The 55,741-nt window shown below is 71.2% G+C and carries 54 protein-coding genes and 1 riboswitch (2 of these 55 cut by a window edge); of the genes, 27 read left to right on the top strand and 27 right to left on the bottom strand.

The annotated features are described in order from the left end of the window. Positions 1-524, top strand: the 3' portion of a protein-coding gene (locus tag ABZ880_RS37415) for a FadR/GntR family transcriptional regulator (RefSeq protein WP_361272609.1). The gene continues 166 nt to the left of window position 1, outside the view; the window shows 524 of its 690 coding nt (coding positions 167-690); the start codon falls outside the window, past its left edge; its stop codon occupies positions 522-524. Here the strand turns inward: ABZ880_RS37415 and ABZ880_RS37410 are convergent. The 3 genes from ABZ880_RS37410 to fabG form a co-directional block, all read right to left on the bottom strand. After that, positions 505-852 (bottom strand): hypothetical protein, encoded by a 348-nt coding sequence (locus ABZ880_RS37410; protein ID WP_361272606.1) that lies wholly within the window; start codon positions 850-852, stop codon positions 505-507. The genes ABZ880_RS37415 and ABZ880_RS37410 overlap by 20 nt on opposite strands. A gap of 172 nt (positions 853-1,024) precedes the next feature. Beyond that, positions 1,025-1,792 carry an enoyl-ACP reductase FabI gene (fabI, locus tag ABZ880_RS37405; RefSeq protein ID WP_361272603.1) on the bottom strand — a complete coding sequence of 256 codons (768 nt, stop codon included), beginning with the start codon at positions 1,790-1,792 and terminating at the stop codon, positions 1,025-1,027. 5 nt (positions 1,793-1,797) lie between these two features. After that, on the bottom strand, positions 1,798-2,502 hold the full coding sequence (fabG, locus tag ABZ880_RS37400; RefSeq protein WP_361272601.1) for a 3-oxoacyl-[acyl-carrier-protein] reductase: 705 nt from the start codon (positions 2,500-2,502) through the stop codon (positions 1,798-1,800). A 250-nt stretch (positions 2,503-2,752) separates the two neighbouring features. Between fabG and ABZ880_RS37395 the strand changes: the two genes are divergently transcribed. From ABZ880_RS37395 to tyrS, 3 genes are read left to right on the top strand one after another with little or no spacing between them, the layout of a single operon-like run. Then, positions 2,753-4,276: a TldD/PmbA family protein gene (locus ABZ880_RS37395; protein ID WP_361272599.1), complete on the top strand. Its 1,524-nt coding sequence runs from the start codon at positions 2,753-2,755 to the stop codon at positions 4,274-4,276. Beyond that, positions 4,273-5,667 (top strand): metallopeptidase TldD-related protein, encoded by a 1,395-nt coding sequence (locus ABZ880_RS37390; RefSeq protein ID WP_361272596.1) that lies wholly within the window; start codon positions 4,273-4,275, stop codon positions 5,665-5,667. The genes ABZ880_RS37395 and ABZ880_RS37390 overlap by 4 nt, the downstream gene beginning before the upstream one ends. 56 nt (positions 5,668-5,723) lie before the next feature. Next, the gene (gene tyrS / locus ABZ880_RS37385; RefSeq protein ID WP_361272594.1) at positions 5,724-6,992 is read left to right on the top strand and encodes a tyrosine--tRNA ligase; all 1,269 of its coding nucleotides are present in this window, start codon (positions 5,724-5,726) and stop codon (positions 6,990-6,992) included. Between the two features lie 57 nt (positions 6,993-7,049). Here tyrS and ABZ880_RS37380 read toward each other — a convergent pair whose 3' ends face one another. Beyond that, positions 7,050-7,328, bottom strand: a complete 279-nt coding sequence (locus ABZ880_RS37380; RefSeq protein WP_361272592.1) for a GlsB/YeaQ/YmgE family stress response membrane protein — start codon at positions 7,326-7,328, stop codon at positions 7,050-7,052. A 246-nt stretch (positions 7,329-7,574) separates the two neighbouring features. On the opposite strand from ABZ880_RS37380, the gene ABZ880_RS37375 reads away from it, so the two are divergent. Both ABZ880_RS37375 and ABZ880_RS37370 read left to right on the top strand, forming a co-directional pair. Further along, a complete protein-coding gene (locus ABZ880_RS37375; RefSeq protein WP_361272590.1) occupies positions 7,575-7,973 on the top strand; it encodes a DUF3099 domain-containing protein in 399 nt (132 codons plus the stop codon). Between the two features lie 214 nt (positions 7,974-8,187). Continuing rightward, complete coding sequence (locus ABZ880_RS37370) at positions 8,188-8,406, top strand: hypothetical protein (RefSeq protein ID WP_361272587.1); 219 nt, start codon at positions 8,188-8,190, stop codon at positions 8,404-8,406. A 15-nt stretch (positions 8,407-8,421) separates the two neighbouring features. Here ABZ880_RS37370 and moaA read toward each other — a convergent pair whose 3' ends face one another. The 3 genes from moaA to ABZ880_RS37355 form a co-directional block, all read right to left on the bottom strand. Next, complete coding sequence (moaA, locus tag ABZ880_RS37365; protein ID WP_361272584.1) at positions 8,422-9,411, bottom strand: GTP 3',8-cyclase MoaA; 990 nt, start codon at positions 9,409-9,411, stop codon at positions 8,422-8,424. A gap of 178 nt (positions 9,412-9,589) precedes the next feature. Beyond that, positions 9,590-11,209, bottom strand: a complete 1,620-nt coding sequence (locus tag ABZ880_RS37360; RefSeq protein ID WP_361272582.1) for a cation acetate symporter — start codon at positions 11,207-11,209, stop codon at positions 9,590-9,592. Beyond that, the gene (locus tag ABZ880_RS37355; RefSeq protein WP_361272579.1) at positions 11,206-11,562 is read right to left on the bottom strand and encodes a DUF485 domain-containing protein; all 357 of its coding nucleotides are present in this window, start codon (positions 11,560-11,562) and stop codon (positions 11,206-11,208) included. The genes ABZ880_RS37360 and ABZ880_RS37355 overlap by 4 nt, the downstream gene beginning before the upstream one ends. A 254-nt stretch (positions 11,563-11,816) precedes the next feature. On the opposite strand from ABZ880_RS37355, the gene ABZ880_RS37350 reads away from it, so the two are divergent. From ABZ880_RS37350 to ABZ880_RS37335, 4 genes are all read left to right on the top strand, one after another. Continuing rightward, the gene (locus tag ABZ880_RS37350) at positions 11,817-13,343 is read left to right on the top strand and encodes a S8 family serine peptidase (RefSeq protein WP_361272576.1); all 1,527 of its coding nucleotides are present in this window, start codon (positions 11,817-11,819) and stop codon (positions 13,341-13,343) included. Positions 13,344-13,453: 110 nt separating this feature from the next. Further along, positions 13,454-14,977, top strand: a complete 1,524-nt coding sequence (locus tag ABZ880_RS37345; RefSeq protein ID WP_361272573.1) for a S8 family serine peptidase — start codon at positions 13,454-13,456, stop codon at positions 14,975-14,977. A gap of 103 nt (positions 14,978-15,080) precedes the next feature. Next, positions 15,081-16,454 (top strand): CoA transferase, encoded by a 1,374-nt coding sequence (locus ABZ880_RS37340; RefSeq protein WP_361272571.1) that lies wholly within the window; start codon positions 15,081-15,083, stop codon positions 16,452-16,454. Positions 16,455-16,553: 99 nt separating this feature from the next. Continuing rightward, complete coding sequence (locus ABZ880_RS37335; RefSeq protein ID WP_361272568.1) at positions 16,554-17,561, top strand: CopD family protein; 1,008 nt, start codon at positions 16,554-16,556, stop codon at positions 17,559-17,561. Positions 17,562-17,607: 46 nt separating this feature from the next. On the opposite strand, the gene ABZ880_RS37330 is transcribed toward ABZ880_RS37335, so the two are convergent. Genes ABZ880_RS37330 through ABZ880_RS37310 form a run of 5 tightly spaced genes read right to left on the bottom strand, consistent with a single transcriptional unit; the run spans position 17,608 to position 22,599 of the window. Further along, positions 17,608-18,321: a VIT family protein gene (locus ABZ880_RS37330; RefSeq protein WP_361272566.1), complete on the bottom strand. Its 714-nt coding sequence runs from the start codon at positions 18,319-18,321 to the stop codon at positions 17,608-17,610. Positions 18,322-18,376: 55 nt separating this feature from the next. After that, entirely contained in the window at positions 18,377-19,609 is a 1,233-nt protein-coding gene (locus ABZ880_RS37325; RefSeq protein ID WP_361272563.1) for an amidohydrolase family protein, read from the bottom strand. Beyond that, positions 19,606-20,889: an amidohydrolase family protein gene (locus ABZ880_RS37320; protein ID WP_361272560.1), complete on the bottom strand. Its 1,284-nt coding sequence runs from the start codon at positions 20,887-20,889 to the stop codon at positions 19,606-19,608. Before ABZ880_RS37320 ends, ABZ880_RS37325 begins: the two co-directional genes overlap by 4 nt. A gap of 10 nt (positions 20,890-20,899) precedes the next feature. After that, on the bottom strand, positions 20,900-21,784 hold the full coding sequence (locus ABZ880_RS37315) for an SDR family NAD(P)-dependent oxidoreductase (RefSeq protein WP_361272558.1): 885 nt from the start codon (positions 21,782-21,784) through the stop codon (positions 20,900-20,902). Beyond that, entirely contained in the window at positions 21,784-22,599 is an 816-nt protein-coding gene (locus tag ABZ880_RS37310; RefSeq protein WP_361272556.1) for an acetoacetate decarboxylase family protein, read from the bottom strand. The genes ABZ880_RS37315 and ABZ880_RS37310 overlap by 1 nt, the downstream gene beginning before the upstream one ends. Positions 22,600-22,772: 173 nt before the next feature. Here ABZ880_RS37310 and ABZ880_RS37305 point away from each other — a divergent pair, with 173 nt between their 5' ends. From ABZ880_RS37305 to ABZ880_RS37295, 3 genes are all read left to right on the top strand, one after another. Next, positions 22,773-23,756 carry a DEDDh family exonuclease gene (locus ABZ880_RS37305; protein ID WP_361272554.1) on the top strand — a complete coding sequence of 328 codons (984 nt, stop codon included), beginning with the start codon at positions 22,773-22,775 and terminating at the stop codon, positions 23,754-23,756. A gap of 122 nt (positions 23,757-23,878) precedes the next feature. Further along, the gene (locus tag ABZ880_RS37300; protein WP_361272551.1) at positions 23,879-24,112 is read left to right on the top strand and encodes a hypothetical protein; all 234 of its coding nucleotides are present in this window, start codon (positions 23,879-23,881) and stop codon (positions 24,110-24,112) included. Positions 24,113-24,161: 49 nt separating this feature from the next. Further along, the gene (locus ABZ880_RS37295; protein WP_361272549.1) at positions 24,162-24,956 is read left to right on the top strand and encodes an SURF1 family protein; all 795 of its coding nucleotides are present in this window, start codon (positions 24,162-24,164) and stop codon (positions 24,954-24,956) included. A 3-nt stretch (positions 24,957-24,959) separates the two neighbouring features. Here ABZ880_RS37295 and ABZ880_RS37290 read toward each other — a convergent pair whose 3' ends face one another. The 3 genes from ABZ880_RS37290 to ABZ880_RS37280 all read right to left on the bottom strand — a co-directional run bounded on the left by ABZ880_RS37290 (position 24,960) and on the right by ABZ880_RS37280 (position 28,519). Further along, a complete protein-coding gene (locus ABZ880_RS37290; protein WP_361272546.1) occupies positions 24,960-25,892 on the bottom strand; it encodes a hypothetical protein in 933 nt (310 codons plus the stop codon). A 217-nt stretch (positions 25,893-26,109) separates the two neighbouring features. Further along, entirely contained in the window at positions 26,110-28,209 is a 2,100-nt protein-coding gene (locus tag ABZ880_RS37285) for a carbon starvation CstA family protein (RefSeq protein ID WP_361272544.1), read from the bottom strand. 91 nt (positions 28,210-28,300) lie between these two features. Next, positions 28,301-28,519 (bottom strand): DUF3311 domain-containing protein, encoded by a 219-nt coding sequence (locus ABZ880_RS37280; RefSeq protein ID WP_361272540.1) that lies wholly within the window; start codon positions 28,517-28,519, stop codon positions 28,301-28,303. A gap of 164 nt (positions 28,520-28,683) precedes the next feature. Between ABZ880_RS37280 and ABZ880_RS37275 the strand changes: the two genes are divergently transcribed. From ABZ880_RS37275 to ABZ880_RS37255, 5 genes are read left to right on the top strand one after another with little or no spacing between them, the layout of a single operon-like run. Beyond that, complete coding sequence (locus ABZ880_RS37275; RefSeq protein WP_361272538.1) at positions 28,684-30,225, top strand: sodium:solute symporter; 1,542 nt, start codon at positions 28,684-28,686, stop codon at positions 30,223-30,225. Positions 30,226-30,260: 35 nt separating this feature from the next. After that, entirely contained in the window at positions 30,261-30,809 is a 549-nt protein-coding gene (locus tag ABZ880_RS37270) for a sigma-70 family RNA polymerase sigma factor (protein ID WP_361272688.1), read from the top strand. Continuing rightward, positions 30,806-31,114 carry a hypothetical protein gene (locus ABZ880_RS37265; RefSeq protein WP_361272535.1) on the top strand — a complete coding sequence of 103 codons (309 nt, stop codon included), beginning with the start codon at positions 30,806-30,808 and terminating at the stop codon, positions 31,112-31,114. Before ABZ880_RS37270 ends, ABZ880_RS37265 begins: the two co-directional genes overlap by 4 nt. A gap of 34 nt (positions 31,115-31,148) precedes the next feature. Then, the gene (locus ABZ880_RS37260) at positions 31,149-32,936 is read left to right on the top strand and encodes a glycoside hydrolase family 15 protein (RefSeq protein ID WP_361272532.1); all 1,788 of its coding nucleotides are present in this window, start codon (positions 31,149-31,151) and stop codon (positions 32,934-32,936) included. A 5-nt stretch (positions 32,937-32,941) separates the two neighbouring features. Beyond that, the gene (locus tag ABZ880_RS37255; protein WP_361272529.1) at positions 32,942-33,697 is read left to right on the top strand and encodes an SDR family oxidoreductase; all 756 of its coding nucleotides are present in this window, start codon (positions 32,942-32,944) and stop codon (positions 33,695-33,697) included. Positions 33,698-33,700: 3 nt separating this feature from the next. Here ABZ880_RS37255 and amaP read toward each other — a convergent pair whose 3' ends face one another. The 5 genes from amaP to ABZ880_RS37230 are packed head-to-tail and all read right to left on the bottom strand — an operon-like array spanning position 33,701 to position 36,038. Next, on the bottom strand, positions 33,701-34,279 hold the full coding sequence (amaP, locus tag ABZ880_RS37250) for an alkaline shock response membrane anchor protein AmaP (protein ID WP_361272527.1): 579 nt from the start codon (positions 34,277-34,279) through the stop codon (positions 33,701-33,703). A 5-nt stretch (positions 34,280-34,284) separates the two neighbouring features. Next, positions 34,285-34,941 (bottom strand): DUF6286 domain-containing protein, encoded by a 657-nt coding sequence (locus ABZ880_RS37245; protein ID WP_361272525.1) that lies wholly within the window; start codon positions 34,939-34,941, stop codon positions 34,285-34,287. Continuing rightward, the gene (locus ABZ880_RS37240) at positions 34,938-35,312 is read right to left on the bottom strand and encodes a hypothetical protein (protein ID WP_361272685.1); all 375 of its coding nucleotides are present in this window, start codon (positions 35,310-35,312) and stop codon (positions 34,938-34,940) included. Before ABZ880_RS37240 ends, ABZ880_RS37245 begins: the two co-directional genes overlap by 4 nt. 5 nt (positions 35,313-35,317) lie before the next feature. Continuing rightward, positions 35,318-35,503, bottom strand: a complete 186-nt coding sequence (locus ABZ880_RS37235) for a hypothetical protein (RefSeq protein WP_361272522.1) — start codon at positions 35,501-35,503, stop codon at positions 35,318-35,320. Between the two features lie 43 nt (positions 35,504-35,546). Beyond that, positions 35,547-36,038: an Asp23/Gls24 family envelope stress response protein gene (locus ABZ880_RS37230; RefSeq protein ID WP_361272519.1), complete on the bottom strand. Its 492-nt coding sequence runs from the start codon at positions 36,036-36,038 to the stop codon at positions 35,547-35,549. A gap of 89 nt (positions 36,039-36,127) precedes the next feature. Here ABZ880_RS37230 and ABZ880_RS37225 point away from each other — a divergent pair, with 89 nt between their 5' ends. Next, positions 36,128-36,838, top strand: a complete 711-nt coding sequence (locus ABZ880_RS37225; protein ID WP_361272516.1) for a nucleopolyhedrovirus P10 family protein — start codon at positions 36,128-36,130, stop codon at positions 36,836-36,838. 1 nt (position 36,839) lies between these two features. On the opposite strand, the gene ABZ880_RS37220 is transcribed toward ABZ880_RS37225, so the two are convergent. The 7 genes from ABZ880_RS37220 to ABZ880_RS37190 form a co-directional block, all read right to left on the bottom strand. Beyond that, positions 36,840-37,643, bottom strand: coding sequence for an enoyl-CoA hydratase/isomerase family protein (locus ABZ880_RS37220; RefSeq protein ID WP_361272514.1), 804 nt, complete (start codon positions 37,641-37,643; stop codon positions 36,840-36,842). Positions 37,644-37,771: 128 nt separating this feature from the next. Then, entirely contained in the window at positions 37,772-37,993 is a 222-nt protein-coding gene (locus tag ABZ880_RS37215) for a helix-turn-helix domain-containing protein (protein WP_004002281.1), read from the bottom strand. Positions 37,994-38,328: 335 nt separating this feature from the next. Then, positions 38,329-39,927, bottom strand: coding sequence for an ABC-F family ATP-binding cassette domain-containing protein (locus ABZ880_RS37210; RefSeq protein ID WP_361272511.1), 1,599 nt, complete (start codon positions 39,925-39,927; stop codon positions 38,329-38,331). A 92-nt stretch (positions 39,928-40,019) separates the two neighbouring features. Next, a complete protein-coding gene (locus ABZ880_RS37205; protein ID WP_361272508.1) occupies positions 40,020-40,751 on the bottom strand; it encodes a hypothetical protein in 732 nt (243 codons plus the stop codon). A 138-nt stretch (positions 40,752-40,889) separates the two neighbouring features. After that, the gene (locus tag ABZ880_RS37200) at positions 40,890-42,290 is read right to left on the bottom strand and encodes a hypothetical protein (protein WP_361272506.1); all 1,401 of its coding nucleotides are present in this window, start codon (positions 42,288-42,290) and stop codon (positions 40,890-40,892) included. A gap of 193 nt (positions 42,291-42,483) precedes the next feature. Further along, positions 42,484-43,602: an alpha/beta fold hydrolase gene (locus ABZ880_RS37195; protein WP_361272503.1), complete on the bottom strand. Its 1,119-nt coding sequence runs from the start codon at positions 43,600-43,602 to the stop codon at positions 42,484-42,486. A 112-nt stretch (positions 43,603-43,714) separates the two neighbouring features. Further along, positions 43,715-44,446 (bottom strand): class II aldolase/adducin family protein, encoded by a 732-nt coding sequence (locus ABZ880_RS37190; RefSeq protein WP_361272501.1) that lies wholly within the window; start codon positions 44,444-44,446, stop codon positions 43,715-43,717. A 198-nt stretch (positions 44,447-44,644) separates the two neighbouring features. Here ABZ880_RS37190 and ABZ880_RS37185 point away from each other — a divergent pair, with 198 nt between their 5' ends. From ABZ880_RS37185 to cobO, 8 genes are all read left to right on the top strand, one after another. Continuing rightward, a complete protein-coding gene (locus ABZ880_RS37185) occupies positions 44,645-45,394 on the top strand; it encodes a lysozyme (protein ID WP_361272498.1) in 750 nt (249 codons plus the stop codon). Between the two features lie 153 nt (positions 45,395-45,547). Then, positions 45,548-46,789, top strand: a complete 1,242-nt coding sequence (locus ABZ880_RS37180) for an inorganic phosphate transporter (protein ID WP_361272496.1) — start codon at positions 45,548-45,550, stop codon at positions 46,787-46,789. Between the two features lie 34 nt (positions 46,790-46,823). Beyond that, positions 46,824-47,051 (top strand): hypothetical protein, encoded by a 228-nt coding sequence (locus ABZ880_RS37175; protein ID WP_361272494.1) that lies wholly within the window; start codon positions 46,824-46,826, stop codon positions 47,049-47,051. 137 nt (positions 47,052-47,188) lie between these two features. After that, a riboswitch (cobalamin riboswitch) is annotated at positions 47,189-47,331 on the top strand. Positions 47,332-47,538: 207 nt separating this feature from the next. Beyond that, the gene (locus ABZ880_RS37170; protein WP_361272491.1) at positions 47,539-48,477 is read left to right on the top strand and encodes a cobalamin biosynthesis protein; all 939 of its coding nucleotides are present in this window, start codon (positions 47,539-47,541) and stop codon (positions 48,475-48,477) included. Continuing rightward, positions 48,474-49,985, top strand: coding sequence for a cobyric acid synthase (locus ABZ880_RS37165; RefSeq protein WP_361272488.1), 1,512 nt, complete (start codon positions 48,474-48,476; stop codon positions 49,983-49,985). The genes ABZ880_RS37170 and ABZ880_RS37165 overlap by 4 nt, the downstream gene beginning before the upstream one ends. Then, a complete protein-coding gene (gene cobN / locus ABZ880_RS37160; RefSeq protein WP_361272486.1) occupies positions 49,982-53,653 on the top strand; it encodes a cobaltochelatase subunit CobN in 3,672 nt (1,223 codons plus the stop codon). The genes ABZ880_RS37165 and cobN overlap by 4 nt, the downstream gene beginning before the upstream one ends. Next, positions 53,650-55,638: a putative cobaltochelatase gene (locus tag ABZ880_RS37155; protein WP_361272483.1), complete on the top strand. Its 1,989-nt coding sequence runs from the start codon at positions 53,650-53,652 to the stop codon at positions 55,636-55,638. The genes cobN and ABZ880_RS37155 overlap by 4 nt, the downstream gene beginning before the upstream one ends. Continuing rightward, positions 55,638-55,741, top strand: partial view of a cob(I)yrinic acid a,c-diamide adenosyltransferase gene (gene cobO / locus ABZ880_RS37150; protein WP_361272480.1) — the 5' portion only. Its footprint extends 496 nt past the window's final position; only the first 104 of its 600 coding nucleotides appear in the window; its start codon is at positions 55,638-55,640; its stop codon lies beyond the right edge, outside the window. The genes ABZ880_RS37155 and cobO overlap by 1 nt, the downstream gene beginning before the upstream one ends.

The following is a 55,741-nucleotide window of genomic DNA, read 5'->3' as shown; positions in this document are numbered from 1 at the left end:
GCGCGCTCGCGCACAACGGCCTGCTGGACATCCGTCAGGGCTCGGGCACGTACGTCGTGGCGACCAGTGAGCTGGCGGGCGTGATGCACCGCCGCTTCGCCGACGCGGATCCACGGCACATCGCGGAGCTGCGCTCCACGCTGGAGTCGGCCGCCGCCAGGCTGGCCGCCGCGCGGCGCACGGAGAAGGACCTCAAGCAGCTCGACGCGCTGCTGGTACGGCGCGAGGAGGCGTGGGAGTCGGGCGACACGGAGGCGTTCGTGACGGCGGACGCGACCTTCCACCTGGCGGTGGTGTCCGCGTCCCGCAACGACGTGATGACGGCGATGTACGCCGACCTGGGCGAGGTGCTGCGGGACTGGCTGCGCGAGGACGTCGGCGGGGAGCTGACGCCGGAGACGTACATGGAGCACACGAGCCTGGTCGACGCGATCCGCGCGGGCGACGCGGAGGCGGCCGGCGCGGCGGCGGCCAGCTATCCGTTCCTGTGCCGTCCCGGCCGGTTCACCGCTTCTGGTGATTGATCCACACCGAGCGGACTTCCTTCCAGCACCGTCCGGTGAGCCGTACGGTCAACGCCGGCCCGACGTCGACCGGGGTGCCGTCGGTGTCGATGTCCCACCAGCGGCTGCACTCGACGTGCAGGCTGACGTGATCGGTCTGTACATAGGGGTTGTGGCAGTACGCGGTCACATGGGACCCGGTGACCCTGGTGCGGCACTCGGCGCCGAAGGGCTGCGGGGAGGGCGGTTTACGGGCGTGCACGCGCGCGTGGGGCATCGCCTCGCACGGCAGGGACAGCACGAGAGCGACGGCGACGGTCGCTGAGGCCAGGCTGCGGAACAGGCGCACAAGGGGACCTCCTCGGCCGTGCTGGGGAGGGAATCGGGTGAACCCGTGATCCAGGGTGCGCAGTTGTGACCCGGCTCCGCCCGGCCGGATAGGCCGAACGGGGGACACGCCGAGGGCGCGCGCCCGGCAGGACGCGCGCCCTCGATCGTCGGTCAGACCCCAGGGGCGGTGATCACGCGCCGATGGCGTGCAGACCGCCGTCCACGTGGACGATCTCGCCCGTGGTCTTCGGGAACCAGTCGCTCAGCAGCGCGACGATGCCCTTGCCGGCCGGCTCCGGGTCCTTGAGGTCCCACTCCAGCGGGGAGCGGTTGTCCCACACGGAGGCCAGCTCGCTGAAGCCCGGGATGGACTTGGCGGCCATGGAGCCGATCGGGCCCGCGGAGACCAGGTTGCAGCGGATGTTCTGCTTGCCCAGGTCACGGGCGAGGTAGCGGCTGGTGGCCTCCAGGGCGGCCTTGGCCGGGCCCATCCAGTCGTACTGCGGCCACGCGAAGGACGCGTCGAAGGTGAGGCCGACGACCGAGCCGCCGTTCTGCATCAGCGGCAGGCAGGCCATGGTCAGCGACTTCAGGGAGTACGCCGAGACGTGCATGGCGGTGGCCACGGACTCGAACGGCGTGTTCAGGAAGTTGCCGCCGAGCGCGTCCTGCGGCGCGAAGCCGATGGAGTGCACGACGCCGTCGAGGCCGCCGAGCTCCTCGCCGACCAGGTCGGCCAGCCGGCCCAGGTGCTCGTCGTTGGTGACGTCGAGCTCGATGACCTTGGTGGGCTTCGGGAGCTTCCTGGCGATGCGCTCGGTCAGCGTGGGCCGCGGGAACGCGGTCAGGATGATCTCGGCGCCCTGCTCCTGGGCCAGCTTGGCGGCGTGGAAGGCGATGGAGGACTCCATCAGCACACCGGTGATCAGGACGCGCTTGCCCTCGAGGATTCCACTCATGGTGATCAGTGACCCATTCCCAGTCCGCCGTCAACGGGGATGACGGCTCCAGTGATGTACGAGGCGTCGTCGGAGGCGAGGAACCGCACCGTCGCGGCCACCTCCTCGGGCTGCGCGTAACGACCGAGCGGCACCGCGGACACGATGTTGGCGCGCTGCTCGTCGGTGAGCACCTTGGTCATGTCGGTGTCGACGAAGCCGGGCGCGACGACGTTGAAGGTGATGTTGCGCGAGCCCAGCTCACGGGCGAGGGAGCGCGCGAAGCCGACCAGGGCGGCCTTGGAGGCGGCGTAGTTGGCCTGGCCGGGACCGCCGTAGAGGCCGACGACCGAGGAGATGAGGACGACGCGGCCCTTCTTGGCGCGCAGCATGCCGCGGTTGGCGCGCTTGACCACGCGGAAGGTGCCGGTGAGGTTGGTGTCGAGGACGGACGTGAAGTCCTCCTCGGACATACGCATCAGGAGCTGGTCCTTGGTGATGCCGGCGTTGGCGATCAGGACCTCGACGGGGCCGTGCTCGGCCTCGATCTCCTTGTAGGCCTGCTCCACCTGCTCGGTGTCGGTGATGTCGCACTTGACGGCCAGGAAGCCGGCCGGCGGCTCCCCCGAGCGGTAAGTGATGGCGACCTTGTCGCCGGCGTCGGCGAATGCGCGGGCGATGGCGAGGCCGATGCCCCGGTTGCCTCCGGTGACGAGAACCGAGCGGCTCAACGGATCACCCTTTCGATAGCGGTCTGGTTCCCCCGCCCGAACACCTGGATGACAGGCGGCTTCCTCGAAAACCTATCGGTCCCGGCGCTCCGGCGGACAATCGGGCACCGACAGTGGCTTACGGGACTCGCTGTCGGATCCCTACAGAAAGTTGCCGACCGGGCTCGGAAACGTGTGGTCCGCCACCCGCTCGCCGCGACATGATCGGAGCAACCGCCGGTCACTGTCATGCCAACAGGAAGAGACGCAGGTGCCTCATACCATCGACGAAGCCTTCAGGGCACTTCCCCTACGCGCCCTCGCCGACGCCGCGCTGGCACGCGCGCGTGCGCTGGGCGCCGAGCACGCGGACTTCCGGTTGGAACGGGTCCGCAGTGCGTCCTGGCGGTTCCGGGACGCCAAGCCTGCCGGTTCGTCGGACACCACCGATCTCGGGTACGCGGTGCGGGTCGTGCACGGCGGCACATGGGGCTTCGCTTCCGGTGTCGACCTGACCCTCGACGCGGCCGCCAAGGTCGCCTCCCAGGCCGTCGCGATGGCGAAGCTGTCCGCCCAGGTGATCAAGGCCGCCGGGTCGGACGAGCGCGTGGAGCTCGCCGACGAGCCCGTGCACGCGGACCGGACGTGGATCTCGTCGTACGAGATCGATCCGTTCTCCGTGCCCGACGAGGAGAAGTCGGCACTGCTGGCGGACTGGAGCGCGCAGCTGCTCGCGGCGAACGGCGTCAACCATGTCGACGCCTCCCTGCTCACCGTCCACGAGAACAAGTTCTACGCCGACACGGCCGGGACCGTGACCACGCAGCAGCGCGTCCGGCTGCATCCGCAGCTCACGGCGGTGTCGGTCGACGATTCCAGCGGCGAGTTCGACTCGATGCGGACCATCGCGCCGCCCGTCGGACGCGGCTGGGAGTACCTCACCGGGACCGGCTGGGACTGGGAGAGCGAGCTCGAGCAGATCCCCGAGCTGCTCGCCGAGAAGATGCGGGCGCCGAGCGTCCAGGCGGGCCTGTACGACCTCGTCGTGGACCCCTCCAACCTGTGGCTGACCATTCACGAGTCCATCGGCCACGCCACCGAGCTGGACCGCGCGCTCGGCTACGAGGCCGCCTACGCCGGCACCTCCTTCGCCACCTTCGACCAGCTCGGCAAGCTCAGGTACGGCTCCGAGCTGATGAACGTCACCGGTGACCGCACGGCCGAGCACGGCCTCGCCACCATCGGCTACGACGACGAGGGCGTCGAGGGCCAGTCCTGGGACCTGGTGAAGGACGGCACCCTGGTCGGCTACCAGCTGGACCGGCGCATCGCGAAGCTGACCGGCTTCGAGCGCTCCAACGGGTGCGCCTTCGCGGACTCCCCCGGGCATGTGCCGGTGCAGCGCATGGCCAATGTGTCGCTGCAGCCGGACCCGGCCGGAATGGCGACCGAGGATCTGATCGGCGGGGTCGACCGCGGGATCTACGTCGTCGGCGACCGCTCCTGGTCCATCGACATGCAGCGCTACAACTTCCAGTTCACCGGCCAGCGGTTCTTCAAGATCGAGAACGGGCGGATCACGGGGCAGCTGCGGGACGTCGCGTACCAGGCGACGACGACCGACTTCTGGGGTTCGATGGCGGCCGTCGGTGGCCCGCAGACGTACGTCCTGGGCGGCGCCTTCAACTGCGGCAAGGCCCAGCCGGGCCAGGTCGCCGCCGTCTCGCACGGCTGCCCCTCCGCGCTCTTCAAGGGCGTCAACATCCTCAACACCACGCAGGAGGCCGGTCGATGAGCGCCCGCAGCAACAAGCCGCACGAGATCGTCGAGCGCGCGCTGGAGCTGTCCACCGCCGACGGCTGCGTCGTCATCGCCGACGAGCACTCGACCGCCAACCTGCGCTGGGCGGGCAACGCGCTCACCACGAACGGCGTGACGCGCGGGCGTACCCTCACCGTCGTCGCGACCGTCGACGGCAAGGAGGGCACGGCCTCCGGTGTCGTCTCGCGTTCGGCCGTGACGGTGGACGAGCTGGAGCCGCTGGTGCGGACGGCCGAGGCCGCGGCGCGCGGCGCGGGGCCCGCCGAGGACGCGCAGCCGCTGGTCACGGGCGTCGCGCAGTCGCCGGACTTCACGGACGCCCCGGCCGAGACCACCTCCGCGGTGTTCGCCGACTTCGCGCCCGCGCTCGGCGAGGCCTTCGCACGCGCGCGTGCGGGCGGCCGCGAGCTGTACGGCTTCGCCAACCACGAGCTGGTGTCGAGCTATATGGGTACGTCGACGGGACTGCGCCTGCGGCACGACCAGCCCAACGGGACGCTGGAACTCAACGCCAAGTCGCCGGACCGTACGCGCTCGGCGTGGGCCGGGCGGTCGACGCGGGACTTCAAGGACGTCGATCCGGCGGCGCTGGACGCGGAGCTCGCCGTACGCCTCGGCTGGGCGGAGCGGCGGATCGAGCTGCCGGCCGGACGGTACGAGACGCTGCTGCCGCCGACCGCCGTTTCCGACCTGCTGATCTACCAGCTGTGGTCGGCCTCGGGCCGGGATGCGGTCGAGGGGCGCACGGTGTTCTCGAAGCCGGGCGGCGGCACGCGCGTGGGCGACAAGCTCACCGAGCTGCCCCTGACGCTGCGCAGCGACCCGAACGAGCCGGGCCTGGAGTCGGCGCCCTTCGTGATCGCGCACTCCTCCGGCGGCGACCAGTCGGTGTTCGACAACGGCCTGCCGCTCACGGCCACCGAGTGGGTGCGCGGGGGCGAGCTCCAGCACCTGACCACCAGCCGGCACAGCGCGGGACTGACCGGGCTGCCGGTGGCTCCCGCGATCGACAACCTCATCCTGACCGGCGGCGACGACCGCTCCCTGGACGAGATGGTCGCGAACACCGAGCGCGGGCTGCTGCTGACCTGTCTCTGGTACATCCGCGAGGTCGACCCGGCCACGCTGCTGCTCACCGGTCTGACCAGGGACGGCGTCTACCTCGTCGAGAACGGCGAGGTGGCCGGCGAGGTGAACAACTTCCGGTTCAACGAGTCGCCGGTCGACCTGCTCGGGCGGGCCACCGAGGCCGGACGCACGGAAAAGACGCTGCCGCGGGAATGGAGCGACTGGTTCACTAGGGCTGCGATGCCCGCGCTGCGGGTGCCCGACTTCAATATGAGCTCTGTCAGTCAGGGCGTATAACCTCGTAGCCGGTAGTCGCTCGACTGCTCGAAGATCATCAAGGAGATACGAGAACCGTGACGGACATCGTCGACGAACTGAAGTGGCGCGGGCTGATCGCCCTCTCCACTGACGAGGACGCATTGCGCAAGGCGTTCGCGGACGGTCCCGTCACGTTCTATTGCGGCTTCGACCCGACCGCGCCCAGCCTGCACCTCGGCAACCTCGTGCAGATCCTGACGATGCGCCGGATCCAGGACGCGGGCAACCGCCCGCTGGGCCTGGTCGGGGGTGCCACCGGCCTGATCGGTGACCCGAAGCCCAACTCCGAGCGCACGCTCAACGCCCCCGAGATCGTCGCCCAGTGGGTCGAGCGGCTGCGCGCGCAGATCGCCCCGCTGCTGGACTTCGAGGGGCCGAACGCCGCGGTCATGGTCAACAACCTGGACTGGACCCAGGGCCTGTCGGCGGTCGAGTTCCTGCGGGACGTCGGCAAGCACTTCCGCGTGAACAAGATGATCGCGAAGGAGGCCGTGGCCCGGCGGCTGGAGTCCCAGGAGGGCATCAGCTACACCGAGTTCAGCTACCAGATCCTGCAGGGCATGGACTTCCTGGAGCTGTACCGCCGCTACGGCTGCACGCTGCAGACCGGCGGCAGCGACCAGTGGGGCAACCTCACCTCGGGCACCGATCTGATCCACAAGGTCGAGCCCGACGCCGTGGTGCACGCGCTGGGCACTCCGCTGATCACCAAGGCCGACGGCACCAAGTTCGGCAAGACGGAGTCCGGCACGGTCTGGCTCGACCCCGAGATGACCACGCCGTACGCCTTCTACCAGTTCTGGCTGAACGCGGACGACCGGGACGTCTCCAAGTTCCTGCGGATCTTCAGCTTCAAGTCCCGCGAGGAGATCGAGGAGCTGGAGAAGCAGACCGTGGAGCGTCCGCAGGCCCGGGCCGCGCAGCGCGCGCTGGCCGAGGAGCTGACGACGCTGGTGCACGGCGCCGACCAGACGGCCGCGGTGATCGCCGCGTCCCGCGCCCTCTTCGGGCAGGGTGAGCTGGCCGAGCTGGACGACGCGACGCTGGCGGCGGCGCTGTCCGAGGTGCCGCACATCCAGGTCGCCGAGCTCGGACCGGTCGTGGACCTGTTCGCCGAGGTCGGCCTGGTGGCCAGCAAGTCCGCTGCGCGGCGGACGGTCAAGGAGGGCGGGGCCTACGTGAACAACGTGAAGGTCGCCTCCGAGGACGCCGTTGCCGCCAAGGAGGACCTGCTGCACGGCCGCTGGCTGGTACTGCGCAGGGGCAAGAAGAACCTGGCGGCGGTCGAGGTCACGTCCGCCTGAGCACACCGAAGGGGCGGCTTCCCGTCCGGGGACGTCCGCCCCTTCGCCGCATCTGCCCTAAGCCGCGTGCTTCTTCTTGCCGAGCGTCGCCATGTACGCCATGTCGACCAGGAAGACGATGACGACGGCGGCCACGAGCTGGAAGGCGTGGCGGCTCCAGTCGATGCCTGAGGTCGACTCCACGCCGAACCCGCGGGCGATGGCGTTGCCGGCGATCGCGCCGAGCATGCCGCAGATGGTCGTCAGCCAGAGGGGGCTGTGCTGCTTGCCGGGGATGACCGCCTTGGCGATCAGGCCCAGCACGAATCCCACGATGATCGCCCACAACCAGCCCATGGCTGCCTCCTCGTACGGCTCTACGTGAGCATTACGCCCAGTGTTGGTCCGTATGCCATACGGCGCATGTCGGGTTCGCCCGTACGTGCCCCGGCTGAGGCCGCCCGGCCAGGCGGGAGGTGACCCGGTCTCGTAGGCGGCGCAGGCGCGGCGTAACGTTGAAGCTGTCCGGGCCACGCTCCTCGACCGGGGGCGGACCGGGCACGGGGACGGGGAGAGTCCGATGCGGGCGGATGGTGGAATGTGATGCGGAAGCAGCATGGCGGCGGCAAGGGCCAGGTGTTCCGGATCACCGGAGCCCGGACGAGCCTGGACGAGGACGTGCGCGGCCGGCAGCGCCGGTACGTCATCTCGATGTCGATCCGTACGGTGTCGGTGATCCTCGCGGCCACGCTCTGGAACGTCGAACGGCACGTCGCGATCGTGGCATTGGTGCTCGGCCTGGTCCTCCCCTACATCGCGGTCGTGATCGCGAACGCGGGGCGGGAGAACGCGCCGTCGCTTCCGTCGACGTTCGTGGGCGTTCCGACGCGTCCGATGATTGCGGCTCCTCGAACAAATGACGGTTTCGCGGAACCGGTCCCGGAAGATGTCGCGGCCGAGCCCGCCCAGGGCGTCCGAAGCGAGCCGCACGACCGGCCGTGATCACCACAGGAGGGCCGCGGACGGAAGTCGGCCCTGCATCAAGCTCAAGAAAAGCTCAGATCAATCATGTTGTTCCGGTGCCGGGCGACGGGTTACCCGTGACATACTTCGTAGGCGCTCCGCATCCCCCGTCGGAGCGACAGACCGACGCCGGGCAGCTCCCCCCGTGGCTGCTCGGCGTCGCCTTGTTTGCCGTACGTGTGAGACGAAATTCGTGAGTGACGAAACGCCTATCTGCTCCGCCAAGGGCTGCCGCACCGACGCCGTCTGGGTGCTCGCGTGGAACAATCCGAAGATCCACACGCCGGAGCGGCGCAAGACGTGGCTCGCGTGCGAGGAGCACCGGGAGCATCTGTCGCAGTTCCTCGGGGTGCGGGGTTTCCTGAAGGACGTCGTGAAGTTCGAGGACTGGGAAGCTCCCGAGAACTCCTAGCGCGCCCGGGGCCTCCTAGCCGCCGATCGCCGACATCGGCCTGTCCGGCTGGACGAAGGACGGGTCGTCCAGGCCCGCGCCGGCCTTCTTGCCCCACATCGCCAGACGCCAGATGCGGGCGATCTCCTCGTCGGGGGCGTCGGAGCGAAGGGCTGCGCGCAGGTCCGTCTCCTCCTGTGCGAACAGGCAGGTGCGTATCTGGCCGTCTGCCGTGAGGCGGGTGCGGTCGCAGGCCGCGCAGAAGGGGCGGGTGACGGAGGCGATGACGCCGACGCGGTGCGGGCCGCCGTCCACGATCCAGCGCTCGGCGGGAGCCGAACCGCGCTCCTCGGAACCCTCGGGGGTGAGCTCGAAGCGGGTGCGGAGGGAGGCCAGGATGTCGCCCGCCGTCACCATGCCCTCGCGCTTCCAGCCGTGCTGGGCGTCCAGGGGCATCTGCTCGATGAAACGCAGCTCGTAGTCGTGCTCCATCGCCCAGGCGAGGAGGTCCGGGGCCTCGTCCTCGTTGAGCCCCGGCATCAGGACGGAGTTGACCTTGACCGGGTTCAGGTCCGCGTCGCGGGCGGCCTCCAGGCCCGCGATGACGTCCTTGTGCCGGTCGCGTCGGGTCAGGGTCTTGAAGACGTCCGGGCGGAGGGTGTCGAGGGAGACGTTCACCCGGTCCAGGCCCGCCGCCTTCAGTGCCGTCGCCGTGCGCCTGAGGCCTATGCCGTTCGTCGTCAACGACATCTGGGGGCGCGGGCGGAGGGCCGCGACTCGCTCCACGATGCCGACCAGGCCCGGGCGCAGCAGGGGTTCACCGCCGGTGAAGCGGACCTCCTCGATGCCCAGGGAGGTGACGGCGATGTCGATCAGGCGGACGATCTCGTCGTCCGTGAGCAGGTCCGGCTTGGCCAGCCACTGCAGGCCCTCCTCGGGCATGCAGTACGTACACCTCAGGTTGCATCGGTCGGTCAGCGAGACGCGCAGGTCGGTGGCCACTCGGCCGTAGGTGTCGATGAGCACGTGGGCCCCCTCCCTCGTAACTGATCAGTGCGGATCAGAGCGGATCAATCATTTTCCGTCACCTGCGAGCCTACGTGACGCGACTGACAACGACAGCGGCCCGATCCCACGAGGTAGGACGCGGCCGCGTCGTAGGGACCTACGACGCGGCCGCTCAGGGGACGTTCTCCTGCGGTTGTCAGTGGGCGCCGGTGCCGGTCAGGGACCGGACCTCCAGCTCCGCGTACTTGCCCTTGTCGGGCTCCTCCTTCGACAGGTAGGTGCCGACGATGCCCAGCAGGAAGCCGACCGGGATGGAGATGATGCCCGGGTTCTCCAGCGGGAACCAGTGGAAGTCGACGTCCGGGAACATCGACGTCTCCTTGCCGGAGACCACCGGCGAGAACAGCACCAGGCCGACCGCGGTGACCAGGCCGCCGTAGATCGACCACAGGGCTCCGGAGGTGGTGAACCGCTTCCAGAAGAGGCTGTAGAGGATGGTCGGCAGGTTGGCGGAGGCGGCGACCGCGAAGGCGAGGGCGACCAGGCCTGCCACGTTCAGGTCGCGGGCCAGGGCGCCGAGCACGATGGAGACGGCGCCGATGCCGACCGTGGCCCAGCGGGCCGCGCGCAGCTCCTCCTTCTCGGAGGCCTTGCCCCTCTTGATGACGTTCGCGTAGATGTCGTGGGCGAACGACGAGGACGAGGCCAGGGTCAGGCCGGCGACGACCGCGAGGATCGTGGCGAAGGCAACCGCCGAGATGGAGGCGAGGAGGATGGCGCCCCAGTTGGAGTCGACGCCGCCCAGATGCAGTGCCAGGAGCGGTGCGGCCGTGTTGCCCGCCTTGTTGGAGGCGATGATCTCGTCCGGCTTGATGAGCGCCGCGGCGCCGAAGCCCAGCGCGAGCGTCATCAGGTAGAAGGCGCCGATGAGGCCGATCGCCCAGTTCACGGACTTACGGGCGGCCTTGGACGTGGGCACGGTGTAGAAGCGGATCAGGATGTGCGGCAGGCCCGCGGTGCCCAGGACCAGCGCGATGCCCAGGGAGATGAAGTCCAGCTTGGTGGTGCCGGTGGCGCCGTACTTCAGGCCGGGCTCCAGGAAGGCCGAACCCTTGGCGCTGTTGTCGGCGGCCGAGCCGAGCAGGTCGGAGATGTTGAAGTTGAACTTCAGCAGGACCAGGAAGGTCAGCAGCAGGGCGCCGGCGATCAGCAGGACGGCCTTGACCATCTGGACCCAGGTGGTGCCCTTCATGCCGCCGATGGTGACGTACACGATCATCAGTACGCCGACCAGGGCGACGATGCCGATCTTGCCGCCGTCGCTGGTGATGCCGAGCAGCAGCGAGACCAGGACGCCGGCGCCCGCCATCTGGGCCAGCAGGTAGAAGATCGAGACGACGATGGTGGACGTGCCGGCCGCTGTACGGACCGGGCGCTGGCGCATGCGGTACGCGAGGACGTCACCCATCGTGTAGCGGCCCGAGTTGCGCAGCGGCTCGGCGACCAGGAGGAGAGCCACCAGCCAGGCGACCAGGAAGCCGATGGAGTACAGGAAGCCGTCGTAGCCGAAGAGGGCGATGGCGCCCGCGATGCCCAGGAAGGACGCGGCGGACATGTAGTCGCCGGAGACGGCGAGGCCGTTCTGGAAGGCGGTGAACTGCCGCCCGCCGGCGTAGAAGTCGGCGGCGTCCTTGGTCTGGCGGCCCGCCCAGACGGTGATGACGAGGGTCGCGGCGACGAACACCGCGAACAGGGTGATGATCAGCGGCCGGTGCTCGCTGGCCTCACCGGCCGCAAGGGTGATCGCGGGGCTCATGCGCCGCCCTCCATCCGGGACTTGATCGCTTCGGCCTTGGGGTCGAGCTTGGCGGCGGAGTACCGCGAGTACCACCAGGCGATGAGGAAGGTGGTCAGGAACTGGGCGAGGCCCAGGATGAGCGCGACGTTGATGTTGCCGAACACCTTGGTGCCCATGAAGTCGTCCGCGTAGTTCGACAGCAGGACGTACAGCAGGTACCAGGCGATGAAGCCGACCGTGAGCGGAAAGGCGAAGGAGCGGTGGGAGCGGCGCAGTTCACCGAACTCCGCACTCTCCTGCTCCGCGACGAACTCCTCGGTGGAAGGGAGTTGGGTTGGGGATTTCGAGGGGGGCGGTGTCTCGGTGGCCACGGAGTCTCCTCGCGTTGCGGATGCGGGTTTTTACGGGGATCGGGGGCGAGTGTCCTCGTGCTCCCTGTTCAAGGTCACGGCGCCACGCGAGGGCGGGTTCAACTCCCTTGACCGATTTCCGAACTCTCCTTGGGCAACTCATTGCTGACCAGCGACTACGGGAGATAGCTTCGGCCTGCACCACCCGTCATGTACCTGCCCGAGCACCACCGCCGCCTCGGGCGGTTCTCGTTTCCGGATGATGTGGAGAACCCATGGCTCATCTGCGCTCCAGACGTAGGCTCGCCCTCGCCGTACCGCTCGTGCTGTCCCTGACCGCCTCGCTCGGCTTCCTGCCGGCGGCCGCGCAGGCCGCCCCGCGCGCGGAGTCCGTCACCCAGACGGCCGATGCGGACACCTTCGCTTACCTCGTCAACACCAAGACCGACCCGCACACGCTCAAGTCGGTCAAGACGGCGATCAATGCGGCCGGCGGTTCCGTCGTGGTGTCGTACGACAAGATCGGCGTGATAGTCGTCCACTCCGCGAACCCCTCCTTCGCCGAGCAGATACGCAAGGTGCGCGGCGTGCAGTCTGCGGGTGCCTCGCGGACCTCGCCGGTGACCGCGGCGGGGACGACGGACGAGGGCGCGGTGCAGTACCTCTCCAAGGCCGAGGCCGCGAAGGTCGAGAAGAGCTCGGCGGCCGGCGAGGAGCCTCTCGAGGCCGACCAGTGGGACCTGAGGGCGATCGGCGCCGACAAGGCCGCGCAGATCGACCCGGGCAGCAAGAAGGTGACCGTCGCCGTGATCGACACCGGCGTCGACGACACCCACCCCGACATCGCGCCGAACTTCTCCGCCGCGCAGTCCGCGAACTGCGTGAGCGGCAAGGCGGACACCACGTACGGCTCCTGGCGGCCGGTGGACGCCGACCACTACCACGGCACGCACGTGGCGGGCGAGATAGCCGCGGCCCGCAACGGCATCGGCGTCGCCGGTGTCGCGCCCGGCGTGAAGGTCGCGAGCATCACCGTGGCGCAGCCGGACGCGAACTCACTGTTCTTCCCGGAGAGCGTCGTGTGCGCCTTCGTGTTCGCCGCCGACCACGGCGTCGAAGTGACCAACAACAGCTACTACGTTGATCCGTGGCTGTACAACTGCATGGACGACCCCGATCAACGTGCCATCGTCGACGCGGTCAACAGGGCCCAGCTGTACGCCCAGCGCAAGGGCACGCTCAATGTCGCCTCGGCGGGCAACTCCAACGACGACCTCGACTCGGACGCCCTCGTAGACGACTCCAGCCCCGACGACGGGACCCCGGTGACCCGGACGGTCGACCCGCACGAGTGCTTCGACGTGCCGACCCAGCTGCCCGGTGTCGTCACCGTGAGCGCCACGGGTGTCAAGGGCGCGAAGTCGTACTACTCCAGCTACGGCAAGGGCGTGGTCGACGTCGCGGGGCCGGGTGGCGACAAGTACCAGATCCCGGACACGCCGTCGAAGAACGGCCGCATCCTCTCCACGATGCCCAACAACCAGTACGGCTTCCTGCAGGGCACGTCGATGGCCTCGCCGCACGTGGCCGCCGTCGCCGCGCTGCTGAAGTCGACCCACCCGTGGGCGACCCCGGACCAGCTGCAGGCGCTGCTGAAGGCCGAGGCGGACAACCCCGGCTGCCCGAGCGACCCGTACGACGGGGACGGCGACGGGGTCGTGGACGCCACCTGCGTGGGCGGCAAGCGAGTCAACGGTTTCTACGGTTTCGGCGTCGTCAACGCGCTGCGCGCGGTGAAGTAGGCCGAGGAACACCTGGGGGCGGCGCGGCGGCGACGACCGTGCCGTCCCCCGACCTCCCGCACGGTCCGCACGTATCCCTCGCACCGCGAACGAACTGGAGAGACTCACCCATGACAGCGCCTCAACCGCGCTACCGCCGTGCGCTCGTGATCCCGCTCGGGATGGCGATGGCGTCGGCCCTCGCGTTCCTGCCGAACGCCACGGCCGCGGCGACCGAGACCGCACCGACGGCCACCGCCGCGGCCGACGCGACCTCGCTCAGCTATGTCGTCAACGTCCGCCCCGGGCACGGCACTTCGGCGCACGTGAAGAAGGCGATAGCCGAGGCCGGCGGCACGATCGTGACGTCGTACGACGAGATCGGCGTGATCGTCGTCCACTCCTCGAACGCCGCCTTCGCCGAGCAGATACGCAAGGTGCGCGGCGTTCAGTCGGCCGGCAACACCCGCAACGCGCCGCTGCCCGCCCAGTCGACGACCGACGTGGGCACGCCCAAGGCGCTCACCGCCGACGAGCTGACGGATGTTCAGGCTGCCGACGGGCAGGACCCGTTGGAGCCTCTGCAGTGGGACCTGGCCGCCATCAAGGCGGACAAGGCGCACGAGGTGTCGCTCGGCAGCCCGAAGGTCACCGTCGGCGTGATCGACACCGGCGTCGACGACACGCACCCCGACATCGCCCCGAACTTCGACCGCAAGGCCTCGGTCAACTGTGTGTCGGGCAAGCCGGACACGACCGACGGGGCGTGGCGGCCGAGCGCCTCCGAGAGCCCGCACGGCACGCATGTGGCGGGCGAGATCGCCGCCGCGAAGAACGGTGTCGGCATGACGGGCGTCGCGCCCGGGGTGAAGGTCGCCGGCATCAAGGTGGCCACCACCGCCGGCTACTTCTACACCGAGGCCGTGGTCTGCGGCTTCGTGTGGGCGGCCGAGCACGGCGTCGACGTCACCAACAACAGCTATTACACCGACCCGTGGTACTTCAACTGCACCGACGACCCGAACCAGAAGGCGCTCGTCGACGCCGTCACCCGGGCCTCGCGGTTCGCGGAGAAGAAGGGCACGGTCAACGTCGCGGCGGCCGGCAACGAGAACTACGACCTGGCGTCGGACTCGATCACGGACCCGGTGTCCCCGAACGACGGCACGCCCTCGGACCGGGTGATCGACCCGTCCAAGTGCCTTGACATACCGACCCAGTTGCCGGGTGTGGTGACGGTCGCGGCGACCGGGGCGAAGGGCATCAAGTCGTCCTTCTCCAACTACGGTCTGGGCACCATCGACATCGCCGCGCCGGGTGGCGACTCGACCCGCTACCAGACCCCGGCCCCGCCGGCCACCAGCGGCCTCATCCTGGGCACGCTGCCGGGCGGCAAGTGGGGCTACATGGCCGGTACGTCGATGGCCTCGCCGCATGTCGCGGCCGTCGCCGCATTGATCAAGTCAACGCACCCGCACGCCTCGCCGGCCCTGGTGAAGGCCCTCCTGTACGCCGAGGCCGACGCCACGCCGTGCACGGACCCGTACGACATCGACGGCGACGGCAAGGTCGACGCGGTGTGCGAGGGGTCGAAGAACCGCAACGGCTTCTACGGCTGGGGCATTGCGGACGCGTTGGACGCGGTGACGAAGTAGCGGTCGCGCGCGTGAGGGGCCGGACGGCGCTGCCGTCCGGCCCTTTCTCGTGCTCCGGCAAACAGATCCAATATTGATTGAATCAATACTGCATAGTGTTGTCATGACTGAAATCAATGAAGTCAAGTCGGCGTGGTCCGCGCTGGGCGGCGATCCCGCCCTGGTCTCGCGGGTCTCGGCCGTCGCACGGCGGGGTGCACTCGAAGCGCGGCTTCCCGTGCAGGAGTTGGCGCGCGGCTGCGTCGGGGCGTGTGCGCTCGCTGCCGCCGAGCTCGGGGCTCGGCGCGGGCGGCTCGCGGAGGTGCCCGGCGTGCTCGTGGACGACGGGGCCGTTGCCGCGGCGTTCCACAGTGAGCGGCAGCTGCTCGTCGATGGGCGGGCGCCGGTCGGTTTCGCGCCGTTGTCACGGTTCTGGCGGACGGCCGACGGCTGGGTGCGGACGCACGCGAACTATCCGCACCACCGGGCACGGCTGCTGGACACCTTGGGCGTGCGGGACGACGTGGCCGCGGTCGAGGCGGCGCTCGCCGAGCGGTCCTCGGACGAGGTCGAGAAGGCGGTGTACGCGGCCGGGGGGCTCGCCGTGGCGCTGCGGACGCCGAAGGAGTGGGCCGCGCACGAGCAGGCGGTCGCGCTGGCCGCACGGCCGCTCGTGGAGCGCGAGCGGCTCGACTCGGCACGCCCGCGCGTGCTCGCCCCGCTCGACGGCGCTCCCCTGCTGCCCGCCGCCGGGCTGCGCGTCCTGGACCTGACCCGGGTCCTGGCCGGCCCCGTGGCCACGCGCACGCTGGCGCTGCTCGGCGCGGACGTACTGCGCGTGGACCCGCCGCACCTGCCCGAACTGCCCGACCAGCACACCGACACCGGCTTCGGGAAGCAGTCGGCGACGCTGGACCTCAGGGCCGACCGGCGCACCTTCGAGGAGCTGCTCTCGACGGCGGACGTGATCGTCACCGGGTATCGGCCGGGCGCCCTGGACCGGTTCGGGCTGTCGCCGCGGGCGCTGGCGGAACGGCGGCCCGGGCTGGTCGTGGCGCAGGTGTCGGCGTGGGGTGCTTACGGCCCCTGGAGCGAGCGGCGGGGCTTCGACAGCCTGGTGCAGGTGGCCTCGGGGATCGCCGCCGTCGAGGGCTCCGGGGAGCAGCCGGGTGCACTGCCCGCGCAGGCCCTCGACCACGGGACCGGCTATCTGCTGGCGGCCGCGGTGCTGCGGGCGCTGACCGAGCAGTCGTACGAGGGAGGCAGCCGGTTCGTACGGCTGGCGCTGGCCCGGACGGCCGAGTGGCTCGTGCACGGCATCGAAGCCGGTGCCGCGGGGGAAGAGGCGTACGAAGGGCCCGGGGCCTGGCTCGGCGAGACGGACAGCGCGTTGGGCCGGCTGCGGTACGTCCTGCCGCCCGTGTCCTTCGCGGGCGGGCCCGTCGACTGGGCGCTGCCGCCCGTGCCCTGGGGGACAAGTCCTGCGCGGTGGGCCTGAGTTCCGGGGCGACCGAAAACGTATGCATGAGCAGAATGCCGTACCCCAGTTGTCTTACTCCACTTGCCCGGTTCTGCGACGGCTGGTGACCATCATGAGGTGACCTTGATAAAACCCACGGCCGGGGAAGCCGAAGCCGACGGGCCCAGACGGGCCTCCGGTGCCGGCCGAGCCGTCGCCGTCCTCGTCCTGGTGGTCGTGGCCGCGCTCATACCGCTGCTCGGCCCGTCCGCCGCACTGCACGGCACCGGGGAGGCCGCCGCACCCGGCGTCGGCGGCATCGCGCTGCTGCGGGCGGTGCTGTTCGCGGCGCTCTGCGTCCCCGTGGGGGAACTGTTCGTCACCCGGCTGGCCGGTGGTCTGCCCGGCGCTCCCGCGGGCCCCCGCAGTTGGGCCCCGTACACGGCCGCCGCCGGTTTCGTCGCCGCGCTGGGCCTGGCCTCGGTCGTGTCGACCGGCAACCTGGTGCCGCACAGCCTCGCCCAGATCGACATCGGCGGCCTCTACGCCTCGCGGGACGGCAAGCTCGCCCTGGTCGAGATCAACGCCTTCCTCGCCGCCGGCCTGTGCGCCCTCTCGCGTCGCCCGGGCACCCAGTTCTGGCCGTTGTCCGCGGTCGTGGTGGCGGAAGCCCTGCGTGCGCATCCACCGACCGAGCACAACCCGCTGGTCGGGTCCGGTCTGACCGTGGTGCACCTCACCTGCGCGGCACTGTGGACGGGCGGTCTGCTGCACACCCTGCGAACCGTCCGGCGGTGGGGCGCCTCCGAGGCGGGCCCGGCCCTGCTGGGACTCTACGCGCGCGTGGCCGCCGTTCTGCTGGCCGCCGTCACCGCGACCGGGATGTGGAGTTCGCTGCGCCGCATGCCGGCGGACACGATCCTGGACCAGCTCACCACGACGGCGTACGGGCGCACGCTGCTCGCCAAGGTGCTCGTCGTGGGCGCCGTCGCCCTGCTCGCCCTGTTCGCTCGGATCCGGCTGCGCCGCGCCACCGACCCGCTGAGCGCGTGCGCCCCCGCGCGGGTGGAGGTCATCGGCCTCGGAGTGGTGGTCGTGGTGTCGGGGTTGCTGACAGCGCTGCCGCTGCCGATCCGCTGGTCGTGACATCGATCGGTTGATCAATGTGTACGGCCGGGCAACCGCAGGCCGGTCAGATCCCGACCGCCCCCAGCAGCGTCCCCGCCGCATAGGTGACCCCCATGGCCAGCGCCCCGCCCGCCACGTTCCGCAGTACCGCCCGGCCCGGTTCCGCCGCGCCCATGCGTGCGCTGGACCATCCGGTGAGGACGAGGGCGGCCAGCACCGAGACCACGGTGACCCACAACCGCCAGTCCGCGGGCGGCAGCACGATCGCCAGCAGGGGCAGCAGCGCGCCCACGGTGAACGCCAGGAAGCTCGCCCAGGCCGCGTGCCAGGGGTTGGTCAGTTCGTCGGGGTCGATGCCGAGCTCCACGCGTGCGTGTGCCCTGAGCGCGTCCCGTTCCGTCAGCTGCTGCGCCGCTTCCCTGGCCACCTCGCGCGACAGCCCGCGCTGCTGGAGCAGTTCGGTCAGCTCCTCCAGTTCGGCCTCCGGCTGCTCGCGCAGTTCCCGTCGCTCCAGGGCCAGGGCGGCCATCTCCGAGTCCCGCTGGGTGGAGACGGACACGTACTCCCCCGCGGCCATCGACATCGACCCGGCGAGCAGCCCCGCCAGTCCGGCGGTGAGCAGGGCCGAGCGGTCGTCCGTCGCGCCGGCCACACCGACGACGAGACCCGCGGTGGAGACGATGCCGTCGTTGGCGCCCAGAACGGCCGCTCGCAGCCAGTTCAGGCGCTCACCCAGTGCGCCCCCGTGGGCCTCGCCGCTGTGCGTTGGTTCCGTCACATCGGGAGGATGCCACCCCGGCCGTGGTCGCGCCCGTACCGACGCTCCTCCGGCGTCACCAGACCCGCACCTTCGCCCCCTTCGCGAACACCGGGCTCGTCGCGTCCTGAGGCGGCTCGGCCAGTGGCTCGGCGAGTTCCGCCACCGTCGGACCCACCTTCGCCGCGATCGGGTCCAGCAGGTCGAGGTCGAAGCCGTAGACGCGGGCCGCGTTGCCGCCGAGCATGGCCGCGAGTTCGTCGCGCGGCACGCCCGCGTAGGCGAAGCGCAGGCCCTCGCGCGTGTAGGGGTAAGTGCCTTCGTCGTGCGGGTAGTCGCTGCCCCACATGATCTTGTCGACGCCGATGCGGTCGCGCAGCGGCACCTCGTGGGGGCGCATGAAGCTGGCGCCGACGAAGCAGTTGTCGTGCCACACCTCGGAGGGCGGCCTGCCCATGTGGGCGGCGAGGCCCGCGCCGAACTTGGACTCGGCGGTGGACCGCTTCGTGGCGGCCGCGACGAGCCGGCCGTGGTAGTAGTCCAGCATGTCGAGCACCCCGGGGATCCAGCCCGAACCCTGCTCGGTGAGCACGAGATTGAGGCCCGGGTGGCGGCGGAAGGCACCGCCGAAGACCAGGTGCCACAGGGCCCGGTGCGAGAACCAGGTCGTCTCGACCATGAAGACCGCGCGGGCCGCCGGTTCGTCGCCCAGCGGCGGCGACGCCGAGCCCGCGTGGTGGTTCACGGGCACGTCCAGCTCCTCGCAGACGGCCCAAATGGGGTCGTACGTCTGCGAGTAGAGCTCCGGCAGACCCGAGCCCGGTGGTGTGCCGGGCAGCATCAGGCCGCCCCTGAGGCCCGCCTCCGTCGCCCGACGGATCTCCTTCACGGCCGCGTCCACGTCGTTGAGGAGGATCTGGAAGACGCCCGCGCGGCGGCCGGGTGCAGCTGCGCAGAAGTCCGCGAGCCAGCGGTTGTGCGCGCGCAGGCCCGCCCAGCGTCGCTCGACCTCCTCGGCGGTCGAGGGGGGTGCCATCAGGGAACTGGACGGGAAGAACGGCGGGATGGTGTTGGGGAAGAGGACCTCGGCGACGATGCCGTCCTCCTCCAGCTCCGCCACCCTCCGCTCGGAGTTCCAGTTCTTGTCGGCCGTGTCGGCGAGCAGGTCCTGGTGCGGATTGACGTACGTGGCCGCCCACACGTCGAACTCCTCGTGGTAGCGCTTCTCCAGGTACGGCTTGTAGTCGAGGAGGTCGGCGCCCGCGTGGCAGTCGGCCGATATCACCGTGTAGCGATCCTCTGTGCTCATCGATCCGCCCCCAGTACCGGAAAGTCGTGGTCGGTCAGCCAGTGCCTGCCCACCTCGCGCGAGCGCGCCCAGGACGCCTCCACGGCCGCCTGGTCGGCCGACTGGCCGAGGTCGGCCGGGGTGGGGCCGATGCGGTGGGCCAGCGGGGTGAGCCTCTCGACGTCGAAGCCGAAGACCTCCGCGGCCGCCAGGCCCAGCATGCGGCGGGTCTCGGCCACCGGGATGTCGTGGAAGGTGCGTCGCAGCCACGCGTGCGTGTCGGGCCAGGTGCCCTCGGGGTGCGGGAAGTCGCTGCCCCAGAGGATGTTGTCGACGCCGATCTCGTAACGCTGGGCGAGTTCGCGGCGCTTGGTGTTGGTCGCGCAGATGAAGACCTGGCGGTCCAGGTACTCGTGCGGCGGGCGCTTCACCTCCTGGAACGGGGAGAGCTTCTTGCCGCCGTGCGCGCCCAGGAAGAGACGGTCCATGAACCACAGGAGGTTCGGCAGCCACCAGCAACCCGACTCCGCCACACCGAACTTGAGGCCGGGGTGGCGCTCGAAGACACCGGACCACAGCAGGAACCACAGCGGCCTGGCGGGCCACCAGGTGACCTCGGAGACGAAGATTCCGAGGTGGTCGCCGTACTCGTGCCGCGGGGCCGCCCCCGAGTGGGTCACCACCGGCATGGCGCACTCGGCGGCCGCCGCCCACACCGGGTCGTAACGGCGGTCGTGGTACGGCTCCTTGTCGACCCACATGGACGGGATCATCAGGGCGCCGAGACCGGACTCCTTGGCGCGGTGCACCTCGGCGACGACCCGTTCCGGATCAGCGGTGATCGGCAACAGGGCGACCCCGCAGTGCCGTTCGGGGTTCTGCGACACGAAGTCCGCCAGCCAGCGGTTGTGCGCCTGCGCGCCGGCCATGCCGAGTTCGGGGTCCTGGTCGCCGGAGAGGCCGAGGCCGACCCCGAAGGGCGCGGCCGTCCGGCTGTCCACGGCGTCGGCGTCCGGGAAGACCACCTCGGCCGCGACCCCGTCGCCGTCGAGCTCCTTCAGCCGTTGTGCGGTCTCCCAACCCCCGCGCAGTCCCTCCTCGTTGTCCTGGAACCACTTGGCAGCGAACGTCTCGTTGCGGATGCCGAGCCGCGTCATCTCCTCACGGCGCCGCTCGCGCCCGGCGAGGAAGTCGGCGAAGTCCCGGTGGAAGCGGGAGTCCAGGTAGGGCCGGTACTCCTCGGTGGGCAGCCCGGCGTGGCAGTCGGAGGAGATGATCAGGTACGGGTCCTGGTCGGTCACATCGGCCCCCTCAGTCCAGGATGAAGCTTTCGAGGTACGACGGGTTCGTGCGGTCGAGCATCGACCTGGCCCGGGCGCGGATCTGTGCGTCGCTGTGCTCGCCGGCCGGCAGCATCCAGAAGCGGTCCGCGCGGATGCCCTCCACGACGAGGTCGGCGACCTCCTCGACGGGCGTGAAGCGGACCTCCCTGCCCGCCTCGCGCATCGCGGTCTCCCACTGGTCGAGGCTGCGGTAGGGCGTCTTCCGCGGCCGCTGCTTCGCGTAGCGCCCGGGCCGGTTGCGGTGCGACTCCCACAGGCCCGTGCGCAGCATGTGCGGCCCCGGGAAGAGCACCGACGCGCCCACGCGCGCGTGCTCCGCCTTGAGGTGGGCGTACAGGGACTCGGTCATCGTGACGACGGCCGCCTTGGTGACGGCGTACACCGAGGCGGTGGGAAGTGGAGCGATGCCGCCGTCGCCGGAGGACGTGTTGATTACATGACCGGGTTGACCCGTCTTGATCATCCGTGGAACGAACGCCTGGATGCCGTGGAAGACGCCCCACACATTGACGGAGAAGGCCCACTTCCAGTCGTTCGGCTCGTGCTCCCACATCCGGCCCTCGGCGCCCGAGCCGACCCCGGCGTTGTTGCACAGGACGTGCACCGCGCCGTAGGTCTTGTACGTCGACTCGGCGAGATCCAGGACCTGTTGACGCTCCCCGACGTCGACCACGCGCGCGTGCACGTCGGCGCCCTCGGCCCGCAGATCGGACGCGGCCTTGTCGAGTGCGCCCTCCTCGACGTCCGCGAGCACGACCTTCAGCCCCTCCGACGCGAACCGCCGGGCCATCGCGAGCCCGATCCCGCTCGCCGCGCCGGTGACGACGGCGACCTGCCCGGCCCGCAGCTCCATCAGACGCTCCCCTCGGGTGACTCGGGAGCCCCGGGAGGCGCGTCGAGAATCTGCTGCGGGTCGTCGTACCGCTGATGGATGTACGGCAACAGGGCTTCCGCAGCGACCCGTTCGACGACCTTGCCGCGCTGGTCGCTGGTCTTCTCGCCGATGGTGATGTCGACCAGTTCGAGGACCGGGAGGTCGGCCACCGGGTCGTACATCGACTCGCGCAGGAGGACGTCCCCGGTGATGCGCTCCAGCCTGCGCACCTTCTCGTTGCGGACGCAGTGCACCAGCACCGGATCGGCGTCGAAGCCCGAACCGTCCACCGCGGGAAGGAACTTGAAGTAGAAGTCGGTCTTCTGGCTCGGCTCCGGGAGCGGCAGTTCCTCGCTCACCGCGCCCCGCACCTCCACGAAGACGATGCCGTGCCGGGCGAGCGCGGCGTGGACGACGAGGCCTTCGCGCTCGACCGTCACCTCGCCCAGCTTCTTCGGCTCCCCGAAGACCTCGCGGCCACCCGTCAGGGCCCGCTCGTGGGTCATCGGCATGACGAGCGGGTACCAGCCGTCGACGCCGCCGTGGCTCGCGGCGACCGCGAACGAGCCCGCGCCCAGCGGGTATCCGGGCAGGTCGACCTTGCTGATGTTCACCCGGACCAGTGGCCGGCCCGTGGGTTTCAGGGGCGGCGGCAGGACCGCGGCGAGCGCGTCCGGGTCGGTCTCCCACAGGGCCACCACGCCGGTGGACCAGATGTCGGGAAGCCTTGCGCTCGCTGTGCGCGCGGCGGCGATCTCCGCCCCGGTCCGTGCGCCGTACCGTACGCGTGCCATACGCCGTACCGCCCTTCCGTCGAGGGTCACACGCCGGGCGGGCAGCACGCTTGCACCGGGCGGTGAAAAGGTCCATAGCCACGCGCAAGGGCATTCGGGACATTCGAACGGGCCGCTGCGACAGGCGACCTGACGGACAGCACTGTCAGTGGCGGCCCGTATCCTCAGGGACCATGCTCGAAGACCTTCCGACCGCAGCGTCCTCCCCCACCGTGTGGCCGGCCGTGTATCCGCAGGGATACGCGGTCGTTGACGTGGAGACCACCGGCCTGGCCCGGGACGACCGGATAATCTCCGCGGCCGTCTACCGGCTGGACGCGCGTGGCGAGGTCGAGGACCACTGGTACACGATGGTCAACCCGGAGCGGGACCCGGGCCCGGTGTGGATCCACGGTCTGACGAGCGAGATGCTCGAGGGAGCGCCCCTCTTCACGGACATCGCCGAGGAGTTCGCGTCCCGGCTGGAGGGCCGGGTGCTGGTCGCGCACAACGCGGTCTTCGACTGGCAGATGATCGCGCGGGAGTACGCGCGCGCGGAGCGCGAGGTGCCGGTGCGTCAGCGGCTGTGCACCATCGCGCTCTCCAAGGAGCTGGGCCTGCCGCTGCCCAACCACAAGCTGGAGTCGCTGGCCGCCCACTTCGGCGTCGTACAGCAGCGGGCGCACCATGCGCTGGATGACGCGCGCGTGCTGGCGGAGGCCTTCCGGCCGAGCCTTCACGCCGCGGCGGCGGACGGCGTACGGCTGCCGCTGCTGGAGTGCCGGCCGCTGACGGAGTGGAGCGACCGGCCCGTGCCCCGTCAGTCGAGCGGCTACGGCAGCTATCGGCCGACCAGTTGGCGCCCGTCCCGCAAGCGGCCCGCCTGCCCCTATCCCAACCCGGGGCGTTACGAAGACGGCAAACCACTCAAGCAGGGCATGCGGATCGCCTTCTCCGGGGACACGTCCGTCGAGCGGGAGCTGCTGGAGGACCGGGCGGTCGAGGCCGGGCTGCATGTCGCGACGAGCCTGTCCCGGCTGACCAGCCTGCTGGTGACGAACGACCCGGACTCGGGCACCTCCAAGGTGGTCAAGGCCCGGCAGTTCGGGACGCCGGTGGTGGACGAGGCGGCGTTCGGGCAGCTGCTGAGGGACGTCGAGCCGGCGTCGGAGCGGTAGCCGTGGTCGCGACAGCAGCCGCAGGGACGGATCGGACGGGCAGCCGTACGGACGGGTGATTGTCGTACGACTCGCCCGGCGCCCGCTCGCCCGCCTGGCGGTGACGGCTCACCCTGTGGCGCATGGCGAAATGTGAAGTTTGCGGAAATGACTACGGAATGACCTTCGAGGTGCACGCACAGGGCGCGGTGCACGTCTTCGACTGCTTCTCCTGTGCGATCCACCGCATGGCACCGATCTGCGAGCACTGCAAGGTGTCGATCATCGGCCAGGGCGTCGAGGTCGAGGGCCAGTGGTTCTGCGGTGCGCACTGCGCCCGCGAGGAAGGGAAGGCCGGAATCGTCGACCGGGTCTGAGCGCACCCCTGGCGACAACACCCCGCGGCCCGAGTTGTACGGTCGTGGGGTGTACCGCTTCCTGTTGTCCCGGCAGTGGGTGATCCTCACGCTGGTCGCCCTGCTTCTCATCCCCACGATGATCAGGCTGGGCATCTGGCAGATGCACCGCTACGAGGAGCGCAGCGCCCGCAACCAGCTGGTCAGCGACGCGCTGGGCGCCAAGGCGGTGCCCGTGGAGCGGATGACCTCGCCCGGACACACCGTCACCAGCCACGACCGGTACCGCACGGTGAGCGCGAAGGGTCACTTCGACACCGAGGACGAGGTCGTCGTCCGCCGCCGCACCAACTCCGACGACGAGGTGGGCTACCACGTCCTGACCCCGTTCGTGCTGACGGACGGCAAGGTGCTGCTGGTCAACCGGGGCTGGATCCCCTCGAACGGGCCGAGCCAGACCGCGTTCCCCAAGGTGCCCGCGCCGCCGAGCGGCCAGGTCACCGTCCAGGGCCGGCTGATGCCCGACGAGACGACCGCGGCGAGCGGCATCAAGGACCTGAAGGGCCTGCCGGACCGGCAGATCATGCTGATCAACAGCGCCGAGCAGGCCCGACGGCTGCACGCCCAGGTCCTCGGCGGGTACATCCAGCAGACGGCGCCCGAGCCGAAGGGCGACACCCCGGAGCAGATCTCCGACCCGGGCAAGGAAGACGCCCCGCTGAACTACGCGTACATGATCCAGTGGTGGCTGTTCGCGGCGGGTGTGCCGTACGGCTGGTGGGTTCTGGTACGGCGGGAGCGGCGCGACCGGGCCGAGGCGGCGGCCAAGGAGAGCCCGGAGGAAGCGGAACCCGCCGCGGTGTAGCCCTCAGCGTGTGAGGCGCTCGCGCCAGTAAAGGAACGTGCGCTCCGGCTCGGGCAGCAGGTCCCACGGGTGGGGTGTCATGTGGCGGTCGATGCGCCGGAAAACGGCGGCCGCCTCGGCCGGGCGGTGGATGCGGATCAGGGCGAAGGCGAGGACGTTGAGGTCGGCGACGGCCTCGGCGTGCGGTGCGGCGGCGGCCGAGAACCAGTCGGTCAGGGCCGCGGCCGCCTCGTCGGCCGCCCGGGGTTCGTGCCAGTGGGTGTCGGCCACGAGGGGCATCTGCCGCTGCCGGTGGGCGACGAGTTCCACGCGGGCCGCTACCGGGAGCAGGGCGAGCGGTGATCCGTGCGGTGCGCGGGCCGCGCCCTGCCGAGCGAAGTCCAGCATGTCGACGACCGTGCCGTGGCCGCGCGGCGACAGGTAGCGCAGCAGCTGGTGGTAGGCGGTGCGGAGCCAGGGGGCACGGGTGACCGCCTCGCTCCACACCGGGACCGCGTCACGCAGCGGGACCGCGAAGGCGTTCATCAGCTCCAGCAACGCCAGCCAGGGAGTCGGGTCCTCGGGGCAGCAGTCGGCCGCCCGCAGACACGCCCGCTCGGCCTCGCGGGCGGCGCCCCGACCCTCGGCCGCGGCCCGGACCGACCGCACCCAGGCCGCCAGCACGAGGGCGTCCCCGTCGCCGGGCCGGTCGGCGGACCAGCGCTCGGAGACCGAGGGCGGCAGGTTCCGCGCCAGCACGGTGACCCGGTGCACCCGGCGGTCCCAGTCCCGCCCCGTGTCCTCCAGCAGGTCGGCGACCGGCTCCCAGAGCGGACGGGTGCGGCCCGCGCCGAGACCGTGGAGCTGCCGGTCGGGACGCAACTCGTCCAGCGTCGAGTGCAGCGCGCGGTCGTCGAGTTCGGGGCGGATCAGCAGGGCTGAGCGACGTCTGAGCATCGGTCCTGTTCCTCTTGCTCCGTGTCTTCTGCGCAGGGGCGGGGCGCCGGTCTCCGGCACAGGGGTGGGCACCCGGTCTCCCGCGCAGGGGCGGGCGCCCCGGCCGGACGCCCGCCCCTCGGTCAGCAGCAGCGGCCCCGCGGGTGCTCGCCCCGGTCCAGCGAGTGCAGCAGCTCCCGCAGGTACCAGCGCACCGCCCGCACCCACTGCCGGGCGTTCACGACCGGGCCCCGACCAGCGGTTCGCCGGCCTGCGCGGGCAGGTCGATGCGGGACTCGACGTACGGCGCCTCGGTGGTCGGCAGCGCGTCCGGCGACCGTACGGCTCGCACGCACACCACCGCCGCGTTCACGATCACGACCGCGACCAGCAGCAGGAACAGCGCGATCAGTACGCCGTCGACGGTGGAGTTGGTGACCACGGTGTGCATGTCGTCGAGGGTCTTGGCGGGCGGGAGCACCTGCTTGGCGTCGACGGCGTCGGCGTACTTGGCGCGCTGGGCGAAGAAGCCGACCTTGGGGTCGTCGGAGAAGATCTTCAGCCAGCCCGCGGTGAAGGTGACCGCCGTGACCCAGGCGAGCGGGACGCCGGTGACCCAGGCCCAGCGCAGCCGGCCGGACTTGATCAGGACCGTGGTGCAGACCGTGAGGGCGACGGCGGCCAGCAGCTGGTTCGCGATGCCGAAGAGCGGGAAGAGCTGGTTGATTCCGCCGAGCGGGTCGGTGGCGCCGGTGTAGAGGAAGTAGCCCCAGGCCGCCACGACCAGGCCGCTGCACAGCCAGATGCCCGGCTTCCAGTTGACCCGGCCCATCGGCTTCCACACGTTGCCGAGCATGTCCTGGAGCATGAAGCGCCCGACCCGGGTGCCCGCGTCGACCGTGGTCAGGATGAACAGCGCCTCGAACATGATCGCGAAGTGGTACCAGAAGGCCTTCATCGCGGTGCCGCCGAAGACGCCGGAGAAGATCTCCGACATGCCGACCGCGAGGGTCGGGGCGCCGCCGGAGCGGGCGATCAGGGTCTGCTCCTCCACCGCCTGGGCCGCGTGGGTCAGTTGGTCGGGGGTGATGGTGAAGCCGAGGCCGGCGACGGCGTGGGACGCCGACTGGGCCGTCGTACCGAGAAGTCCGGCGGGTGCGTTCATCGCGTAGTACAGGCCCGGCTCGAGGGCGGCCGCCGCGATGAGCGCCATGATCGCGACGAACGACTCCATCAGCATGGCGCCGTAGCCGATCATCCGGACCTGGGACTCCTTCTGGATCAGCTTCGGAGTCGTACCGGAGGAGACCAGGGCGTGGAAACCGGACAGGGCACCGCAGGCGATGGTGATGAACAGGAAGGGGAAGAGGGAGCCGGCGAAGACCGGGCCCGCGCCCGAAGTGGCGAACTTGCTGACGGCGTCGGCGTGCAGGACGGGCGCGGCGACGACCACGCCGATCGCGAGCAGCGCGATGGTGCCGATCTTCATGAAGGTGGAGAGGTAGTCGCGCGGGGCCAGCAGCATCCACACGGGCAGGACCGAGGCGACGAAGCCGTAGCCGATCAGGCAGAAGACAAGGGTCGTCGGGCTGAGGGTGAAGGCGGAGGCCAGTGAGGAGTCCTGGATCCAGCTGCCGCCGGTGATCGCGAGCAGCAGGAGCGCCACGCCGATGAAGCTGGTCTCGACGACCCGGCCCGGGCGGAACCGGTGCAGCCAGAAGCCCATGAACAGGGCGATGGGGATGGTCATCGCGACGGAGAAGGTGCCCCACGGGGAGTGCGCGAGGGCGTTGACGACCACCAGTGCCAGCACGCCGAGCAGGATGATCATGATGGCGAAGACCGCGATCAGGGCCGCCGCTCCGCCCGCCCGGCCGATCTCGTCCCGTGCCATCTGCCCGAGCGACTTGCCGTCCCGCCGCATGGAGAGGAACAGGACGACCATGTCCTGCACCGCGCCCGCGAAGATCACCCCGGCGACGATCCAGAGCGTGCCGGGCAGGTATCCCATCTGGGCGGCGAGCACCGGTCCGACCAGCGGTCCGGCCCCGGCGATCGCGGCGAAGTGGTGGCCCAGCAGCACCCGGCGGTCGGTGGGGTGGAAGTCGACGCCGTCCTCGAGGCGTTCGGCGGGGGTGGCCCGGCGGTCGTCGGGCTTGAGCACCCGGCGGGCGATGAAGCGCGAGTAGAAGCGGTAGGCGATGGCGTACGAGCCGAGGGCTGCGACCACCAGCCAGACCGCGGAGATCTTCTCGCCCCGGGCCAGGGCGAGGACGCCCCAGGCGACCGCGCCGAGCAGGGAGACGGTGGCCCACAACAGGACCGATCGTGGTGACATACGTGATTTTTCCGGCTTTTCGGGCGCCTGAAGGGCGGACGCGGGCATGGCGGCTCCTCACCTGGACGGTGTGAAAGGAAGTGCGCTGGGATCAGCGGCGGTGATGTCGGTCCGTCAGCGCGTACGCGGCAAGCAGGCAGAGGCCGCACCCCGGCACCCAGGCGAGCTGGTACCAGTAGAAGAACGGCGTCCCCGCCAGCCGCGGCTCCGCGCCGGCGTACCAGGGGACCCACAGCAGGCCTGCCGCGGGTGCGAGTAGCAGTACGGCGATCGCGACGCGCCGTAGCCGGTGATGACCGGTCCGTGCCATGACCTGCACTCCTCTCCCGCCGGCTGTCGGTCTGTGCAAGAGTTGCCCACTCCCCGGAACCGGTTGACAGCGAATTTCCGGGAAATTTCCCGCCGGTTCCGTGTCCTCCGTTCCGGCCGCCCGCGCAACTCTCCCGCGAGGGCACACACCAAGGACGGTGACCCATGGCCGATGGCGCCATGACCGCGACGTTCCTCGCCGTGATCGGCGGAGCGTCGCTGCTCGCCGTCACCGCGCGCCGTCTGCACCCGAGCGACCGGCTGCCCTCGCTGGAGGGCTGGGCGCTGGCCGACCGCACCCTGGGTCCCGTGTGGACCTGGTTCCTGCTCGGCGGCACGATCTTCACCGCGTACACCTTCACCGCCGTACCGGGACTCGCCTACGGCAACGGCGCACCCGCCTTCTTCGCGGTGCCGTACACGGTGATCGTCTGTCCGATCGCCTTCGTGCTGCTGAGCCGCCTGTGGGAGGTGGCCCGCAAGCACGGATACGTCACCGCCGCCGACTTCGTGCGCGGACGGTACGGGTCGCCGTCGCTGGCCCTGGTGGTCGCGCTGACCGGGATCCTGGCGACCATGCCGTATCTGGCGCTCCAACTGCTCGGGATAAGGGCGGTGTTGACTGCCGGCGGCGTCTACCCGCGGGGTGCGACCGGGGACCTGGTGATGGTCGCGCTGTTCGCCGGACTCGCCGTCGCCACGTACCGGCACGGGCTGCGGGCGCCCACGGTCATCTCGGCGCTCAAGGCGGTCGCCGTTTTCGTGTCGCTGACCGCGGTGACCTGGCTGGTCCTGGAGCGGCTCGGCGGCCCGGGCCCGGTCTTCGACGGCGCCGCCCGCCGCCTCGGCGGCCCGGCGCTGCTGCTCTCCCCCGCCCAGCAGCCCGCGTACGCCACCCTCGCCCTCGGCTCCGCGCTCGCCCTGCTGATGTACCCGCACGTGCTGACCGCCGGGTTCGCCGCCGACGGACCGCGCACCCTGCGCAAGGTGTCCGTGGCCCTGCCCGCCTGGACCGGGCTGCTCGCGCTGTTCGGCTTCCTCGGCATCGCGGCGCTCGCGGCCGGCGTGCGGGCCCCGAAGGGCGGCGCCGAGGCGGCCGTACCGATGCTGGTCGACCGGCTGATGCCGGGGCCGCTCGCCGGGCTGGTGTTCGGCGCGATCACCGTGGGGGCGCTGGTCCCGGCGGCGGTGATGTCGATAGCGGCCGCCACCAGCTTCGTACGCAATGTGTACGTCGAGTACGTGCACCCGACGGCCACGCCCAAGCGGCAGGTGCGCATCGCCAAGGCCGTCTCGCTCACCGCGAAGGTGGGGGCCGTGGCCTTCGTGTTCGGGCTGCGCGACCAGGACGCGATCAACCTCCAACTGCTCGGCGGGGTCTGGATTCTGCAGATCTTCCCGGCCGTGGCGATCGGCCTGTTCTCCGGGCGGCTGCATCCGCGTGCGCTGCTCGCCGGGTGGGGCGCGGGCATGGCGGCCGGCACCTACCTCGTCGTGCGCGAGGGCTTCTCGTCGATCGTGCCGCTGGGTTCCGGACCGCTGGAGATCTACGCCGGCCTCGCCGCCCTGCTGCTCAACCTGACCGTCGCGGTGGCCGGCACCGCCCTACTCGAACGTCTCGGCGTCCCGCGCGGCGCCGACCTGACCGATCTGCCGTCCCGCCTGACCGTCAGGCGGCGCCCGGAGACGGGAGCGAACCGACCGTGAGACGCAGACAACCGACTCCCGCACCGGAGCCGCACGTGGAGCTGCCGGGCGAGCCGCTGGCGCCCGCGCTGCCCGACCCGGCCGACCTGGAGCGGGAGGCCACGCTCGCCCGGCTCTTCGAGCTGCACTACTCCTCGATGCTGCGCCTGGCCGTGCTGCTCGGCGCGGACGACCCGGAGAACGTGGTCGCCGAGGCCTACTACCAGATCTACCGGAAGTGGCGGCGGCTCAGGGACGTCGAGGCGGCGGAGGCGTATCTGCGCTCCACGGTGTGCAATCTGACCCGGATGCGGATACGGCATCTGCAGGTCGCCCGCAAGCACGTGGAGAACCCGCCGGTGCTGCCGGACGAGGCCGTCGCCTCCGCCGAGAGCACGGCACTGCTGCGCGACGACCAGCGGGTGCTGATCGACGCGTTGCAGCAACTCCCGGCGCGGCAGCGCGAGGCGCTCGTGCTGCGACACTGGCTCGGGCTGAAGGAGAGCGAGATCGCCGCCGCGATGGGGATCTCCTCCGGGTCCGTGAAGACCCACACGGCACGCGGCATCGCCGCTCTGACCCAGGCGATGGAGGCCCGGCGATGACGCCTCGAGATGCGACTCCGTCGCGCGGCACTGGTCCCGACCGCACGGAGCGGGAGCTGAGCGAGGCCCTCGCCGCACTCGCCGAGGGAGTGCAGGCCGCCCCCGACGCCTACCGCACGGCACGCGGCGAGTGGCTGCGCCGCGAACGCCGGCGCCGACTCGTCCTCGCCGTCCTGATCGCCGTGGTCTTCGCCCTGGCCACACTGATCGGCCTGTGGGTGCTCAACCAGACGCCGTCGCACCCGGGCGTGATCTTCTCGACGACCGCGGTGAGCGACGCGTCACTCCCCCGGCCCCACCCCTGATTGCCCCACCGCCGTGCCGGGAACCCGCAATTCCGTGCATCCCCGTATCGAGGACTACGCGCTCATCGGCGACGAACAGACCGCGGCCCTGGTCGGCCGGGACGGCTCCGTCGACTGGCTGTGCCTGCCCCGCTTCGACTCGGCCGCGTGCTTCGCCCGGCTGCTCGGCGACGAGGAGAACGGGCACTGGCGTATCGCCCCCAAGGGCGCCGAGGGCCCCTGCACCCGTCGCGCCTACCGTCCTGGCACCCTCGTCCTGGACACCGAGTGGGAGACCACCGAGGGCGCGATCCGTGTCACCGACCTGATGCCGCAGCGCGAGCGCGCCCCCGATCTCGTACGCGTCGTCGAGGGTCTCGGCGGCCGCGTCACGGTGCGCAGCACCCTGCGGATCCGCTTCGACTACGGCTCGATCGTGCCCTGGGTGCGCAAGTCCGGCGAGCACCGGGTGGCCGTCGCCGGGCCCGACTCGGTCTGGCTGCGCAGCGAACCCGAGGTGCACACCTGGGGCAAGGACTTCGGTACGCACTCGGAGTTCACGGTCGAGGAGGGCGAGAAGGTCGCGTTCGTCCTCACCTGGCACCCTTCGCACGAGCCGCGCCCGAAGCTCGTCGACCCGTACAAGGCGCTGCGCACCAGCGTCCGCGACTGGGAGAAGTGGTCGGGGCGCTGCCGTTACGACGGCCCGTACCGCGACGCCGTCGTCCGCTCCCTGATCACCCTCAAGGCCCTCACCTACCGGCCCACCGGCGGCATCGTCGCCGCGCCCACCACCTCGCTCCCCGAGGAGCCGGGCGGCGTCCGCAACTGGGACTACCGCTACTGCTGGCTGCGCGACTCCACCCTCACCCTGAACGTGGGCCTGTCGGCCGGCTACCGGGAGGAGGCCGAGGCCTGGCGCGACTGGCTGCTGCGCGCGGTCGCCGGCGACCCGGCCGACCTGCAGATCATGTACGGCCTGGCGGGCGAGCGGCGGCTGCCCGAGTTCGAACTTCCGTGGCTGGCCGGCTTCGCGGACTCGACGCCCGTACGGATCGGCAACGAAGCCGTGAACCAGCTGCAGCTGGACGTGTACGGCGAGGTCATGGACTCCCTCTCGCTGGCCCGCAGTTCGGGCCTGCCCACCAAGCCGCACATGTGGGCCATCCAGGCCGCCCTGATCGACTGGCTGCGGTCGGAGTGGCGGCAGCCGGACGAGGGGCTGTGGGAAGTGCGCGGCGGCCGGCGCCACTTCGTGCACTCGAAGGTGATGGTGTGGGTGGCCGCCGACCGTGCCGTGCGCGCGGTGGAGGAGAACCCGAAGCTGAGCGGTGATCTGGACGCCTGGCGCGAGCTGCGCGAGGAGGTGCACCGCGAGGTGTGCGAGAAGGGCTACGACCCCGAGCGCAACACCTTCACGCAGTACTACGGCTCCCGCGAACTCGACGCCTCGCTGCTGCTCATCCCGCGCGTCGGCTTCCTGCCGCCGGACGACCCGCGCGTGGTCGGCACCATCGACGCGGTCCGCGAGGAACTGGGCCACGGCGGCTTCCTGCGCCGCTACAGCACCGACGGGACGACGGTCGACGGACTGCCCGGCGACGAGGGCACCTTCCTGGTCTGCTCGTTCTGGCTCGCGGACGCACTGCACATGACGGGCCGCCGGGAGGAGGCACGGAAGCTGTTCGAACGGCTGGTGGGGCTCACCAACGACGTGGGTCTGCTCTCCGAGGAGTACGACCCCGTCGAGGACCGCCAACTCGGCAACTTCCCGCAGGCCTTCAGCCACGTCGGCCTGGTGCACACCGCCCTCGCCCTGTTCGGGAACGGCGAGGCAGGATAGGGGCCATGGATCTTGGGCTGAAGGACAAGGTGTACGTCGTCACCGGGGCCACCCGCGGGCTCGGCAACGCCACGGCGCGTGAGCTGGTCGCGGACGGGGCGAAGGTCGTGGTGACCGGGCGGGACGAGAAGCGGGTCGCCGACGCCGCGGGTGAGTTGGGGCCGAATGCCGTCGGGGTCGCCGTCGACAACGCCGATCCGGAGGCGCCGGCGCGGCTGATCGCGGCGGCGCGGGAGCGGTTCGGGGGGTTCGACGGGATTCTCGTGAGCGTCGGCGGACCGGCGCCGGGGTTCCTCGCCGACAACACGGACGAGCAGTGGCAGGCCGCCTTCGACTCGGTGTTCCTGGGTGCGGTACGGCTCGCTCGTGCGGCGGCCGCGGAGTTGGAGGCCGGGGGTGTCATCGGGTTCGTGCTTTCCGGGTCGGTGCACGAGCCGATTCCGGCGCTGACGATTTCCAACGGGCTGCGGCCCGGGCTGGCCGGGTTCGCCAAGTCGATCGCCGACGAGTTGGGGCCGCGGGGAATTCGGGTGGTCGGTCTGCTGCCGGCTCGTATCGACACGGATCGCGTGCGCGAGCTGGACGGGCTGTCTGCCGACCCCGAAGCCACGCGGGCCGCCAACGAATCCCGCATTCCGTTGCGCCGGTACGGGACCCCGGAGGAATTCGGGCGTACAGCGGCGTTCTTGCTGTCACCCGCTGCTTCCTATCTGACGGGGATCATGGTTCCTGTCGACGGCGGAATGCGGCACGGCTTCTGAAAGTCAACTGACCCTTTCCGCACGGTGCTTGACGGACTTCATGCGAACTTCTGCGGGGAGTGCCGCCAGGCCCGCCGAATTCCTCGCGTGCATCAGGGCCTGCGTCGTCAGGTGATAGAGGGCCGTTCCCGGGTCCACATGGGGTTCCAGGAGGAGTTGGACCCGGGTCCGGGGGGCCGTGCGGTTGCCGGTCAGGTGGACGTGGGCGTGGGACACGCCGTCCAACTCGGCCGCCTCGCCCGCCAGTACACCCTCCAGGGCCCGGCCCCGCAGCAGTGCGCCCTCGCCGTCGCCGGTGTCGACCAGGACCTCGGCCAGGCGGCGTCGGCGCAGGACCGCGGTCAGCCACCACAGGGCGAGCAGGACGACGACGGCGAGGACCCCGATGACCGTCGGCCACCACCAGCCGTCGTCCTGCCAGCGGGTGCGCTCGGCATTGCTCAGCAGCACGTCGTGGCGGCTGTCGTGAATCCACCAGGAGGGCGGCCGCACGCCGAGTCCGACGGCCAGTACGGAGCCGCCCAGGAGGAGCAGGACGAGGCCGACGATCCCGATCAGTGCGCGGTTGACGGTCCTGAGCATCGCCGTCACCCCTTCCGTCCGGGTCGCTGTACATGGACCGACAGCGCGGGCGGGCGGGCGAGCCCGAGGCCCCTGATCGCCTCGTCGAGCGTCGCGTTCAAGTCGGCTCGTACGTCGCCCAGTTCGCGGAAGTGCGAGACGGCGCGGACGTCGGCGCGGGCCCGGCCCATCCGCACCCGTACCGACTGGACACCGGCGACCTCCATCGCACGGTCGCGCAGCACCAGGGCGGCCGCCTCGCGGTACAGTCCGGCGCGGACGTCGGCCTCGGGGCGCCGCATCGGCAGGACGGCGCGCAGACCGGGCGTCGCCGCCAGCACGATCAGCCACAGGCCCAGGGCGGCTGCGACTCCGGCACCGACCAGGACCCAGATGTCGTCGAGGGGCCGTTCGGCGAGCTGCCGGGCGAGTTCTCGGCGCCAGCTCATCGCGGGCCGGTGGGCCCGTACGGCCGCGATGTCGTACAGGAAGAGGCCGGCGACGGCCAGGACGAGGACGGCCACGACGGCCGCGGGGACGCGGCGCGCGGACCAGAAGCGGCCCTCGCGGGTGTCCCCGCCCTCCGGCGCGGGCGGCGGTCCGTAGGCGAGGTCGTCGCCGGGCGCCTTCTCGATGACCGGCAGTCGCTGTGTGGTGCCCTCGGAGCCCTGGGGCTCGCTCATCGCGTCCTCCCCTGTACCGAGCCGTGTGCCGGAGTCAGGTGCAGCCGCTCCACGTGGACGGCCACCTCCGGCACCTCCATGCCCACCAACGCGCGTACCCGCAAAGCGACATGTCGACGCACATCCGCGCACCGGGCGCCGATGTCGGCGGGGTAGTCGAGTTCGAGATGGATGCGGACGTGGGCAGCACCATGGTGGACCACGACGGTGGCGCGCGGGGGCGAGGTGTCCCCGGACTGGTCGCCGAGCCGCTCGCGGGCCGCCTGTGCGGCGACCTTCGAGACGACGCGGTCGGCGATCCGGGTCGCCCCGCGCTCACCCGGCACGACGGTGGCCAGGGGGCTGGGCAGCTCACCGGCACCGTCGCTCATCGTTGTCACCGCCGGCGGTCCTCACGCGTACGGAAGAAGTCGCCGAGGTCCAGATCCCCCTCCAGGAACCGGCCGACGACGAAACCGATGGCGCCCAGGGCGGCCACCAGCACAAAGGCCCCGAAGCCGCCGAAGTACCCGGCGAAGCCCAGCGCCATTCCGGCGATCATGCCGACCACGGCCATGTTCATCGTGCGCTCCCCTCAGCGGTGCGGTTGTCCGGTCGCCGGCGCGTCACTGGATCCGGGGCTCCGGCTCCTCGTCCTCTTCCTCCGGCAGCTTCACGTCGCTCACGGCGATGTTGACCTCGACGACCTCGAGGCCCGCCATCCGTTCCACCGCCGCGATGACGTTCTCGCGCACATCGCGGGCGACCTCGGAGATCGAGACGCCGTAGTCGACGACGATCTCCAGGTCGAGCGCCGTCTGCACCTCGCCGACCTCGGCCTTCACGCCGCGTGTCACGGATTTCGAGCTGCCGCCGGGCACCCGGTCGCGCACGGCGCCGAAGGTGCGGCTGATGCCGCTGCCCAGGGCGTGCACGCCGACCACGTCCCGCGCGGCCAGCCCGGCGATCTTCTCCACGACCCCGTCGGCGATCGTCGTCCGTCCCCGGGTGGCCGGGTCTCCTCCGCCGCGGCGCGTCGTCTGCGCCTTGCGCATCGAGGGGGTGTCCGGCGCGTCCCCGGGCGCCCTCGTCCGGCTCTGTTCCGTCATGTCGGTCATGGCCGTACGTCCCTTCCGGTTCGTCGTCCCTATGACCACGGTAGGTGCGGTTGCGCCACCGCGCGCCGGGGATGCGGCAGGCTGGAGGAATGACGGCGGAACAGTGGGTGCACGCGGTACGGCATCAGTTGGGGGTGGGCAGACTGCTGCCCCTGGGCGGCGCGCGTGACGGCGCGTGGATCTCGGAGGGGGCGGCCGAGGGGGTACTGCGACGCGCGGCCGGGGAGCTGCGGGGCGTACGCCTGGAGACTCTCCGCATCGCGCTCGCCGACGCGGAGGACACTTCCGACCCCGCGGTACCCGCGCCGCCGAGCGCTCTGCCGCCCGGGCCGCTGCGGGTGACGGCCCGGTTCGCGGCGACGGCGGCCGAGCCGCTGCCGACGACGGCGGACCTTCTGCGTACGACGCTGGCGGCAGCGGCGACCGAGCTGCTCGGCCTGGCGGTGACCGAGGTGGACCTGCGGGTCACGGCCCTGCTGGACGAGGAACCGGTGCCCGAGGACGTACGGCCGCCCGAGCCGCCGGGCGCCGAAGAACCCCACGACGAGGACGAGGTGCGCGTGGCGTCCGCCGCGCTGATGGTCCCGGGCGTCGCCCACCTGACGCGCAGCCTCGGCCGAGCGGTGCACATCGAGGAACACCAGCAGGAGGGCAGCCTCCCGCACCGCCACGCACGCGTGGAACTGGTGGTGCAGGCGGACCACCGGGCCGTCGAGGTGGCCCGGAAGGTCCGCACGGCGGTCGCCGAGGCACTGCCGGACCACCCGACGGTGGCGGTACTGGTGACTGCGGTCGGTTGAGCTACTCTCCGAGGCCCGCGAGGTCCCGCAGGCGCCGTGCCTGGGCAGCCCGCTCGGCGGCGCGCTGGTCGTCGTAGGAACGTCCCTGTGCACCGCGCAGCAGCGCCTTGGTCTCGATCACCGCGTCGCGTGGCGCCGCCAGGATCGCCGACGCCAGGTCATGCACCGCGCCGTCCAACTGGTCGGCCGGTACGGCGAGGTTGGCGAGGCCGGTGCTGACGGCCTCCTCGGCCAGGACGAAGCGCCCGGTGGCGCAGATCTCCAGCGCGCGGGCATAGCCGACCAGCCCGACGAGCGGATGCGTGCCCGTCAGGTCCGGTACCAGCCCGAGGCTGGTCTCGCGCATGGCGAACTGCACGTCGTCGGCGACGACGCGCAGGTCACAGGCGAGGGCGAGCTGGAAGCCCGCACCGATGGCATGCCCCTGCACGGCGGCGATGGACACGAGGTCGCTGCGCCGCCACCAGGTGAAGCCGGCCTGGAACTCGGCGATGCTCGCGTCGAGTTCGCCGTCGCTGCTGCGCGCAAGCTCGACGAACGTCGGCTCGCCCTCGATTCCCTCGGGCGTGAACATGCGCCGGTCGAGGCCGGCCGAGAAGGACTGACCCTCGGCACGCAGCACCACGACACGGACGGACCCCGGCAGGACCCGCCCGGCCTCGGCGAGCGCACGCCACATCGCGGGGCTCTGCGCATTGCGCTTGGCCGGGTTGGTCAGCGTCACCGTGGCGATCGCGTCGTCGACGGTGAGCCGTACGCCGTCCTTGTCGAGTACCGGACCGAGGTCCTGGGCAGGCAAAGCCATGGGGTGCCTCCGATGAGTGCGGTCAACAGAGCAAGCTGAAGCGCAAAGCTAAGTGACTGCACAGTAACCACCCGGCCGATCTGCCGACCGACCGGGTGGCCACCATCGAAGCCGATGGGCCGCCCAGGTCAGGACGAGGCGGCCTTCTTGCCCCGTGTCGCACCGCCACGCCCACGGAGCGTGACGCCCGACTCGCTGAGCATCCGGTGTACGAAGCCATACGAGCGGCCGGTTTCCTCGGCCAGTGCCCGAATGCTCGCACCGGAGTCGTACTTCTTCTTCAGGTCTGCCGCGAGCTTGTCGCGCGCGGCGCCGGTAACCCGGCTGCCCTTCTTCAGAGTCTCGGCCACCCGTGCCTCCTCATGGGAAGTGCGCTCTGGTCCCCTCATGATCACCCCTCCGGGGCTTCATGGCCACCCATTCGGCAAGGTCGGTGAGACAGGCTTTTGACGACAGGAGCGCATCCCCACAAGCGGAATCTGTAATTCCCCCCAGAGACGTTCGTACCGCCGAACGAGCGAATTCACGAAGTGCCAGGTCAGAGACGTACGACGGCCGAGCCCTTGTCGATAAAGGGCTCGGCCGTGAAATCGATGTAGGACACACCTCGGTACGAGGAGATCTCACACAGATGATGGATCACCGGTGGGCCGAATGATCCATACGCCGTTGATCACGCATTCGATCAAGCGAGGGCGACGAGGTCCGCGTAGTCGGCGCCCCACAGGTCCTCGACGCCGTCCGGCAGCAGAATGATCCGCTCCGGCTGCAGCGCCTCGACGGCGCCCTCGTCGTGGGTGACGAGGACGACGGCGCCCTTGTAGGTGCGCAGCGCGCCGAGGATCTCCTCGCGGCTGGCGGGGTCGAGGTTGTTGGTCGGCTCGTCGAGGAGCAGGACGTTCGCCGAGGAGACGACCAGGGTGGCGAGGGCGAGGCGGGTCTTCTCGCCGCCGGAGAGGACGCCGGCCGGCTTGTCGACGTCGTCGCCGGAGAACAGGAACGAGCCGAGCACCTTGCGGACCTCGACGAGGTCCATGTCGGGGGCGGCGGAGCGCATGTTCTCCAGGACCGTGCGGTCCGGGTCGAGGGTCTCGTGCTCCTGGGCGTAGTAGCCGAGCTTGAGGCCGTGGCCCGGGACGACGGCGCCGGTGTCGGGCTGTTCGGCGCCCGCGAGGAGCCTCAACAGGGTTGTCTTTCCTGCGCCGTTGAGGCCGAGGATGACGACTCGCGAGCCCTTGTCGATGGCCAGGTCGACGTCGGTGAAGATCTCCAGGGAGCCGTACGACTTCGACAGGCCCTCCGCCGTCAGCGGGGTCTTGCCGCAGGGCGCGGGCTCGGGGAAGCGGAGCTTGGCGACCTTGTCGGAGACCCGCACCGCCTCGAGTCCGGCGAGCAGCCGGTCGGCGCGCTTGGCCATGTTCTGCGCGGCGACCGTCTTGGTGGCCTTGGCGCGCATCTTGTCGGCCTGCGAGTGCAGGGCGGCGGCCTTCTTCTCGGCGTTCTGCCGCTCGCGCTTGCGGCGCTTCTCGTCGGCCTCGCGCTGCTGCTGGTAGAGCTTCCAGCCCATGTTGTAGATGTCGATCTGGGCGCGGTTGGCGTCCAGGTAGAACACCTTGTTGACGACCGTCTCGACCAGGTCGACGTCGTGGGAGATCACGATGAAGCCGCCGCGGTAGGTCTTGAGGTAGTCCCGCAGCCAGATGATCGAGTCCGCGTCGAGGTGGTTCGTCGGCTCGTCGAGGAGCAGGGTGTCCGCGTCGGAGAACAGGATCCGCGCCAGTTCGATACGGCGGCGCTGACCGCCGGAGAGCGTGTGGAGCGGCTGGCTCAGCACCCGGTCGGGGAGGTTGAGCGCGGCGGCGATGGTGGAAGCCTCGGCCTCGGCGGAGTACCCGCCCTTGGTGAGGAACTCCGTCTCCTGGCGCTCGTACTGCTTGAGGGCCTTCTCGCGGGTGCCGCCCTTGCCGTTGGCGATGCGCTCCTCGTTCTCGCGCATCTTGCGGATCAGTACGTCGAGGCCGCGCGCGGAGAGGATGCGGTCGCGGGCGAGGACGTCGAGGTCGCCGGTGCGGGGGTCCTGCGGGAGGTAGCCGACCTCGCCGGAGCGGGTGATCTGGCCGGCGGCGGGGATGCCCTCGCCGGCGAGGCACTTGGTGAGGGTGGTCTTCCCGGCGCCGTTGCGGCCGACCAGGCCGATGCGGTCGCCCTTGGCGACACGGAAGTTGGCGGACTCGATGAGGACTCGGGCGCCGGCGCGCAGCTCGATACCGGAGGCGGAGATCACGGACAGACTCCAGGGCGGACAGAGGTTGACGGATGGGCGGCTGAGGACGTTCCCGCCGTCTAATGCGCGAGGAGAATGGCCATGGGCCAAGTCTAACGGGGCTGTGCAACCACTTTTTCTGTGTTCGTGTGTTCGGGCCGCCCGCCGGAGCCCTCGTCGCGGCGAGGCCTGTGGCGCGGGGAGATCCGGCCCCGGTCGTCCACCGCGATGAGCTGGGCTGTCCAGGCTCCGGTCCGGCAGGGCTGGGCGACGATCAGCACTCCGGCGTGACGTACGGCACGTGCGGGAGCGAAGGCGCAGCCCTGGTGTGCGGGCAGCACCCAGCGCAGGTCGCCGTCGGCGATGCGGTAGCCGGTGATGCGGGGCGGGGTGACCACGGCGAGCATGCCGCGGCCGAGCGGGCGCAGCACGCCGGTGCCGCCCTGCGCGGGGAGCCAGTCGGCGGCCGCGGGGAGGGCGCGGTGCCAGCGGACGGAGGTGCCGTCGGTGTCGGTGACCACTCCGTCGTCCCAGAGCGCGATGGCCTCCCCGCGCGAGGGGAGCACGGCGAGCGGACGACGGCCCTCACGGGCGTAGCTCCAGCCGTACGCCTCCACGGTCGCTCTGTGGGTCCGCAGTCCCGTCGCGGTGCCGTGCTGCACACGCGCGTGCACGGTGAGACGGTCCCCGTAGGGCGCGGGGCGGGCCTGGTGGGCGGCGGCCAGCACGGGTGCCGCCAGGAGAAGCGCGAGGGCGGCGGGCAGGAGGCGGCGGAGGGCCGAGGGCCCGGTGCTCCTCGGGGTGGCGGGGCCCGGCTCCGTCACCTCGACCGGCAGAACGACCACCTTGCCCCCTTGAGCACCCTTTGCCGCGGATCCGGCGCAGAGCGTAGCCACGCACGGACGCGGCGGTGCGGCATGCCGTCGTGACACGGCGGACGAGCGCGGGCACGTCCCCCGTTCGGCCCTCGCCCCGCCTCCCGGTCAGCTGCCCCCGGTGTGCACCTGGAAGGCGGCGCGGCGGACCGCCTTGGCGAGGGCGGGGTCGGGGTGGGCGGCCGCGAGGGCGACCAGGACCTGGACGGTGCGGGGGTGGCCGACGGCGCGCACCTCGTCGAGGAGCATCGGGACCGTGGGCTGCACCGCGGACTCCAGGTGCCGTACGAGCATCGGGGCCTCGCCGTGGTCGGCGACGGCGGCCGCGGTGTCGACCCACAGCCAGGTGGCCTCTTGCCGGGTGAGGACCTCGTGGGCGTCCTCGGGGTCGATGCCGTCGTGCTCGGCCAGCCACAGCAGGGCGTACGGCCGCAGGGTGGGCTCGTCGGCCACCGAGCGCACGTCGGGCTCGGCGGGGGCGCCGACCACACGCAGCGCCTCGAAGGCGAGGCCGCGCAGCAGGGCGTCGTCGCCGCGGGCGGCGTCGATGAGCTCGGTGACGGCGCTGCCGACGGGGCGGGCGGCGAGCCAGGCGCGGTACTCGGCGCGGGCCGCGTTGGGGCGCAGCTGGGCGCAGCCGCGCAGCATGTCCTCGGCGGCCTGCTCGATGTTCCCGGCGGGGCTCTGCGCGGCGACGCAGATCTGCTCCAGCTTGACCCAGACCGCCCAGCTGCCGAGCGGGGTGAGCGTGGCCTGTCCGCCGCCGTAGGTGAGGGCGCCGACGGAGGCGAGGGCGTACAGGGCCCAGTCGAGGAGCGGGGCGAGCGGGGCGTCGAGGGCCTCCGGCTGCGGTACGGGCTCGGGCTGCGGGCCGTAGGGGATCTCGCAGCGCTCGGTGCGCAGTTCGGTGACCCGCTGCTCGAGGAGGTCCAGGAGCTGTTCCACGGGGACGGGCCCGGCGGACAGTTGGAGGAAGGAGAGCACCTGGGGCATGGCCGAGACGACCTCGGCGACGGCGGCGGGCTCGTGGTCCGCGGGCTCGGCGTGGGCGAGCGACCAGGCGTCGAAGAGGGCGACCCAGCCGCGCAGTACGGCGCTGTCGTCGCGGTTCCAGGCGCGCAGCCGCCAGCCGGGGCGGGCGCTGTCGCCGTGCACCTCGACCAGGCCGGCGAGGCGGGCGGTGTCCCAGTCGGCGCGGACCTGAACCACGGTCAGGCCCAGGTCTTTGGAGGCCCGTTCGGCGGTCGCGTCGGCGAGGGTGGCCTTGCCGTCGGCGGTCGCGCCGTCGCTGCCCGGGCCGAGCGCGGCGTCGGCCCAGCGGGCGACGCGGGCCGCGGCGGCCAGTTGCAGGCGAGCCATTCTGGCCAGCTCCGCGGGTGCCGGTGTGCCCTCCGGTGGGCGGGGTGCGGCGCGGCGCGGGCGCCGCTGGTTCACAGCTGAGGGGGCGGCGGCCAGGGGTCGCGGGCGGACGAGTCGAAGCCTGGAGTCGCGCGGGATACGGGACGTCACGGGTGCAGTCTTCCGGTTGACGGTCCGAAAACCCAAACGGAATGTCACGGGGGGCGACGGGGCTGGCCAATGGACGGGTTCCGGCGGGCGGCTCGAGGCCGAGAACAGGCCAGTGGTACGGCCTTAAACGGAATCGCGTCGGTTGTTCAGCTCCGCCGCGCCGCGACCGTGCGGGACGGCCACCCGCAAGGGGTCACATGAGCGGGGTGAGGAAGCGGCGCAAGGCCTCTTCGTAGGCCTTCGGGTCGGCGTTCCACATCGCCGAGTGCGGGGCGTTCGGGACGGTGTGGAGGGCGATCAGGTTGGGGTGGGCGTTCACGAGCCGGCGGGAGTGCTCCCAGGGGGCCAGGGTGTCGTCCGGGCCGTGGAAGATCAGCGTCGGCACGGTCGGCAGCACGTTCTCGGCGGTGCGGTCGACCTCCAGTCCCGTGCGCCCCTGCGCGGCCCGTACCGCGAGCGGCAGCAGGGCGCCGGGTGTGCGGTGGGCCGAGGCGAGGGCGCGCAGCGTGGTCGTCCAGCTGAGCACCGGGGAGTCCAGGACCAGGCCGGAGATGCGCTCGCGCATGCCGGAGTGAGCGGCGGCGCGCAGCGCCATGGTGGCGCCGGTGGACCAGCCGTGCAGGACGACGTGCTCGGCGCCGTAGCGCACGGCGTAGCGGATCGCGGCGTCCAGGTCGCGCCACTCGGTCTCACCGAGGTGGTTCAGGCCGTCCGGGGGGCGGGGGGCGCCGAGGTCGCCGCGGTAGGCGAGGTCGAGCACCGGGAAGCGCTGGCGGTGCAGGAACTCCATGACGTTCATGGGGTGTTCCCGGGTGGCCCCCAGGCCGTGCACGGTGATCACCCAGGTGTCCCGCGCGCCGGGCACGAACCAGGCGGGCAGCGCGCCGAGTTCGCCGGGGACGTCGATGTCGGCGTGGTCGAGGCCGAGGGCGGCGCTCGGGTTGCCGATGTGCACGTTCGGGGTGAGCCACACCTTGTCGCCGGGTTCCAGGCTGCCGTGCGTGACGCGCACCAGGCGGCGGACGACGCTGTCGGCGGAGTGCGTGGCCGTGTCGAGGACGGGGCCGACCACCGCGTGGCTGCCGTCGCCGGCGAGGCCGTAGGTGCCGGGGCGCAGGGCCGCGAGGTCGCGGGTGAGGGCGATCTGGCCGGCGGCCGTGGCGTGCACGGTGAGCCGGGGCTCGGTGGGCAGCGGCCTGCCCGGGGGCGCCTTGAGCGCGGCGTCGCTCGCCAGCCGGCCGGCGGCCACGGAGGCTGCGCCGGCGGCCAGGGCCACGGTCAGTGCGGCGGCCGTTGCTTTGACTGTGCGCACCCGTCCAGTGTCCTGGCGGACCCGGTCACCGGCCAGCCGGAGGAAGGTGCGGGGTGATGCGGGGCGTCGACGATGGTGTGTCGTGGTCACCGGGTCCGGGTACCCCGTGAGCTCACTTGCGCTGCCCGTACCGGCGCAGCTTCTCCCCCGCCTCCGCGACCTGCTCCGGGGAGAGCAGCGTCGGCGACAGCCCCGGCACCGAGGACGCCGTCAGCCACAGGCGGCACATCCACTCCAGCTGGGCGGTGCGGTCGTAGGCCTGGTCGAGGGTGGTGCCGTAGGCCATCGTGCCGTGGTTCTGGAGGAGGCAGGCGGTGCGGTCGGCGAGGGCGTGGAGCATGTTCTCGGCCAACTCGTCGGTGCCGTATGCCGCATAGGGGGCAACTCGGACAGGGCCGCCGAGGGCGCCGGCCATGTAGTGGATCGCCGGGAGTTCGGGGACCAGCGTCGAGACGGCCGTCGCGTGCACGGCGTGCGTGTGGACGACGGCGCGGGCGTCGGTGGTGCGGTAGACGGCGAGGTGCATGGGCAGTTCGCTCGTCGGGACGAGCGTGCCGAGCACCTGACGGCCGTCGAGGTCGACACCGGTCACGTCGTCCGGCGCGAGCCGGTCGTAGGGCAGACCCGAGGGCGTGACCAGCACGGTGTCCCCGACGCGGACCGAGACATTGCCGGAGGTGCCGACGACGAGGCCGTCGGCGACCGTGCGGCGGGCGGTGGCGACGAGGGCCTGCCAGGCCTGTGCCTCCTCGGCGCTCGCACCCCGCCTCCACCCCTCGGGCACATCCTGTGCACCCTCCCGCGCATCCCGTTCGTCCCGATGGTCGCGTCGCTGCTCAGCCATGCCGCGATCCTGCCAGGCGCATGGTCAACCCGCCGCGGAGCCGGGGCACTTTAGGGCGGAAGCCGGGCCTCCGAAAGACCCCGTATAGGGACATATCCCCTTGTTCCCATGCTTGGCCTGAGATCGACCGGCATTCAACGATCTTCCAGTAATCTCCCCGTTGATTTTGTCGTGCACGTCGCCATTCCGGGGGGAAATATGGCCCGTGATCGCAAACCGTCCCGCCGCCGCAACCGCGTCCTCGCGGTCTCCGTGGCGGCGCTCGTCGTCGGGGGGACCGCCCTCGCCGAGCTGCCGGCCTCGGCCGCGAGCCTGCCGAAGGGACATGACGTCTCCTCGCACCAGAAGAACGTCAACTGGTCGAGCGCGAAGGCGAAGGGCGCCAAGTTCGTCTACGTCAAGGCGACCGAGTCCACCAACTACCGCAATCCGTACTTCGGCCAGCAGTACAACGGCGCCCGCAACGCCGGCATCATCCGCGGCGCGTACCACTTCGCACTGCCGAACAAGTCCTCGGGCCGGACCCAGGCGGCCTACTTCGTGCGCAACGGCGGCGCGTGGAGTGCGGACGGCTGGACTCTGCCGCCCGCGCTCGACATCGAATACAACCCGTACGACGCCAAGCACAAGTGCTACGGCCTCAGCAAGGCCGGCATGGTCAACTGGATCAAGTCGTTCAGCAACGAGGTGAAGCGGCTCACCGGCCGCCGCCCGGTGATCTACACGACCACCCACTGGTGGAACACCTGCACCGGCAGCAGCCGCGCCTTCGCCTCGAACCACGCGCTGTGGCTGGCTCGTCACAACTCCGCGGACGCGGGATCGCTGCCGGCCGGCTGGTCGTTCTGGAGCTTCTGGCAGTACGACAACAGCGGCAGCCTGCCGGGTGATCAAAATCTCTTCAACGGGTCCCAGGCCCAGCTGAGGAAGTTCGCCCGGGGGCACTAGCCAAGGGACGCCGAGGGACCCGGGGGGCCGCCGAATCGGGCGGAACGGCGACCCCCCGTTACGGACACCCCACAGCTGCCCCCAGTTCATCTTCCGTTCACTCAGGTTTCCTACGGTCAACCGACCGATGACTTCGAACGATTGCCTGGGTAAATGGAAAACTTCTCGCTGATCCTCGCGATTGTGGTGATCACCGCACTCGCGTTCGATTTCACGAACGGTTTCCACGACACCGCCAACGCGATGGCCACCACCATCTCGACCGGTGCACTCAAGCCCAAGGTCGCGGTGGCCATGTCCGCCGCGCTGAACCTTGTGGGCGCCTTCCTCTCCGTTGAGGTCGCCAACACGATCTCCAAGGGTCTCGTCGACGAGAACGGCATACGTCCCGAGGTCATATTCGCGGCCCTGGTCGGCGCGATCCTCTGGAACCTGCTGACCTGGCTCGTCGGACTCCCGTCCAGTTCCTCGCACGCCCTCATGGGCGGTCTGATCGGCGCCACCATCGCATCGGCCGGCATGGGCGCGGTCCACGGCGACGTGCTCGTCACCAAGGTGCTCATCCCGGCGCTCGCCGCCCCGATCGTGGCGGGCCTCGCCGCGATGCTGGCGACCCGGCTGTCGTACACGCTCGGCAAGAAGGCCGACGGCAAGGCCGCCGAGAAGGGCTACCGCGCCGGCCAGATCGCCTCGGCCGGCCTGGTCTCCCTCGCGCACGGCACGAACGACGCGCAGAAGACGATGGGCATCATCACCCTCGCCCTGGTCGCCGGCGGCGTCGTCGCCCCCGACTCCGACCCGCCCACCTGGGTCATCCTCTCCGCCGGTCTCGCCATCGCGCTCGGCACCTGGCTCGGCGGCTGGCGCATCATCCGCACCATGGGCAAGGGCCTGACCGACCTCCAGCCGCAGCAGGGCTTCGCCGCCCAGACCAGCGCGGCCACGGTCATCCTGGCCTCCTCCCACCTCGGCTTCTCCCTCTCCACCACCCACTCGGTCTCCGGTTCGGTGATGGGCGCGGGCCTCGGCCGCAAGGGCGGTGTGGTCCGCTGGTCGACGGCGACCCGGATGCTGGTCGCCTGGGTCCTGACGCTGCCGGCCGCCGCCCTGGTCGGCGCGCTCGCGGAGTCCGTGACCGACCTCGGCGACTGGGGCACCGGCGTGGTCGCCGTCTTCCTGATCGCCTCCAGCGCGGCCATCTGGAAGATCTCCCGCCGTGAGGTCGTAGACGCCTCGAACGTCAACGAGACCGAGGAGCCGGCGGGCGTGGTGACCACGGCGATCGCCGCCGTGACCCCGCCGCCCGCGGGCACGGTGACCGAGGACCTGACGGCCACCATCCCCGCTCCGGCCGCCACCCCCGACCAGGCCGCCCCGCCCGCGGCGACGGTCTGAGCCCGCCCATCCGGTACGAAGGAAGAGAAGCAGCATGAAGATCGACTGGGCAGCCCTGGGCTCCGTCTTCGGCGTCAGCCTCGCGGTCACCGTGGGCCTCGTCGCCCTGTTCACCCTGGGCGTCATGGGCCTGTCCCGCCGCGAACGGGCCGTGGCACAGGGCAATTCGGCGACCCTCGCGGTCACCGGCGCGTACGTGGCCTTCGCGGGGTGCGCGGCGGCGGTGGCGTACGGAATCAACCTGATCATGGCCAAGGGCTGAGCCCCGGGCCGCAGTTGCTCCGCGCGTGGTGCCGGGACGGTGATCCGTCCCGGCACCACGCGTTTCCGTGACCACTGCGACCCCTCGTATGTGGGCCTCAGCACACTCTCCCGTCGCAGGTCAACGGCAAGTTGACGGCCCTTCCAAGGCCGTGGTGGACTGCCGAGGCCAGCTACGGCGGCAAGAGAGGAAGCCGGTGCAAGTCCGGCGCGGTCCCGCCACTGTCACCGGGGTAGGAAGTCCCGGGAGCCAGGAACTCTCACCGCCGGTCTCGTCGAACCAGGGCGCGGACACCCTGAGTGAGGACATATCGCCATGCCAGCCTGCCGTTTGAGGGCCTGCCCGCGAACCCCCGTCGTCCGCCCGCAGGGCGGGCACCGCGGTGGCCGATGCGTGCGATCGCAAGGCGCCGGGCTGCCCTCGTGGCGGAGCCAGGCCCTCAGGTACAGGACCAGGTCGCTGCCCGACCCCACGGCCGGCTGAGCCCATGCGTGCCGATCGCGTTTTCGCGTACGGCGCCGCCGCCGGACTTCTCGGTGACCTTCTGCTCGGCGATCCGCGCCGTGGGCATCCGGTCGCCGCGTTCGGGCGGGGCGCGGGGGCCGTGGAACAGGTGTTGTGGCGGGACCATCGTGGGTGGGGGGCGCTGCACACGGCCGTGTGCGTGGGGGGTGCCGTCTCTGCCGGTGCCCTGGCCGCTTCTCTCGTACGTCCCTCCCGTACCGCCTCCGTCGCGCTGACCGCCGCCGCCACCTGGGCCGTGGTCGGGGGGACTTCGCTCGCGCGTGAGGCGCGGAGCATTGGGCGTGCCCTGGAGGCGGGGGACGTCGAGGCCGCCCGGGCCCGGCTGCCGCATCTGTGCGGGCGGGATCCGCAGGCGCTGGACGCCGACGGCATCGCCAGGGCGGTTGTGGAGTCCGTTGCCGAGAACACCTCGGATGCCGTCGTGGGGGCGCTGGTGTGGGGGGCCGTCGGCGGGGTGCCGGGGCTGCTCGGCTTCCGGGCCGTCAACACCCTCGACGCGATGGTCGGTCACAAGTCGGCCCGGTACCGGCGGTTCGGGTGGGCGGCCGCGCGGCTGGACGACCTGGCCGGGTGGCCCGGCGCCCGGTTGACGGCCGTGCTGGCGACGGTCGCCGGTGACGATCCCCGCGGGGCGGCACGTGCCTGGCGTACGGATGCCTCGAAGCACCCGAGCCCCAATGCCGGGCCCGTGGAGGCGTCGTTCGCGGGGGCGTTGGGGGTGCGGCTCGGCGGGACCCTGTCGTACGGGGGGCGGGTCGAGCACCGGCCCGTTCTCAACGCGCAGGGGCACACCGTCGCCGTGGCGGACATCGAGCGGGCCGTACGCCTCTCGAGGCGCGTCGGTCTGCTCGCGCTCGGCGTCGGTGTCGCCGCACGCCTCGTGAAGGGACGCAGGTCATGACCGGGGGCGGTCTTCTCGTTGCCGGTACCACCTCCGATGCCGGCAAGAGTGTCGTCACCGCCGGTATCTGTCGTTGGCTGGTGCGGCAGGGGGTCAAGGTCGCGCCCTTCAAGGCGCAGAACATGTCCCTCAATTCGTTCGTGACGCGCGAGGGTGCCGAGATCGGGCGGGCGCAGGCCATGCAGGCGCAGGCCTGTCGCATCGAGCCCACCGCGCTGATGAATCCCGTGCTGCTCAAGCCCGGTGGTGAGCAGAGCAGTCAGGTGGTGCTCATGGGCAAGCCTGTCGGCGAGCTGAGTGCCCGGGGGTATCACGGGGGGCGGCAGCAGAAACTGCTCGGGACCGTTCTCGACTGTCTCGCCGAATTGCGGGGCACGTATGACGCGGTGATCTGTGAGGGGGCCGGTTCTCCCGCCGAGATCAATCTGCGGCGGACGGACATCGTCAACATGGGGATCGCGCGGAATGCGCGGTTGCCCGTGCTCGTGGTCGGGGACATCGATCGTGGTGGTGTCTTCGCGTCCTTCTTCGGGACCGTCGCGCTGCTCTCGCCCGAGGACCAGGAGCTCGTCGCCGGGTTCCTCGTCAACAAGTTCCGGGGGGACGTCAGCCTCCTGGAGCCCGGGCTCGACATGCTGCACGGGCTCACCGGGCGGCACACCTACGGCGTCCTGCCCTTCCGGCACGGTCTCGGCATCGACGAGGAGGACGGGCTGCGGGTGTCGCTGCGCGGCACGGTCCGGGAGTCGAACACCGCCCCGCCCGTCGGGGAGGACGTGCTGCGGGTCGCCGTCTGTGCGATCCCGCTCATGTCCAACTTCACGGACGTCGACGCGCTGGCCGCCGAACCGGGTGTCGTGGTGCGGTTCGTGGACCGGCCCGAGGAGCTCGCCGATGCCGACCTCGTCGTCATTCCGGGGACGCGGGGGACGGTCCGTGCGCTGGAGTGGCTGCGGGAGCGCGGCCTTGCGGAGGCCCTCGTGCGCAGGACCGCCGAGCAGCGGCCCGTGCTCGGCATCTGCGGCGGCTTCCAGGTGCTCGGCGAGCACATCGAGGACGAGGTCGAGAGCCGGCAGGGGGACGTGACGGGCCTCGGTGTCCTTCCCGTCCGGGTGCGGTTCGCCCGGGAGAAGACCCTCACCCGGCCGGTCGGCGAAGCCCTCGGCGAGCGCGTCGAAGGGTACGAGATCCATCACGGGGTCGCGTCCATGGACGGAGGGGAAGCCTTCCTGGACGGCTGCCGGGTCGGGCAGACCTGGGGCACCCACTGGCACGGTTCGCTGGAGTCGGACGGCTTCCGGCGGGCCTTTCTGCGCGAGGTGGCCGCTGCCGCGGGCCGCCGCTTCGTGCCCGCCGACGACACCTCCTTCGCCGCGCTGCGCGAGGAGCAGCTCGACCGGCTCGGCGACCTGATCGAACAGCACGCGGACACGGACGCGCTGTGGCGGCTCATCGAGTCCGGCGCGCCGCAAGGACTGCCTTTCATCCCACCGGGAGCACCCGCATGAGCACAGTGTTGTTGTTGTCGACCGCCGACACGGATCTGTTGGCGGCCCGGGCCGCTTCCGACGCCGACTACCGGATCGGCAACCCCACCCGGGTGGACGTCGAGCGGGAACTCCCCGGTCTCCTCGCCGGCGCCGACGTCGCCGTCGTACGGCTGCTGGGCGGAAAGCGGGCCTGGGAGGACGGGCTGGCCGCCCTGAAGGCCTCCGGCGTCCCGACCGTGCTGCTCGGCGGAGAGGCCGTGCCCGACGCGGAGTTGATGGCCGAGTCGTCGGTGCCCGCCGGTGTGGTGGCGGAGGCCCTCAGGTACCTCGTCGAGGGCGGGCCCGCCAACCTCACCGAGCTCGCGCGGTTCCTCTCCGACACCGTGCTGCTGACCGGCGAGGGGTTCGTCGAGCCGCAGAAGATGCCCGAGTACGGCGTCCACGGCGAGCGTCCGTTCGTCGAGGGCCGGCCGACCGTCGGCGTGCTCTTCTACCGGGCGCACGAGCTGAGCGGCAACACCGGGTTCGTGGACACCCTGTGCGACGCGATCGAGGCGCGTGGCGCCAACGCCCTTCCCGTGTACTGCGGTTCGCTGCGCGGCGCGGACGCCGGGCTGTACGAGATCCTCGGCCGGGCCGACGCCCTCGTCGCCACCGTCCTCGCCGCCGGCGGCACGCACGCCTCGCAGGCGTCGGCCGGCGGTGACGAGGAGGCCTGGGACATCGGAGCGCTCGCCGATCTCGACGTGCCTGTTCTGCAAGGGCTTTGCCTTACCTCGTCGCACGCGGCCTGGGACGAGTCGGACGCCGCCCTCTCCCCCATGGACGCGGCGATGCAGGTCGCGATCCCGGAGTTCGACGGGCGGCTCGTCACCGTGCCGTTCTCCTTCAAGGAGCAGGGCCCGGACGACGTGCCGGTCTATGTCGCCGACCCGGAGCGGGCCGCGAGGGTCGCCGGAATCGCCGTACGGCACGCGCAGTTGAAGCACAAGGCGAACGCGGACAAGAAGCTGGCGCTCGTCTTCACCGCGTACCCGACGAAGCACTCACGGGTCGGGAACGCGGTCGGCCTGGACACGCCCGCGTCGGCCGTACAGGTGCTGGACGCGCTGCGGGACGCCGGGTACTCGCTCACCGAATACCCCGACCACGGCGACGAGTTGATCCACCGGCTGATCCAGGCCGGCGGGCACGACGTCGAGTGGCTGACCGAGGAGCAGCTGGCCGCCGCACCCGCGCGCGTGCCGCTCACCGACTACCGGGCGTGGTTCGACAAGCTCGACCCGGAGCTCAGGGACGGGATGCTGGAGGCGTGGGGCGAGCCGCCGGGTTCGCTGTACGTGGACGGGGACGACATCGTCCTCGCCTCTCTCCAGTTCGGGAACGTCGTCGTGATGATCCAGCCGCCGCGCGGCTTCGGCGAGAACCCGATCGCGATCTACCACGACCCCGACATGCCGCCCTCGCACCACTACATGGCGGCGTACCGGTGGCTGGAGGCTGCGACATCAGAGGGGGGCTTCGGCGCCGACGCGATCGTCCACATGGGCAAGCACGGCACGATGGAGTGGCTGCCCGGCAAGGGACTCGGGCTCAGCAGCGGCTGCGCACCGGACGCCGTGCTCGGCGAACTGCCCCTGATCTACCCCTTCATCGTCAACGACCCCGGCGAGGGCACCCAGGCCAAGCGGCGCGGGCACGCCACGGTCGTCGACCACCTCGTACCGCCGATGGCCCGCGCGGACACCTATGGCGACCTGGCCAAGCTGGAGCAGCTGCTCGACGAGTACGCGCTCGTCTCCGACCTGGACCCGACCAAGGCGCCAGCCGTGCGGGCGCAGATCTGGACGCTGGTCAAGGCGGCCGAGCTGCACCACGACCTGCATGTGGACGAGCAGCCGGACGACGGCGACTTCGACGAGTTCGTCATGCACATCGACGGCTATCTGTGCGAGATCAAGGACGTACAGATCAGGGACGGCCTGCACATCCTCGGTGGCGGGCCGGTCGGTGAACCGCGTGTCAATCTCGTGCTCGCCGTGTTGCGCGCCTCGCAGGTGTGGGGCGGGCAGGCCAACGCGCTGCCGGGGCTCAGGGCCTGTCTCGCATCCCATTTCGGGCTCGTGGAGAAGGAGTTGCTCGCCGAGCCGGGTGCTCCCGTCAAGGTCCCGGTCGAGCTGACCGATCTCGTCGAGGGTCCGTCCCGTACCGCCGCCGACGCGATCGACCTGCTGGAGCAGCTGTGCCGGCGGATCGCGGAGGGCATGGAGGCACGGGAGTGGGACGTCACGGCCGCTGCGGCCCTCGTCGGTGAGGTTCTGCGCACCGAACTCCCGGACGCCATCGCGGTGTTGGAGTTCGCCTGCAACGAGGTCGTGCCCCGGCTGGCGAAGACCACCGACGAGATCGGCCACATCCTCAGGGCACTCGACGGCGGTTACATCCCGGCGGGTCCCTCCGGTTCGCCGACGCGCGGGCTGGTCAATGTGCTCCCGACCGGCCGGAACTTCTACTCCGTCGACCCCAAGGCCATCCCGTCCAGGCTGAGTTGGGAGGTCGGCCAGTCCCTCGCCGACTCGCTCGTCCAGCGGTATCTGCAGGACACCGGCGAGTACCCGAAGTCCGTCGGCCTGACGGTCTGGGGCACGTCCGCGATGCGCACCCAGGGCGACGACATCGCCGAGATCCTGGCGCTGCTGGGCTGCCGGCCGGTGTGGGACGACGCCTCGCGCCGGGTGACCGGCTTCGAGGTCATCGGCCTCGAGGAGCTCGGGCGGCCGCGCATCGACGTCACCGTCCGCATCTCCGGCTTCTTCCGCGACGCGTTCCCGCACGTGGTCGGGCTGATCGACGACGCCGTACGCAAGGTCGCCGAGCTGGACGAGCCCGCCGACCGCAACTTCGTCCGCGCCCACGCCGACGAGGACACCGCCGAGCACGGCGACCGGCGGCGCGCGACCGCCCGGGTCTTCGGCTCCAAGCCGGGGGCCTACGGCGCCGGTCTGCTGCCGCTGATCGACGCCCGCAACTGGCGTTCGGACGCGGACCTCGCCGAGGTGTACGCGGTGTGGGGCGGTTACGCCTACGGTCGGGGGCTCGACGGACGGGCCGCGCGCGGGGACATGGAGACGGCCTTCAAGCGCATTGCCGTGGCAGCCAAGAACGTCGACACCCGTGAGCACGATCTCGTCGACGCCGACGACTACTTCCAGTACCACGGCGGCATGGTCGCCATGGTGCGCCATCTGACGGGCGCGAGCCCCGAGGCGTACGTCGGCGACTCCGCCGTACCCGACCAGGTCAAAACCCGGACGCTCGGCGAGGAGACGCACCGGGTCTTCCGCGCCCGGGTCGTGAACCCGCGCTGGATGGCGGCCATGCGGCGGCACGGCTACAAGGGTGCGTTCGAGATGGCGGCGACCGTCGACTACCTCTTCGGGTACGACGCCACGGCCGGGGTCGTGGACGACTGGATGTACGAGAAGCTCAGCGCCGAGTACGTCTTCGCCCCGGAGAACCGGGAGTTCATGCAGAAGTCCAACCCGTGGGCGCTGCGCGGGATCACGGAACGGCTCCTCGAGGCCGCCGAGCGCGGGCTGTGGGCCGAGCCGGACGCGGAGACGCTGGAGCGGCTGCGCGCCACGTACCTGGAGCTGGAAGGCGACTTGGAGGGCGACGACCAGTGAGCACCCCCTTCCCCTTTACGGCCGTCGTCGGCCAGGACGACCTGCGGCTCGCGCTGCTGCTGAACGCCGTGTCCCCGGCGGTCGGCGGTGTGCTGGTGCGCGGCGAGAAGGGCACCGCCAAGTCGACGGCGGTGCGCGCCCTTTCGGCGCTGCTGCCGGAGGTGGCCGTCGTCCCCGGATGCCGCTTCTCCTGCGACCCCGCGGCGCCGGACCCGTCCTGCCCGGACGGACCGCACGAGCCGGGACCGGGCACCCGACGTCCCTCCCGCATGGTCGAGTTGCCGGTCGGCGCCTCCGAGGACCGGCTGGTCGGCGCCCTCGACATCGAGCGGGCGCTGGCAGAGGGCGTGAAGGCCTTCGAGCCGGGGCTCCTCGCGGACGCACACCGCGGGATCCTCTACGTCGACGAGGTCAACCTCCTCCACGACCACCTGGTCGACCTGCTGCTGGACGCGGCCGCGATGGGTGCCTCGTATGTCGAGCGCGAGGGTGTGTCCGTACGGCACGCCGCCCGTTTCCTGCTTGTCGGGACCATGAATCCCGAAGAGGGCGAGCTGCGGCCGCAGTTGCTCGACCGCTTCGGCCTGACCGTCGAGGTCGCGGCCTCGCGGGAGCCGGACCAGCGGGTGGAGGTCGTACGACGGCGACTCGCCTACGACGACGATCCGGCCGGTTTCGCGGCCCGTTGGGCGGACGAAGAGACTGCGGTACGTAAACGCATCGTCGCGGCAAGGGAGTTGTTGCCGTCGGTGCGGCTGGGCGACGGGGCGCTTCGGCAGATCGCGGCGACCTGTGCCGCCTTCGAGGTGGACGGCATGCGGGCCGACATCGTGATGGCGCGGACCGCCACCGCGCTGGCGGCCTGGTCCGGGCGGACCGATGTGCTCGCCGAGGACGTACGGCAGGCTGCCCTGCTCGCACTGCCGCACCGCAGGCGCCGTAACCCCTTCGATGCGCCGGGACTCGACGAGGACAAGCTCGACGAGACGCTGGAGGAATTCGGCGAGGGCGACGACGATCCCGGCCCCGACGACGGCGGGCCGGGTGGCGGGGGCGGCGGACAGCCGTCGCCCGATGCCGGTCCGCAGGACGGCGACACCGGTGCGCGGCCCGAGGCTGGCGAAGGTGGCGAACCGCAGCCCTCGGGAGCTGCCGAGCAGTCCGCCGTGCGGGCCTCCGAGCCGTTCCGCGCCAAGGTGCTGAGCGTGCCCGGGATCGGTGAGGGCGCGGCCGGGCGGCGTTCGCGGGCGCGGACCGAACACGGGCGGACCACGGGCGCCAGGCGGCCCCGGGGCGCTCTGACGAAGCTGCACCTGGCGGCGACCGTGCAGGCGGCCGCGCCGCATCAGCGGGCCCGGGGGCGGTCGGGGCCGGGGCTGGTCGTACGGCGGGACGATCTGCGGCAGGCGACCCGGGAAGGGCGCGAGGGGAACCTCGTGCTGTTCGTGGTGGACGCCTCGGGGTCGATGGCGGCTCGGCAGCGGATGAGTGCCGTGAAGGGGGCCGTGCTGTCGCTGCTGCTGGATGCGTATCAGCGGCGGGACAAGGTGGGGCTGGTGACGTTCCGCGGGTCGGCGGCCGATGTCGCCCTGCCGCCGACCTCCTCCGTGGACGCGGCGGCCGTACGGCTGGAGTCGCTGCCGACGGGCGGTCGGACGCCGCTCGCGGCCGGGCTGCTCAAGGCGCACGACGTGCTGCGGGTGGAGCGGTTGCGGGATCCGGCGCGGCGGGCGCTCGTCGTGGTCGTGACCGACGGGCGGGCCACCGGCGGCCCGGAACCGGTCGCGCTCGCCGGGCGGGCGGCCCGGCTGTTCGCCGCAGACGGGACCGCCTCCGTGGTCGTCGACTGCGAGTCCGGGCCGGTGCGGCTGGGGCTCGCCGGGCAGCTCGCGGGTGAACTGGGCGGTACGGCGGTGACGTTGGACGAGCTGCGGGCGGACAGCATCGCCGGGCTGGTGAAGGACGTACAGAGGAGGGCCGCGTAATGCCGCAGGGGCAGCCGAGTGTCGTACCGGACGACGGACTGACGACCCGTCAGCGACGTAACCGTCCGCTGGTCGTCGTCCACACCGGGATCGGGAAGGGCAA

Origin of the sequence: Streptomyces sp. NPDC047043 (assembly GCF_040644055.1) — a bacterium.
In the GTDB taxonomy this organism is placed as follows: domain Bacteria; phylum Actinomycetota; class Actinomycetes; order Streptomycetales; family Streptomycetaceae; genus Streptomyces.
Note: the sequence above shows the minus strand (reverse complement) of the source record. Positions and strands in the feature narration are given on the sequence as shown.

Excerpts from the sequence above, each read along its gene's own strand:
- fabI (WP_361272603.1), bottom strand. The coding sequence starts at position 1,792 with ATGAGTGGAATCCTCGAGGGCAAGCGCGTCCTGATCACCGGTGTGCTG.
- ABZ880_RS37390 (WP_361272596.1), top strand. The coding sequence starts at position 4,273 with ATGAGCGCCCGCAGCAACAAGCCGCACGAGATCGTCGAGCGCGCGCTG.
- ABZ880_RS37380 (WP_361272592.1), bottom strand. The coding sequence starts at position 7,328 with ATGGGCTGGTTGTGGGCGATCATCGTGGGATTCGTGCTGGGCCTGATC.
- ABZ880_RS37375 (WP_361272590.1), top strand. The coding sequence starts at position 7,575 with ATGCGGAAGCAGCATGGCGGCGGCAAGGGCCAGGTGTTCCGGATCACC.
- ABZ880_RS37360 (WP_361272582.1), bottom strand. The coding sequence starts at position 11,209 with ATGAGCCCCGCGATCACCCTTGCGGCCGGTGAGGCCAGCGAGCACCGG.
- ABZ880_RS37350 (WP_361272576.1), top strand. The coding sequence starts at position 11,817 with ATGGCTCATCTGCGCTCCAGACGTAGGCTCGCCCTCGCCGTACCGCTC.
- ABZ880_RS37345 (WP_361272573.1), top strand. The coding sequence starts at position 13,454 with ATGACAGCGCCTCAACCGCGCTACCGCCGTGCGCTCGTGATCCCGCTC.
- ABZ880_RS37340 (WP_361272571.1), top strand. The coding sequence starts at position 15,081 with ATGACTGAAATCAATGAAGTCAAGTCGGCGTGGTCCGCGCTGGGCGGC.
- ABZ880_RS37325 (WP_361272563.1), bottom strand. The coding sequence starts at position 19,609 with ATGAGCACAGAGGATCGCTACACGGTGATATCGGCCGACTGCCACGCG.
- ABZ880_RS37315 (WP_361272558.1), bottom strand. The coding sequence starts at position 21,784 with ATGGAGCTGCGGGCCGGGCAGGTCGCCGTCGTCACCGGCGCGGCGAGC.
- ABZ880_RS37310 (WP_361272556.1), bottom strand. The coding sequence starts at position 22,599 with ATGGCACGCGTACGGTACGGCGCACGGACCGGGGCGGAGATCGCCGCC.
- ABZ880_RS37305 (WP_361272554.1), top strand. The coding sequence starts at position 22,773 with ATGCTCGAAGACCTTCCGACCGCAGCGTCCTCCCCCACCGTGTGGCCG.
- ABZ880_RS37300 (WP_361272551.1), top strand. The coding sequence starts at position 23,879 with ATGGCGAAATGTGAAGTTTGCGGAAATGACTACGGAATGACCTTCGAG.
- ABZ880_RS37290 (WP_361272546.1), bottom strand. The coding sequence starts at position 25,892 with ATGCTCAGACGTCGCTCAGCCCTGCTGATCCGCCCCGAACTCGACGAC.
- ABZ880_RS37285 (WP_361272544.1), bottom strand. The coding sequence starts at position 28,209 with ATGTCACCACGATCGGTCCTGTTGTGGGCCACCGTCTCCCTGCTCGGC.
- ABZ880_RS37280 (WP_361272540.1), bottom strand. The coding sequence starts at position 28,519 with ATGGCACGGACCGGTCATCACCGGCTACGGCGCGTCGCGATCGCCGTA.
- ABZ880_RS37275 (WP_361272538.1), top strand. The coding sequence starts at position 28,684 with ATGGCCGATGGCGCCATGACCGCGACGTTCCTCGCCGTGATCGGCGGA.
- ABZ880_RS37265 (WP_361272535.1), top strand. The coding sequence starts at position 30,806 with ATGACGCCTCGAGATGCGACTCCGTCGCGCGGCACTGGTCCCGACCGC.
- ABZ880_RS37255 (WP_361272529.1), top strand. The coding sequence starts at position 32,942 with ATGGATCTTGGGCTGAAGGACAAGGTGTACGTCGTCACCGGGGCCACC.
- amaP (WP_361272527.1), bottom strand. The coding sequence starts at position 34,279 with ATGCTCAGGACCGTCAACCGCGCACTGATCGGGATCGTCGGCCTCGTC.
- ABZ880_RS37245 (WP_361272525.1), bottom strand. The coding sequence starts at position 34,941 with ATGAGCGAGCCCCAGGGCTCCGAGGGCACCACACAGCGACTGCCGGTC.
- ABZ880_RS37240 (WP_361272685.1), bottom strand. The coding sequence starts at position 35,312 with ATGAGCGACGGTGCCGGTGAGCTGCCCAGCCCCCTGGCCACCGTCGTG.
- ABZ880_RS37235 (WP_361272522.1), bottom strand. The coding sequence starts at position 35,503 with ATGAACATGGCCGTGGTCGGCATGATCGCCGGAATGGCGCTGGGCTTC.
- ABZ880_RS37230 (WP_361272519.1), bottom strand. The coding sequence starts at position 36,038 with ATGACCGACATGACGGAACAGAGCCGGACGAGGGCGCCCGGGGACGCG.
- ABZ880_RS37225 (WP_361272516.1), top strand. The coding sequence starts at position 36,128 with ATGACGGCGGAACAGTGGGTGCACGCGGTACGGCATCAGTTGGGGGTG.
- ABZ880_RS37220 (WP_361272514.1), bottom strand. The coding sequence starts at position 37,643 with ATGGCTTTGCCTGCCCAGGACCTCGGTCCGGTACTCGACAAGGACGGC.
- ABZ880_RS37190 (WP_361272501.1), bottom strand. The coding sequence starts at position 44,446 with ATGGCTGAGCAGCGACGCGACCATCGGGACGAACGGGATGCGCGGGAG.
- ABZ880_RS37185 (WP_361272498.1), top strand. The coding sequence starts at position 44,645 with ATGGCCCGTGATCGCAAACCGTCCCGCCGCCGCAACCGCGTCCTCGCG.
- ABZ880_RS37180 (WP_361272496.1), top strand. The coding sequence starts at position 45,548 with ATGGAAAACTTCTCGCTGATCCTCGCGATTGTGGTGATCACCGCACTC.
- ABZ880_RS37175 (WP_361272494.1), top strand. The coding sequence starts at position 46,824 with ATGAAGATCGACTGGGCAGCCCTGGGCTCCGTCTTCGGCGTCAGCCTC.
- ABZ880_RS37170 (WP_361272491.1), top strand. The coding sequence starts at position 47,539 with ATGCGTGCCGATCGCGTTTTCGCGTACGGCGCCGCCGCCGGACTTCTC.
- ABZ880_RS37165 (WP_361272488.1), top strand. The coding sequence starts at position 48,474 with ATGACCGGGGGCGGTCTTCTCGTTGCCGGTACCACCTCCGATGCCGGC.
- cobN (WP_361272486.1), top strand. The coding sequence starts at position 49,982 with ATGAGCACAGTGTTGTTGTTGTCGACCGCCGACACGGATCTGTTGGCG.